The sequence below is a fragment of the Vibrio sp. S12_S33 genome, assembly GCF_963889785.1.
Taxonomy (GTDB): domain Bacteria; phylum Pseudomonadota; class Gammaproteobacteria; order Enterobacterales; family Vibrionaceae; genus Vibrio; species Vibrio aestuarianus.
The window spans coordinates 173,015-230,685 of record NZ_CAWPQZ010000001.1 but is presented as its reverse complement, the minus strand read 5'-3'; the positions used below and the strand labels follow the sequence as shown (position 1 = coordinate 230,685).

General features: G+C 42.6%; 52 protein-coding genes and 4 tRNA genes (2 of these 56 running past the window's edge). 17 read left to right on the top strand and 39 right to left on the bottom strand.

Translation table 11 applies throughout. The features are described from left to right. The 4 genes from ppnN to queF form a co-directional block, all read right to left on the bottom strand. A protein-coding gene (gene ppnN / locus AACW06_RS00980; protein WP_192073623.1) for a nucleotide 5'-monophosphate nucleosidase PpnN crosses the window boundary here: on the bottom strand, positions 1-9 show its 5' end (the start). 1,356 nt of this gene lie to the left of the window's left edge; 9 of the gene's 1,365 nt are visible here — the first part of the coding sequence; it begins with the start codon at positions 7-9; its stop codon lies off the left edge, out of view. Between the two features lie 261 nt (positions 10-270). Continuing rightward, complete coding sequence (locus AACW06_RS00975) at positions 271-1,836, bottom strand: GGDEF domain-containing protein (RefSeq protein ID WP_192073622.1); 1,566 nt, start codon at positions 1,834-1,836, stop codon at positions 271-273. A 109-nt stretch (positions 1,837-1,945) separates the two neighbouring features. Then, positions 1,946-4,213, bottom strand: coding sequence for a tetratricopeptide repeat protein (locus AACW06_RS00970; RefSeq protein ID WP_192073621.1), 2,268 nt, complete (start codon positions 4,211-4,213; stop codon positions 1,946-1,948). Between the two features lie 16 nt (positions 4,214-4,229). After that, complete coding sequence (queF, locus tag AACW06_RS00965; RefSeq protein WP_192073620.1) at positions 4,230-5,075, bottom strand: NADPH-dependent 7-cyano-7-deazaguanine reductase QueF; 846 nt, start codon at positions 5,073-5,075, stop codon at positions 4,230-4,232. Between the two features lie 99 nt (positions 5,076-5,174). Here queF and syd point away from each other — a divergent pair, with 99 nt between their 5' ends. After that, positions 5,175-5,720, top strand: a complete 546-nt coding sequence (gene syd / locus AACW06_RS00960) for a SecY-interacting protein (RefSeq protein WP_192073619.1) — start codon at positions 5,175-5,177, stop codon at positions 5,718-5,720. A gap of 2 nt (positions 5,721-5,722) precedes the next feature. Next, complete coding sequence (locus AACW06_RS00955; protein WP_192073618.1) at positions 5,723-6,499, top strand: Zn-ribbon-containing protein; 777 nt, start codon at positions 5,723-5,725, stop codon at positions 6,497-6,499. 107 nt (positions 6,500-6,606) lie between these two features. Here the strand turns inward: AACW06_RS00955 and AACW06_RS00950 are convergent, their stop codons facing one another. Genes AACW06_RS00950 through metN form a run of 3 tightly spaced genes read right to left on the bottom strand, consistent with a single transcriptional unit; the run spans position 6,607 to position 9,166 of the window. Then, the gene (locus AACW06_RS00950) at positions 6,607-7,416 is read right to left on the bottom strand and encodes a MetQ/NlpA family lipoprotein (protein ID WP_192073617.1); all 810 of its coding nucleotides are present in this window, start codon (positions 7,414-7,416) and stop codon (positions 6,607-6,609) included. A gap of 48 nt (positions 7,417-7,464) precedes the next feature. Next, on the bottom strand, positions 7,465-8,142 hold the full coding sequence (locus AACW06_RS00945; protein WP_192073616.1) for a methionine ABC transporter permease: 678 nt from the start codon (positions 8,140-8,142) through the stop codon (positions 7,465-7,467). Further along, positions 8,132-9,166, bottom strand: coding sequence for a methionine ABC transporter ATP-binding protein MetN (gene metN / locus AACW06_RS00940; RefSeq protein WP_192073615.1), 1,035 nt, complete (start codon positions 9,164-9,166; stop codon positions 8,132-8,134). Before metN ends, AACW06_RS00945 begins: the two co-directional genes overlap by 11 nt. 212 nt (positions 9,167-9,378) lie before the next feature. On the opposite strand from metN, the gene gmhB reads away from it, so the two are divergent. The 5 genes from gmhB (at position 9,379) to treC (ending at position 14,653) form a co-directional block, all read left to right on the top strand. After that, positions 9,379-9,930, top strand: a complete 552-nt coding sequence (gene gmhB / locus AACW06_RS00935; RefSeq protein WP_192073614.1) for a D-glycero-beta-D-manno-heptose 1,7-bisphosphate 7-phosphatase — start codon at positions 9,379-9,381, stop codon at positions 9,928-9,930. A gap of 41 nt (positions 9,931-9,971) precedes the next feature. Beyond that, on the top strand, positions 9,972-10,298 hold the full coding sequence (locus AACW06_RS00930; protein WP_192073613.1) for an MliC family protein: 327 nt from the start codon (positions 9,972-9,974) through the stop codon (positions 10,296-10,298). A 57-nt stretch (positions 10,299-10,355) separates the two neighbouring features. Then, positions 10,356-11,303, top strand: coding sequence for a trehalose operon repressor TreR (gene treR, locus AACW06_RS00925; protein ID WP_053310310.1), 948 nt, complete (start codon positions 10,356-10,358; stop codon positions 11,301-11,303). A 166-nt stretch (positions 11,304-11,469) separates the two neighbouring features. After that, positions 11,470-12,894 carry a PTS trehalose transporter subunit IIBC gene (treB, locus tag AACW06_RS00920; protein ID WP_192073612.1) on the top strand — a complete coding sequence of 475 codons (1,425 nt, stop codon included), beginning with the start codon at positions 11,470-11,472 and terminating at the stop codon, positions 12,892-12,894. 61 nt (positions 12,895-12,955) lie between these two features. Beyond that, positions 12,956-14,653 (top strand): alpha,alpha-phosphotrehalase, encoded by a 1,698-nt coding sequence (treC, locus tag AACW06_RS00915; RefSeq protein ID WP_192073611.1) that lies wholly within the window; start codon positions 12,956-12,958, stop codon positions 14,651-14,653. 134 nt (positions 14,654-14,787) lie between these two features. On the opposite strand, the gene AACW06_RS00910 is transcribed toward treC, so the two are convergent. The 4 genes from AACW06_RS00910 to AACW06_RS00895 all read right to left on the bottom strand — a co-directional run bounded on the left by AACW06_RS00910 (position 14,788) and on the right by AACW06_RS00895 (position 15,369). Then, positions 14,788-14,872 (bottom strand) — tRNA-Tyr (locus AACW06_RS00910). 80 nt (positions 14,873-14,952) lie between these two features. Further along, positions 14,953-15,037: transfer RNA gene (locus AACW06_RS00905), tRNA-Tyr, on the bottom strand. 80 nt (positions 15,038-15,117) lie between these two features. Continuing rightward, positions 15,118-15,202 (bottom strand) — tRNA-Tyr (locus AACW06_RS00900). 82 nt (positions 15,203-15,284) lie between these two features. After that, a tRNA-Tyr gene (locus tag AACW06_RS00895) sits at positions 15,285-15,369 on the bottom strand. A gap of 325 nt (positions 15,370-15,694) precedes the next feature. Between AACW06_RS00895 and AACW06_RS00890 the strand changes: the two genes are divergently transcribed. Continuing rightward, a complete protein-coding gene (locus AACW06_RS00890) occupies positions 15,695-16,756 on the top strand; it encodes an efflux RND transporter periplasmic adaptor subunit (RefSeq protein WP_192073610.1) in 1,062 nt (353 codons plus the stop codon). Next, entirely contained in the window at positions 16,756-19,866 is a 3,111-nt protein-coding gene (gene vexH / locus AACW06_RS00885; RefSeq protein WP_192073609.1) for a vibriobactin export RND transporter permease subunit VexH, read from the top strand. Before AACW06_RS00890 ends, vexH begins: the two co-directional genes overlap by 1 nt. A 479-nt stretch (positions 19,867-20,345) precedes the next feature. Here the strand turns inward: vexH and AACW06_RS00880 are convergent, their stop codons facing one another. Continuing rightward, positions 20,346-20,945 carry a YitT family protein gene (locus tag AACW06_RS00880; protein WP_053310456.1) on the bottom strand — a complete coding sequence of 200 codons (600 nt, stop codon included), beginning with the start codon at positions 20,943-20,945 and terminating at the stop codon, positions 20,346-20,348. 345 nt (positions 20,946-21,290) lie between these two features. Between AACW06_RS00880 and glyA the strand changes: the two genes are divergently transcribed. Continuing rightward, a complete protein-coding gene (glyA, locus tag AACW06_RS00875) occupies positions 21,291-22,541 on the top strand; it encodes a serine hydroxymethyltransferase (RefSeq protein WP_053310283.1) in 1,251 nt (416 codons plus the stop codon). A gap of 110 nt (positions 22,542-22,651) precedes the next feature. On the opposite strand, the gene AACW06_RS00870 is transcribed toward glyA, so the two are convergent. The 13 genes from AACW06_RS00870 to leuS all read right to left on the bottom strand — a co-directional run bounded on the left by AACW06_RS00870 (position 22,652) and on the right by leuS (position 35,700). Beyond that, the gene (locus tag AACW06_RS00870) at positions 22,652-22,978 is read right to left on the bottom strand and encodes a hypothetical protein (RefSeq protein WP_053310282.1); all 327 of its coding nucleotides are present in this window, start codon (positions 22,976-22,978) and stop codon (positions 22,652-22,654) included. A 151-nt stretch (positions 22,979-23,129) separates the two neighbouring features. Next, a complete protein-coding gene (lipA, locus tag AACW06_RS00865; RefSeq protein ID WP_192073608.1) occupies positions 23,130-24,098 on the bottom strand; it encodes a lipoyl synthase in 969 nt (322 codons plus the stop codon). A gap of 5 nt (positions 24,099-24,103) precedes the next feature. Continuing rightward, positions 24,104-24,757, bottom strand: coding sequence for a lipoyl(octanoyl) transferase LipB (gene lipB / locus AACW06_RS00860; RefSeq protein WP_192073607.1), 654 nt, complete (start codon positions 24,755-24,757; stop codon positions 24,104-24,106). Between the two features lie 211 nt (positions 24,758-24,968). Then, on the bottom strand, positions 24,969-25,247 hold the full coding sequence (ybeD, locus tag AACW06_RS00855; protein ID WP_053310279.1) for a DUF493 family protein YbeD: 279 nt from the start codon (positions 25,245-25,247) through the stop codon (positions 24,969-24,971). A 116-nt stretch (positions 25,248-25,363) separates the two neighbouring features. After that, positions 25,364-26,542, bottom strand: a complete 1,179-nt coding sequence (locus AACW06_RS00850) for a serine hydrolase (protein WP_053310278.1) — start codon at positions 26,540-26,542, stop codon at positions 25,364-25,366. A 92-nt stretch (positions 26,543-26,634) separates the two neighbouring features. Then, on the bottom strand, positions 26,635-27,417 hold the full coding sequence (locus AACW06_RS00845; protein WP_172532744.1) for a septal ring lytic transglycosylase RlpA family protein: 783 nt from the start codon (positions 27,415-27,417) through the stop codon (positions 26,635-26,637). Between the two features lie 2 nt (positions 27,418-27,419). Then, positions 27,420-28,541 (bottom strand): rod shape-determining protein RodA, encoded by a 1,122-nt coding sequence (gene rodA, locus AACW06_RS00840; protein WP_192073606.1) that lies wholly within the window; start codon positions 28,539-28,541, stop codon positions 27,420-27,422. Continuing rightward, on the bottom strand, positions 28,541-30,427 hold the full coding sequence (gene mrdA, locus AACW06_RS00835; RefSeq protein WP_192073605.1) for a penicillin-binding protein 2: 1,887 nt from the start codon (positions 30,425-30,427) through the stop codon (positions 28,541-28,543). Before mrdA ends, rodA begins: the two co-directional genes overlap by 1 nt. A gap of 6 nt (positions 30,428-30,433) precedes the next feature. Next, on the bottom strand, positions 30,434-30,904 hold the full coding sequence (rlmH, locus tag AACW06_RS00830) for a 23S rRNA (pseudouridine(1915)-N(3))-methyltransferase RlmH (protein ID WP_053310274.1): 471 nt from the start codon (positions 30,902-30,904) through the stop codon (positions 30,434-30,436). Positions 30,905-30,907: 3 nt separating this feature from the next. Then, positions 30,908-31,225, bottom strand: a complete 318-nt coding sequence (rsfS, locus tag AACW06_RS00825; protein WP_192073604.1) for a ribosome silencing factor — start codon at positions 31,223-31,225, stop codon at positions 30,908-30,910. 63 nt (positions 31,226-31,288) lie between these two features. Continuing rightward, on the bottom strand, positions 31,289-32,314 hold the full coding sequence (gene holA / locus AACW06_RS00820; protein WP_192073603.1) for a DNA polymerase III subunit delta: 1,026 nt from the start codon (positions 32,312-32,314) through the stop codon (positions 31,289-31,291). A gap of 9 nt (positions 32,315-32,323) precedes the next feature. Further along, the gene (locus AACW06_RS00815; RefSeq protein ID WP_192073602.1) at positions 32,324-32,944 is read right to left on the bottom strand and encodes an LPS-assembly lipoprotein LptE; all 621 of its coding nucleotides are present in this window, start codon (positions 32,942-32,944) and stop codon (positions 32,324-32,326) included. A 182-nt stretch (positions 32,945-33,126) separates the two neighbouring features. Then, a complete protein-coding gene (leuS, locus tag AACW06_RS00810; protein ID WP_192073601.1) occupies positions 33,127-35,700 on the bottom strand; it encodes a leucine--tRNA ligase in 2,574 nt (857 codons plus the stop codon). 122 nt (positions 35,701-35,822) lie between these two features. Here leuS and AACW06_RS00805 point away from each other — a divergent pair, with 122 nt between their 5' ends. Beyond that, on the top strand, positions 35,823-36,293 hold the full coding sequence (locus tag AACW06_RS00805) for a zinc ribbon-containing protein (protein ID WP_168522939.1): 471 nt from the start codon (positions 35,823-35,825) through the stop codon (positions 36,291-36,293). A 73-nt stretch (positions 36,294-36,366) separates the two neighbouring features. On the opposite strand, the gene lnt is transcribed toward AACW06_RS00805, so the two are convergent. The 5 genes from lnt to miaB form a co-directional block, all read right to left on the bottom strand. Beyond that, positions 36,367-37,875 carry an apolipoprotein N-acyltransferase gene (gene lnt, locus AACW06_RS00800; RefSeq protein ID WP_192073600.1) on the bottom strand — a complete coding sequence of 503 codons (1,509 nt, stop codon included), beginning with the start codon at positions 37,873-37,875 and terminating at the stop codon, positions 36,367-36,369. A 45-nt stretch (positions 37,876-37,920) separates the two neighbouring features. Continuing rightward, positions 37,921-38,796, bottom strand: coding sequence for a CNNM family magnesium/cobalt transport protein CorC (gene corC, locus AACW06_RS00795; protein ID WP_053310267.1), 876 nt, complete (start codon positions 38,794-38,796; stop codon positions 37,921-37,923). A gap of 92 nt (positions 38,797-38,888) precedes the next feature. Further along, the gene (gene ybeY / locus AACW06_RS00790; RefSeq protein WP_192073599.1) at positions 38,889-39,353 is read right to left on the bottom strand and encodes an rRNA maturation RNase YbeY; all 465 of its coding nucleotides are present in this window, start codon (positions 39,351-39,353) and stop codon (positions 38,889-38,891) included. After that, positions 39,350-40,450, bottom strand: a complete 1,101-nt coding sequence (locus AACW06_RS00785; protein ID WP_053310265.1) for a PhoH family protein — start codon at positions 40,448-40,450, stop codon at positions 39,350-39,352. The genes ybeY and AACW06_RS00785 overlap by 4 nt, the downstream gene beginning before the upstream one ends. 69 nt (positions 40,451-40,519) lie before the next feature. Further along, entirely contained in the window at positions 40,520-41,944 is a 1,425-nt protein-coding gene (gene miaB / locus AACW06_RS00780) for a tRNA (N6-isopentenyl adenosine(37)-C2)-methylthiotransferase MiaB (protein ID WP_053310264.1), read from the bottom strand. A 255-nt stretch (positions 41,945-42,199) separates the two neighbouring features. Here miaB and AACW06_RS00775 point away from each other — a divergent pair, with 255 nt between their 5' ends. Then, positions 42,200-43,351, top strand: coding sequence for a 2-octaprenyl-3-methyl-6-methoxy-1,4-benzoquinol hydroxylase (locus AACW06_RS00775; protein WP_192073598.1), 1,152 nt, complete (start codon positions 42,200-42,202; stop codon positions 43,349-43,351). Positions 43,352-43,465: 114 nt separating this feature from the next. On the opposite strand, the gene crr is transcribed toward AACW06_RS00775, so the two are convergent. From crr to cysZ, 5 genes are all read right to left on the bottom strand, one after another. Beyond that, positions 43,466-43,975, bottom strand: coding sequence for a PTS glucose transporter subunit IIA (gene crr / locus AACW06_RS00770; protein ID WP_053310262.1), 510 nt, complete (start codon positions 43,973-43,975; stop codon positions 43,466-43,468). Between the two features lie 105 nt (positions 43,976-44,080). After that, on the bottom strand, positions 44,081-45,805 hold the full coding sequence (gene ptsI / locus AACW06_RS00765) for a phosphoenolpyruvate-protein phosphotransferase PtsI (RefSeq protein ID WP_192073597.1): 1,725 nt from the start codon (positions 45,803-45,805) through the stop codon (positions 44,081-44,083). 139 nt (positions 45,806-45,944) lie between these two features. Next, on the bottom strand, positions 45,945-46,202 hold the full coding sequence (locus AACW06_RS00760) for an HPr family phosphocarrier protein (RefSeq protein WP_192073596.1): 258 nt from the start codon (positions 46,200-46,202) through the stop codon (positions 45,945-45,947). 301 nt (positions 46,203-46,503) lie between these two features. Further along, positions 46,504-47,472, bottom strand: a complete 969-nt coding sequence (gene cysK, locus AACW06_RS00755; RefSeq protein WP_192073595.1) for a cysteine synthase A — start codon at positions 47,470-47,472, stop codon at positions 46,504-46,506. A gap of 260 nt (positions 47,473-47,732) precedes the next feature. Then, positions 47,733-48,473, bottom strand: a complete 741-nt coding sequence (gene cysZ / locus AACW06_RS00750; protein ID WP_192073594.1) for a sulfate transporter CysZ — start codon at positions 48,471-48,473, stop codon at positions 47,733-47,735. A 242-nt stretch (positions 48,474-48,715) separates the two neighbouring features. On the opposite strand from cysZ, the gene zipA reads away from it, so the two are divergent. From zipA to cueR, 5 genes are all read left to right on the top strand, one after another. Then, positions 48,716-49,552 (top strand): cell division protein ZipA, encoded by an 837-nt coding sequence (zipA, locus tag AACW06_RS00745; protein ID WP_192073593.1) that lies wholly within the window; start codon positions 48,716-48,718, stop codon positions 49,550-49,552. 60 nt (positions 49,553-49,612) lie between these two features. Beyond that, entirely contained in the window at positions 49,613-51,628 is a 2,016-nt protein-coding gene (gene ligA, locus AACW06_RS00740; RefSeq protein WP_192073592.1) for an NAD-dependent DNA ligase LigA, read from the top strand. A 510-nt stretch (positions 51,629-52,138) separates the two neighbouring features. Continuing rightward, positions 52,139-53,149 (top strand): chitoporin, encoded by a 1,011-nt coding sequence (chiP, locus tag AACW06_RS00735; RefSeq protein ID WP_192073591.1) that lies wholly within the window; start codon positions 52,139-52,141, stop codon positions 53,147-53,149. Positions 53,150-53,224: 75 nt separating this feature from the next. Next, the gene (locus tag AACW06_RS00730; protein WP_192073590.1) at positions 53,225-54,040 is read left to right on the top strand and encodes a hypothetical protein; all 816 of its coding nucleotides are present in this window, start codon (positions 53,225-53,227) and stop codon (positions 54,038-54,040) included. A gap of 69 nt (positions 54,041-54,109) precedes the next feature. Continuing rightward, complete coding sequence (gene cueR / locus AACW06_RS00725; protein WP_192073589.1) at positions 54,110-54,523, top strand: Cu(I)-responsive transcriptional regulator; 414 nt, start codon at positions 54,110-54,112, stop codon at positions 54,521-54,523. An 11-nt stretch (positions 54,524-54,534) separates the two neighbouring features. On the opposite strand, the gene AACW06_RS00720 is transcribed toward cueR, so the two are convergent. The 4 genes from AACW06_RS00720 to AACW06_RS00705 all read right to left on the bottom strand — a co-directional run. Continuing rightward, on the bottom strand, positions 54,535-54,984 hold the full coding sequence (locus AACW06_RS00720; RefSeq protein WP_168522917.1) for an NfeD family protein: 450 nt from the start codon (positions 54,982-54,984) through the stop codon (positions 54,535-54,537). A gap of 8 nt (positions 54,985-54,992) precedes the next feature. Continuing rightward, complete coding sequence (locus AACW06_RS00715) at positions 54,993-55,916, bottom strand: SPFH domain-containing protein (protein WP_053310252.1); 924 nt, start codon at positions 55,914-55,916, stop codon at positions 54,993-54,995. A 265-nt stretch (positions 55,917-56,181) separates the two neighbouring features. Further along, positions 56,182-57,036, bottom strand: a complete 855-nt coding sequence (locus tag AACW06_RS00710; RefSeq protein WP_192073588.1) for a co-chaperone YbbN — start codon at positions 57,034-57,036, stop codon at positions 56,182-56,184. Positions 57,037-57,334: 298 nt separating this feature from the next. Continuing rightward, positions 57,335-57,671: the 3' end of an SDR family oxidoreductase gene (locus AACW06_RS00705; RefSeq protein WP_053310250.1), read on the bottom strand. Its footprint extends 491 nt past the window's final position; only the last 337 of its 828 coding nucleotides appear in the window; its start codon lies off the right edge, out of view; its stop codon occupies positions 57,335-57,337.

Below are 57,671 nucleotides of genomic sequence, written 5' to 3'. Positions count from 1 at the left end.
AGTGATCATATTGGCCTCCTGTTATAAGGATAAATAAATGTCCATGCTACGGCTAAAGTAGGTTTTTATTCCTATTCTGTTATCTGAGAATATGGGGATTGTTCGTTTGCTTAACCCAGAGCGATAGGACGTCATAACTGATTGAAATTACAGTATCAATCTAGTTCTTTTCATTATCGTTAGGAAACGTTGCTGCTAGAGGAATGTGACTTGACGCATGATTTGTGTGCGAGTTGGTCAAATAGCGACCATTTAAAGCCGCTATTTGCTTTATTTCCAAATGACTTGATTAGGCCCCAAACGTTTCGCTTCTAATAGTGAGCGGTGAAGACGTTCGAGTACTTCTTCTGGTGTATCTGAATCTTTAAAGGAAGTACTTGCGGCTGAAAGAGTAATGGTGATGTTCTTTTCACGAAATTTGAAAGGCAGTTTAGCCACGTGTTTTTGAATATTCTGTACTAACTTAAAACAGTGATTATCATCATGTTCTGGGAGCAGAATAACAAATTCTTCTCCTGAAAAACGGGCCACGGTATCGGTGTCTGCAGTTTCTTTGGCGATGGTTCTTGCGATGATCTTTAGCGCCTTATCACCAGCGGTGTAACCAAAACTATCATTGACCGATTTAAATTTATCAATATCGACAATGACTACCCTAAAAGGATGTTGAGAGCGAATCCAGCGGCGATATTCCAGTTCTAGGCGATCATTAAATGCGGTTCGGTTGTAGACTTTAGTTAATGGGTCAAGCAGCATTCGTTGTGATTGATCTTCCAATCGACGTCGATAATCTTGCGTGAGCTCAAATAACGCCTCCATCTGATTTTTTCCGTAGCTTAAGCGTTCTATTAACGCTTGTTCACGCTGTTCGGCGTGAGTTAGCCTTTCGGAAAGAGACTCCATTTCACTTAAAATCGGCGACATTGAATTTTTTAGATTATCGATTGAGCTAGAATCTTTGAGCAATGACTGGCTTTGACCAATCAGACCGCTCAATTCGTTGTTCATATCCTGACGATGTTCAAAATAGTGCTGGCTTTGCTCGACGTTATGTTCGCTGCTTTTTAAGTGTTTAAACAAAGACGCATTAACTTGCTCTAAGAACTTTTTTGAGGTTGTACGCTCAAAATTCGTGCCTTCAATCACTAGCTTAAGGATCTCAAGGGTAAGCTCTAAGAGTGTCGGAGTTGAAACGCCAATCAGCAGTTTTGCGCGAATATCGACCAACTGTTCGCCTGACTCACCTTCAAAATCCAGTTCGGTGATCAAATGTTGCAGTTCATCCGATAGACTTAATAACAGTTCTTTATCGGCGGCATTATGCAGTTCACTTGTTGCGGTGCTTGGGTTAGCGGTAATTATTTTGATGGCGCGTTCATAAATTTCAAGCAAATACATTGCTTGATCGGCTTTTGGTTTTGGTAGAGCGTCTGAGAAACTGAGTAGATCACGCAAATCGCGCTTAATTTTCGCGGGAAGTCCGGCAACGCGCAGCAAGGTTTCTCCGCTGTGTTTTATCTGGGAGTCTAAATGCGTACTCTGTTTTTCCGTAGCCAAGGTTTGTTGCTTCAACATGCGCTCCAATATAGCTAAGCGAGGAATGAGAGTACTGACATCTTTCTGTTGCTCTAAAGCAGCTCGAAGGTCAGATAAATTACGATTTAACTGACTGTCATCACCCTGACATGCCACACTTAAAGATGCGACGATCCGTTTTAGGACGGCTTGTTCTCGTTTAAACTTGAACGAAGTATCCCTTTGTGTCAAACGAACTTGTTCCAACTGAATTTTTAGTTGGTGTAATTGTGTTTGAATATCCTGTTCGAGAGCGGCCATGTACAACAAACTAAACTGAGAAGATCAATAATGATCCTATTAATTGATTTGTCGATAATAACAAATTAATTAACCACGTCACGGCTTTAACGCATTGAATGTTTAGTAATTATCCATCTTTTAAGAGTTTTTTGATGCTCTCCTCATTCTTATAGGAAGAATGCACCTTAATTAACCCTTGGTTGATCGCATGTTTACAAGATTTTCGAATATTACTGGAAGCAAAGCTTGCCGCCGGAGCGTTATCAATGGCTTTTAGGTAGACCCACTGACTAACACCTTCTTTCATACTCAATTCTCGAGCAACACTGGTTGCCATTAACAGGATATCCAGTAATTCTTTATCATTAATAGCCGTATAAGCTCTAGGTAAGAATGGGTAATCTGCGATCCCCATTCGAATAATACGATTCAATCGACGTTCTGGTTGAAATTCATTAATCCAGCCTTGGAGCTGTTTAAACGCGTTTTCTGGTGGTATGTTGCGATCAATATTGGGTTCAATATACAAAAGATTAGCATCAGAAAAATGATAGATACGAGCAGGGTCGGCTACTTTTGATTTTAAAAACTCACCAAATTGATGTTCCAGCTCTAACCCAACTGAGTAACCATGTTGCAAATACATATTACGTAGGAAGGGTACATCAACCATCACAAAGCGCAGACGATCATTGAGAGGTTCGTGGATCAACTCTCCGATATGCCACTGTTCGAAATTGCGGCTGCTTTTTTGCAGTGAAGAAGGCAGTTTGGCATTAAGCGTTCGTAGGTTACGCAGTCGTGAACGTGAATGGGTAAATAAATTGCTATTTAATTCATCGATCTCTTCATCTCGACGTTGAATGATGTAGCCTCGGCGCAGTAAAAATAGAAATAGCACCACTGAGAGTATAAAGAGTACAAAGGCAATTTTTTGGAATTTTCTGTATTCTTCTTGAGTTTGTAGCAGTGCTTTTTCTTGACCAACCAAATGCAAAGTTTGTTCGATGAACTCTTCTTGTTGGCGAAAGGCTTCTTCACTGATTTGATTGAGCTTTTCTTGGCGGATTTTCGATAAGGTATTACCGCGTTTGATATTTTCTAGTGCTTTTGTGTACTGACCATTTTGCTCATAACCGAGAGACAGTAGTTGATATGCTTTTTCTTGAATATCAGCATCTTTAATTTTATTGCCGATCTCTAATGCTTGTTGCGCATTAGAGAGTACCGACGATGCTTGATTTTGATGAAAAGCTAAGCCGGCATGAAGTAGTAAGGTGTGAGCTTTTAGTCGTGGTACATCAGAAATCGTCAGTAACTGCTCAGCGCGCGATAGGTATTGTTCGGTCAACGTAAAGTTGTACAAATTCAAGTAAGTGGCAGCCAGACTTATACGGACTTCGATAATTTTTTCCATATCATTGCGGCTATTTTCATGATCGATAACGTTAAAATAGTGAACCAGCGCTAAATTATATTTACCTTGTTGGTAGTAGATATCTCCCATGCGCTGTAAAACATCAGCCAGAACCGGTGAGTCTTTATAGTTATCGTAAAAATCAGCAGCTTGAGATAAGTATGTAATCGCTTTATCAAGCACTTTTCGCTCAAAAAATAGTTGGGCGAGTCGGGTATTGGTTTTGGCAAGTAATGCGCTGGAGTTGCTTTCAATTGCGCTCCAGTAAGAGATCAACAGCTCTGACAGCGCAAGATTATAAAAACCATGATCAAGGTAGTGCCCGCCGACCACTAGGTGATACTCGATAATTGGTTTTGGGGACTGCAAAGTATCGACATAAGGTTTTAAGTCAGCGAACAGTTTATTGGCAAGTTCAATGTCATAGGCTTTGGAGGCAATTTCAGCTCTGAGTAGTGTGATTTGATAGTCAATGCCTTTAGCAAGTTGGTCTACGTTTTTTATTGAATCATACTTTGCTGTAATGCTTCTAAGTGCTTCACGTGCTGCGCTAGCATCACCACTGTTTTGCCAAATGAGGCGGGTCTTTAATATTTCCACGTCCAATTCAAGATAAGACAATTGATATTGTCGAGTCAGCAACTCGGCTTGATTGAGTGTTTGTATTGCAGCATTGAAGTTGCGCAGGTTAAATTCTGCCTGAGCCAAAATTTGTAAAGCATCGACCGTGCTGTCAGGGGTTCTTATTCTACTGTCGGTTTCGTCTCTGGAAATCGTTGACAGATTTTTTTCTGTTTTATCGGCCAATTTGCGCTGGTTTAGATACTGAGTAGTAAGGCTTTTGGCTTGATTAGGTGAAATGTCAACCAATCCATTGGCTTCATTAAGTGTCGGCGATGTGTAAATCGTCGCCTGAGTAGCCAATGGGAACAGAGCTACAAGCAAACTGAGTAAAAACTTCCAGCGCACGTTGTTCATCCTAGTGTTAATCCTTTTATTGGCGAGCCATGCGTTGGTTGTGTGCTGGCTTATCGTGTTGTGTTGAGCGATATGGGTTGATGTCCAAACCGCCACGACGAGTATACCTTGCATAGACGGTTAAACGGCTTGGCTTGCAATAGTGCATGATATCGCTAAAAATCCGTTCAACACACTGTTCGTGGAACTCATTATGTTCACGAAATGAGACGATATAGCGTAGCAGAGCTTCACGGTTGATTTGTTGACCCTGATACTGGATCTCCACGCTACCCCAGTCTGGTTGGTTGGTAATCAAGCAATTAGATTTTAATAAATGGCTATGCAGTGACTCTTCAACGATGTCACCTTGAGCTGAATCTTCAAGCAAGCTCGCATCAAAATCATAACTGCTGATTTCAATATCTTGGTCATCAATGCAGTCACCTAGCATACTGACAATCGCTTGTTCAGTATAGCGTTGTACTGGGTGCAGTGTGGCGCTTACTGGTTCACCTGCGCAGTTGGATAAATCGTCAATCAAACGCTGTTGCACTTCTTCCCAAGTGCCAATTTTGGTTTGATTATAGCTGTTGAGATATAGCTTGAATGACTTTGATTCAATCAAATTAGCGCTTGTTGCTGGTATAGCTACATCACCAATCGCTACTTGAGGTAGCCCTTTATCATTGAGCCAAGAGAGCTCATACAAGGTCCAGATATCACAACCTTTGAAGGGTAGCGTATCCCCTAAAGCGAGATCGTTTCGGTTTAGGCTACGTGGTACTGGTTGCAATAGGCTTGGATCATATTGGTTGGCGTATTCGGTTTTTTTTCCGAGAGTTAACCCTACTAACTCTTTCGCATCTGAATATTTGCTCATACTTTTAAAGTCAATTCGATTAGAATAAGCGGAATTTTACGCAATCCTATGGTTTCTGTCATTAAACAAGACTGTAGAGCTCTAATAATGGAGAATTTCATGGCTCAAACTGCCGATCAAGCCTTACTCTCGTTTACTCAGCGCTATCTTGAAACCTACCAAAGCAAACATGGTGAGTTACCTCGTAGTGAGGAGTTGGTTGATTTTGATTCCCCTTGTGTTGCGGTTAAGCATGCCGATAGTGTGGCGTGGAAAGCGATTGTACGTGAACATCAAGCCGATTTTAGTAATGTTGAAGCCGCGATAGAACTGGCATTGCATCATGATATTAAAGCATTTTATGGTGTGCAGTTTTGTGCTGATATGCAGGCGGCATGGCAAGGCAATGAGCTTGCGTTACTGCAAGTGTGGAGTGAGGATGACTTTGTACGCTTACAGGAAAATATTCTCGGGCATTTAGTGACTCAGCGCCGTTTAAAGCTAAAACCAACGATATTTATTGCAGCAACAGATGCTGAATTGGATGTGATCTCGATCTGCAACTTATCGGGTAATGTAATTCTAGAGCGGTTAGGAACAGACAAGCGTGATGTACTTGCTGAAAATGTTGCTGAGTTTTTAGCCAACCTTGAGCCAGTGGTGTAACCATGTACGTCGTCGAATTACAGTTTGAATGTTTTGATAACACCACAGTCTCTGCAGTGGATAAAGCCATTAACGGGTTGATGGATGCGCTTCGCTATAATGGACAAGTGCTTGGCCGTGAGTTTCCTATCGTAATGGGCGATGGTGAGTTTTTTGTACGAGTTGTCTGCCCAGAGGAAGACAGTCTGCACCCTAAGTATCATTCTGATTTTGTTAAGGTGTGCTTGAATCGTTTAGCGGATGCCAGTTTACTAGCCCCCAAGGCTCGCTTGTTAGGGCGAGACTTAAATTCTGAGCAGGCGGCAGAAGAGGAATCGCCTAGCTGGCAAATTCTTTATACCACTTACGTACATACCTGCTCGCCATTACGCAGTGGTGAAACACTGTTGCCTATTCCGTTGTACCGTAACCCTCCAACATTAAATGGCGATCATAAAGCGGTGATCAAGTGGCAAACCGAGTGGCAAGCGTGTGATGAAATTCAAATGGCTGGTGGATGTAGAGCCGAGCACGCTGCTCTGCATGAAATATGCGATACCGACAGTGTGTTGTTTCTACGTGGTTGGGATCTTCGCGGTCGTATTGAATATTTAACGCAAATTCCTACTTATTATTATCAATATCGTGTTGGTGGTAAAAGTTTGGCTGATGAACAAGCTCGTAAGTGTCCAAAGTGTGGAGGTGAATGGTTATTAGATGAACCCGAGCACGATATCTTCCATTTCAAATGCGATGAGTGCCGGATTGTGTCTAATATGTCTTGGGATCATATTAAGTAGCCTGAGTGATTTAATTTGTCTATTAACAACCGTTAGAGATGAAAAAGCCGATACATTGTGTATCGGCTTTGGTTTTTTTGCGCTTAGAGCTTTCACTCACACTGCGATTACCAACCTTTAACGGCACCGCCAGCAAAGATTTGAGATGCAGCTTGGTATACTTCATCCGTCTGGTACGCTTTGACGAAATTAGTGACATTTTCTGCCTGCGCGTTATCTTCACGAGCCACAATTAAGTTCACATACGGTGACTTTTTATCTTCAACAAATACACCATCTTTTTCTGGTGTTAAGTTGATTGAGCTAGCGTAAGTTGTGTTGATGATTGATAGCGCTACATCATCCAGTGAGCGGGGCAGTTGAGCTGCATCAAGTTCAATAATCGTGATGTTTTTTGGGTTGGCAACGATGTCACGCACTGTTGCTAGAAGACCAGCCCCTTCACGCAAGGTGATAAGACCTTGTTGTTGTAGTAACAGTAAAGAGCGGCCAAGGTTTGTTGGGTCGTTCGGTACAGCAATGCGTGAGCCATCTTGAATTTCATCGACGGATTTAACTTGCTTTGAGTAACCAGCAATTGGATAAACAAAAGTATTGCCTGCAATCGCCAATTTATAACCACGGTCAGTAATCTGTTGATCTAGATATGGTTTGTGTTGGAATGCGTTGATGTCGATAGAGCCATCATCTAAAGCAGCATTGGGTGTTACATAATCAGTAAATGTTACTAGCTCAACATCTAGGTTGTATTTTTCTTTGGCGACTTTAGCTGCAACTTCAGCAACTTGAGCTTCAGCACCAGCAATAACACCCACTTTGATTTTGCTGTTATCTACCGCTTTTTCACCACAGCCAGCCAGCACAAGTGCCGAAGCCGAGACGGCGATGGTAAGTAAACCCTTAAGGCTAAATTTCATAATTAACTCCTTGTTATAAAATGAATCTGTGTTTGTTTTTAGTATGATTTATCTGTGATCGACGCGGCGAACGAAATTGTCACCGATCGACTGAATAATTTGCACGAGCACAATCAACATCACTACGGTGGCTGCCATGATGCCAATATCGTAACGGTGGAAACCATAGCGAATAGCAACATCACCTAAGCCACCGCCGCCGACAGTACCGGCCATCGCTGAGTAGCTAACCAAAGTTACCAGTGTAATGGTGATAGAGTTAACAATGGTTGGTAGCGCTTCAGGAAGTAGTACCTTCCGAATGATCTGCATTGGTGTCGCGCCCATCGATTGCGCAGCCTCAACAAGGCCTGTAGGGACTTCCAGTAACGCACTTTCAATCAAGCGAGCGACAAATGGAATGGCGCCAATGGTGAGAGGAACAATTGCTGCGGTAGTACCAATAAAGGTGCCAACCAGTAATTTAGTGACAGGGATAATGGCAACCATCAACACTAGGAAAGGCACAGAGCGTCCGACATTCACAACCGCGCCGAGAATGCTATTAAGTTTGGTGTTCTCTAGCAGTCCGCCTTTTTTACTGGTGTGTAAAATTACCCCTAGCGGAATACCGACAGCAAAACCAACAATCCCTGCAACGGCTACCATGTAAAGTGTTTGCCATGTCGCCATCAGTAGGAGATCGCCATTTAAGCTTAACCAATCTGTCACTGTATTAAAGGACATAACCAAGTACCTCTACTTTTACATTGTTTTCACGAAGAAATTCTAAGGCAGCATTATCGTCTGCTTCATTGCCAAATAACTCAGCGACCATCATGCCGAATTTTACGCCGCCTGCGTAATCTAAGTCTGAACTCAAAATGCTGACATCAATATTAAATTTGCGAGCAATTTGTGTCATCAATGGCGCATCAACGGTAGCTCCGGTGAACTCTAAACGCACTAAAGGATAACTGTTTGCGACACGAGTTGATTGCAAGCGTACTTGATAATCTTCAGGAATAGAAAGATCCAACGTTGAGCGAATAAATTGGTGCGCTAAGGTTGTTTTAGGGTGTGCGAAAATTTCACCCACAGTACCTTTTTCTACCAACTCACCATCACCGATGATTGCCACTTCATGACAAATGCTTTTAACCACATCCATTTCATGGGTGATCAGCAATATAGTGATGTTTAGCGAACGGTTGATCTCTTTTAACAACTCTAAAATTGATTGGGTAGTCGCAGGGTCTAGAGCACTAGTTGCTTCATCGCACAATAGAACCTTAGGGTCTGAAGCCAGAGCGCGAGCAATAGCAACACGCTGTTTTTGACCACCACTAAGATTCGCTGGATAAGTATCCCGTTTATCAGCCAAACCTACTAATTGCAGTAACTCAGTCACTTTATTATCGATTGCTGATTTGTCTATTCCTGCAAGCTCTAGTGGTAGAGCGACATTGGCAAATACCGTTCGAGATGAAAGTAGATTGAAATGCTGGAAAATCATCCCGATGTTTCGACGAGCTTTACTCAATTCAGACTTACTTAATTTAGTCAGATCAACACCGTCAATAATCACAGAGCCAGTTGTTGGTGCTTCTAACATGTTAACGCAACGGATCAGTGTACTTTTCCCCGCACCCGAAGAACCGATAACACCAAAAATAGTGCCTTGCTTAATGTGAAGATTGATATCTTTCAACGCATTAATTTGTTTAGTGCCTTGATAGAACACCTTATTGACTTGATTAATTTGAATCATGGGAAAACCTGCACAGGGATAACAGAATAAAATCTTGAACTCTATCTCACTTTGTAGACGATGCTATGGCTTAATTTGATTTAAGTCAATAGATATTTTTACGTCTAGACGTCTAAATGGTTATAGAGGTTAAACCATAAAGTAATTAGGTAGTGATGAAAGAAATAAAGCATGCAATAATTGTTGCAGATTCCCGAAATGAGAGAGTAATTTTGGCTAAACCAGCAGTGTTTTTAGATCGCGATGGCGTGATCAACGTGGACCATGGTTATGTGCATGATGAACATGACTTCGAGTTTATTGATGGTGTGTTTGAAGCAACGAAGAAGTTACAAAACATGGGCTATATGTTGGTCTTAGTTACAAACCAATCAGGCATTGCGCGTGGTAAATTCAGCGAAGATCGTTTCTTGTCGTTGACGCAATGGATGGATTGGAACTTTGTTGATCACGGGGTTGAATTTGACGGCTTTTATTACTGTCCTCACCATGCAGAACATGGTCAAGGTAAGTACAAAGAAGATTGCGACTGCCGTAAGCCAAAACCCGGTATGTTTATCTCTGCGCGAGATTTTCTCAAGATTGATATGGAGAAGTCGGTGATGGTGGGCGATAAAGCGGAAGATATGATGGCTGCAGAAGCCGCAGGCGTTGGTACCAAGATTCTAGTACGAACCGGAAAACCAGTAACTGAACAAGGCGAAGCATTAGCCTCGGTTGTACTTGACAGTATCCGAGAGGTTCCAGCTTTTTTGGCTAAGTAGCTAATTAAGGTCACTGTGTGACCTTTTTTATTGGAGTTGATATGAAGAATGGCTTATTTGTATTTTTATCGGCAACATTATTATTAGCGGGGTGTTCACAAACGTTGACAGGTAGTGATGCTCCTTTGTTGCAGCATTATCAATGTGCTGCTGGTGGCTCGTTTGATGTTTCTTACCCGGATCAACAATCAGCGCTTTTACGGGTTGGTGACAAACAATACACTCTGCTTCAAGTTCCTGCTGCATCGGGTGTTAAATATGTACTTGATGATAAAAGCAACCCTCAATCGGTAATGCTGCATACCAAAGGTGATGAAGCGACCCTCGAATTGAGTTCTACGTTTTATAAAGCGTGTAAAATTCAATAATTTTCTCTAATACGGTTGTGCTAACGCCGTTTTATCTTCTTCATTTAATAGGTCAGCATGAGCAGAAAACTCACTATTTTGGATATCGCAAAGCTTTCTGGTGTTGGTAAGTCAACGGTGTCTCGGGTTCTTACCAACGATCCTAAAGTGAAACCGGAAACCAGAGCTAAAGTAGAACGTGTGATTCAAGATTCTGGTTATGTCCCATCAAAGTCTGCTCAATTGATGCGTGGTGGCAGCCAGAAAGTTATCGGGGTCATTATCTCTCGTCTTGATTCTCCATCAGAGAACCGAGTTGTCGGCAACATTTTGCAATCACTTTATCAACATGGCTATGATGTAGTGATCATGGAAAGCCAATTCGATCGTTATAAAACCAATGAGCATCTTGAAGTACTGCGAAAACGCAATGTCGATGGGGTGATTGTTTTTGGGTTTACCGATCTCGATGTTGATCAATTAAGTCTATGGACCTCACGGGCAGTGGTTATCTCTATGGATACGGAATGTGTATCATCAATAAATTATGATAACGATGCAATCATTCAAGGTGCGTTGAGACATTTAAGCGAGCAGGGTATTGAGAATATTGCTTACATTGGGGTGGATCCTAGTGATAAAACTACGGGCAGTTTACGACTAGAATCTTATTTAAAATGGTGTCAACTCAACGGCCATTCTCCACATTATCGTACTGGTCGTTTACATCATGAAAGTGCCTACCAACTTGTTGATGAGGTGCTTTGTGCTGAAACTCAAGCCATTGTTTGTGCGAGTGATACTTTAGCTCTTGGGGTTATCAAGCGTCTTCAAGAGTTGGGACGCGATGACATCACAGTGACGGGAGTTGGCGGTAATGAACTGTTGTCATTCCTATTTCCTAATGTTTACAGTATCGATCCAGGCTACAGCCAAGCTGGTAAAAAAGCGGCTAATCTTCTGGTTTCTCAATTAAATGGTGAAACCGATTGTGTGCGTATCACACAATTACCTTTGATCAAGTAACTTACTCTTTAATTATGTGAATTGAAATTACTCTGTGATCACATTCAATTTATGGGACTGTTCCCATTTTAGTCTTTTATTATTTGTGTCAATATCTCTGTGTTGATGGGAATGTTCCCACTAAAGAGAACAATAAACAAAATTCCAATATAGGGTGGAAAAGGGTATGGCCAAAATAGCTAAGCAAGATGTTGCTCGTATTATCGAGCTGGTGGGTGGAAAAGAGAATATTGCGAGTGTGAGTCACTGTTTGACTCGTTTGCGCTTTGTATTGAATGATACGGATAAAGCCGACCCCAAAGGGCTTGAGGCAATGAGCCTCGTCAAGGGTTGCTTCACTAATGCCGGGCAGTTTCAAGTGGTTATTGGGACTGAAGTGGATGATGTGTATGCTGTTTTAATCGAGTTAGCCGGTAAAGATGCATCATCTAAAGATGAAGCGAAACAAGCGGCTCGTCAGAATATGAACTTTTTAGAGCGTGGGATCTCACACCTTGCTGAAATTTTTGTTCCCCTGCTTCCTGCAATTATTACCGGTGGTTTGATCCTCGGTTTTCGTAATGTCATTGGTGACATTCGAATGTTCGATGGTAAAACTCTAGTCGAGATCAGCCAGTTTTGGGCAACGGTCCACTCCTTCTTATGGCTGATTGGCGAGGCTATTTTCTTCTTCCTACCTGTCGGTGTGTGTTGGTCGACGGTCAAGAAACTGGGGGGGACGCCAATTTTAGGTATTACGCTTGGTGTGACGCTGGTTTCTCCTCAATTGATGAATGCCTATTTAATCGGTAAGCAAGTACCAGAGGCATGGGACTTCGGGTTATTTGTTATTGAAAAAGTAGGTTATCAGGCACAAGTTATTCCTGCGATGTTGGCTGGTGTGGTATTGGCCTTTATTGAAACCAATTTGAAACGAATTGTTCCTGCTTATTTATATCTGGTGGTGGTGCCATTTGTATCGATCATTCTATCGGTGATTTTAGCGCACGCATTGATCGGGCCATTTGGTCGTGTATTGGGTAATGGCGTGGCCTTTGCGGCTAAAGCGGCAATGACCGGTGATTTTGCTGTAATCGGTTCAATGGTTTTTGGCTTCTTATACGCACCACTAGTGATTACCGGGATTCACCATACAACCAACGCCGTTGACCTACAGTTAATGCAAGAATTAGGCGGAACACCGATTTGGCCATTGATTGCACTGTCAAATATTGCACAAGCTTCTGCTGTAGTGGGCATCATTATCATCAGTAAAAAGCACGGCGAGCGTGATATTTCCGTTCCTGCCGCTATTTCTGCTTATCTTGGTGTCACTGAGCCTGCGATGTACGGGATCAACTTGAAGTATAAATTTCCGATGTTGAGCGCAATGATTGGTAGCGCTGTCGCGGCGGCTATTTGTGGTAGCGCTGGTGTGATGGCAAATGGTATCGGTGTCGGTGGATTGCCAGGCATTCTCTCTATTCAGCCACAATATTGGGGTATCTATGCAGTCGCTATGCTAGTGGCGATGATCATCCCTGCATTTTTGACTCTTTTCCTTTATAAACGCGCGCAAATGAAAGGCGAATTGGAACCTGTAGCAGCATAATTTTATATGAGCAACGGCATTTGTTGTTGCTCATTGTCATTTTTGTAAGTGAGTTTGTTTGATGACAATCATTAATTCTTCAATGAATATCGATGCTAATTGGTGGAAAACGGCCACCATTTATCAAATTTATCCTAAAAGCTTTTGTGATAGTGGAAGTAAAGGTACGGGAGATATCCGAGGAGTTATCTCTAAGCTCGATTATCTGCAAACCTTGGGTATTGATGCGATTTGGTTAACTCCAATCTACTCATCACCAATGGTAGATAACGGCTATGATATTTCTGACTACTATGATGTGAATCCAGAGTTTGGCTGCATGCAAGACTTTGATGATCTGCTCGCGCAAGCCCATCAAAAAGGTATCCGTATTATTATGGATATTGTGGTTAACCATACCTCTACTGCACATGCGTGGTTTCAGTCGGCTTTGGGGGATAAATCGAGCCCTTATCGAGATTACTATATTTGGAAAGATCCAATCGATGGTGATGTACCCAATAATTGGCAATCGAAATTCGGTGGCAGTGCTTGGGCATTAGATGACGCGACCGGTCAATACTACCTGCATTTATTTGCCAAAGAGCAAGCTGATCTCAATTGGGAAAACCCAAAAGTGCGCGACGAAGTTAAACAGGTCATTGATTTTTGGGCGAAGAAGGGCGTCGATGGCTTTCGCCTCGATGTAATTAACCTTATCTCTAAACAGCAAGATTTCCCAAGTGATGACCGCGGTGATGGTCGTCGTTTTTATACTGATGGGCCGCGAGTTCACGAATATCTACAAGAGATAAGCCAAGCCGTGTTCCAGCAATACGGTAGCGTCACGGTTGGCGAAATGTCGTCGACGACCTTAGATCATTGCCAGCAATATTCACGTTTAGACGGCAAAGAGTTATCGATGGTCTTTAACTTTCATCATTTGAAAGTGGATTATTCAAATGGTGATAAATGGACCAATACTCCTTTTGATTTTTTACAGCTTAAGCGGATCTTTAACCATTGGCAGGTAGGGTTAAATGGCAAAGGGTGGGGCGCGTTATTTTGGTGTAATCATGACCAACCACGCATTGTTAGCCGTTTGGGAGATAACAAACATTACCGAGTTGAATCAGCAAAAATGCTCGCGGCTTCAGTGCACATGATGCAAGGAACACCTTATGTTTATCAAGGTGAAGAAATTGGCATGACGAACCCTGGCTACACTTCAATTTCCCAGTACCAAGATGTCGAAAGTACCAACATGTATGACATCATGGTGCATCAACAAGGTGTTAGTCATGATGATATGATCGCTATTCTAGCGCAGAAATCGCGTGATAACTCACGAACGCCGATGCAGTGGAATGGCAAAGCGTTTGCTGGCTTTAGCTCCGTAAAACCGTGGCTAGAAGTGGCTGGGAACTACCGACAAGTTAATGCAGAGCGTGCATTAGAAGATAAACATTCGGTGTTTTATTTCTACCAACGTTTAATTGCTCTGCGAAAAGAGATTCCGGTGATCACCAGCGGTGATTACGTCGATTTACTCCCAGAACACCCCGCGATTTTCGCGTATAAGCGCCAGAACAAGAAACAAGCACTTATCTGCATTAACAATTATTACGACCGAGAAGAAGAGTGTGTACTGCCAGTAGAATTACCACTCGAAAAAGCAAAGTATTTGCTTGGTAATTACAGCAGATTCGATTCATCGAAAGTGCTTGCACATCAAATATTGCGACCTTATGAAACTCGAATCATCTTGGTTGATTTTTAATCCTGATTGAGTCTTTTCCCTCTAGGACCAATCTTTTAGGCTTCAAGTTTAATGACTTGAAGCCTTTTTTGTCGCCTATATTCTATGAAATGCAGTAATAAAAAAAGCCTGCTCAATGAGCAGGCTTTGATAGATGGTGGAGGGGGACGGATTCGAACCATCGAAGGCGGAGCCGGCAGATTTACAGTCTGCTCCCTTTGGCCACTCGGGAACCCCTCCAGGGTTTTTTCCTATTCTTAAAATAGGCTTAATTGAAGTTTTCCCAACGATTCAATCAAGGTTTCTCTTACGAGAGAATATGGTGGAGGGGGACGGATTCGAACCATCGAAGGCGGAGCCGGCAGATTTACAGTCTGCTCCCTTTGGCCACTCGGGAACCCCTCCAGGGTTTTTTCCTATTCTTAAAATAGGCTTAATTGAAGTTTTCCCAACGATTCAATCAAGGTTTCTCTTACGAGAGAATATGGTGGAGGGGGACGGATTCGAACCATCGAAGGCGGAGCCGGCAGATTTACAGTCTGCTCCCTTTGGCCACTCGGGAACCCCTCCAGGGTTTTTTCCTATTCTTAAAATAGGCTCAACTGAAGTTTTCCCAACGATTCAATTGAGGTTTTCTCTTACGAGAAGAATATGGTGGAGGGGGACGGATTCGAACCATCGAAGGCGGAGCCGGCAGATTTACAGTCTGCTCCCTTTGGCCACTCGGGAACCCCTCCAAGGGTATTTTTCATGCTCTTAAAGCATACCTAAACAACGTTTTCCCAACGCATTGCTCAAGTGCGGAGCGCATCATAGCAAACTCGCTCTTTGTGTAAAGACTTTTTCTTATGATTTCGAATCGAATGCTGCCTTTTTGGACAAAGAAGCGCGTAATGAGTGGTTTTAGCAACAGAAAACTATCTAAAACAGCATATGTGCTGTGTGTTGAATACTCAAATCATGATGTTGATAGCACTTATTTGATCAGATTTACACTCCTTGACGTTTGAATAGCGTATAAGTCGTTACAATACCCTCAGTCTCTAACTATTGAATAAAAACATGAAAAATACGTCCGTTCTCTCATTGATTATTATCGCTTTGTTGGCTGCACCTCAAACTGCATTGGCAGCGCAAGCACCTAAGAAAGCACAAGCGGTCGCTGTCGTTACCGAACAAGTGGCGACTCATCAAGTGTCTCAATCACTATCTTTAATTGGTAAGTTACAAGCCGAGCAGTCGGTGATCATCTCGTCTGAAGTATCAGGTAAGGTTGATAGTATTGCGATTAAAGCGAACCAAGAGGTCAAAAAAGGTCAGCTATTAATCCAATTGAATGATGACAAAGCGAAAGCCGCGGTTTCAGAAGCGAAAGCGTATTTGAAAGATGAACAGCGTAAGCTCAAAGAGTTTGAACGCCTTGTTTCTCGCAATGCCATTACACAAACGGAAATTGACGCTCAAAAAGCGAGTGTGGAAATTGCTCAAGCGCGGCTCGATGCTGCCAATGCCAATTTAAAAGACTTACATATTGAGGCTCCTTTTAGTGGCACCGTCGGGTTTGTGGATTTCAGTTTGGGTAAAATGGTCAGTGCCGGAACAGAATTAATTACCTTGGATAACCTTTCCATTATGCAGCTCGATATTTTGGTACCTGAACGTTATTTGTCGATGATTCATAAAGATATGCAGGTAACAGCTAAAAGTAATGCATGGCCAGATAAAACCTTTGAAGGCAAAGTGGTTGGTGTGGATTCAAGAATCAACAGTGAAACATTGAATTTACGCGTTCGAATCCACTTTGCAAATCAAGAGCGTCAACTTAAACCTGGCATGCTTTTGTCTGCAAAATTGGATTTCCCTGCTATCGAAGCACCGATCATTCCGGTACAAGCTCTCGAATACTCGGGTACTAAGCGCTATGTCTACGTTGTTGATCAAGAGAATAAAGCGCAACGTACAGAAGTGTGGTTAGGGGCGCGTATTGAAAACCAAGTGGTGATTGATAAAGGCTTACAGATTGGCGATAAAATTGTTGTACAAGGTATTGTTAACATGCGTAATGGGGTCAGCGTGATGGAAGTTAATACCGATGGCACGCCAGTAGCGAAAGGTGACAAATAATGTGGTTGTCTGATGTTTCTGTAAAACGCCCCGTTGCTGCTGTTGTTTTAAGTTTGTTGCTGTGTGTGTTTGGTATTGTTTCATTCTCCAAGCTCTCGGTACGAGAAATGCCGGATATTGAAAGCCCCGTGGTTTCTATCAGTACCCGTTATGAAGGTGCATCGGCCACCATCATTGAAAGCCAAATTACCTCGGTACTTGAAGATCAATTAGCAGGTATTAGTGGCATTGATGAGATTGAGTCGACGACGCGCAATGGTATGTCTCGCATTACTGTAACGTTTGAGCTGGGATATGATCTCAATACTGGTGTCAGCGATATTCGTGATGCGGTCGCAAGGGCGCAACGTTCACTACCCGATGAAGCCGATGATCCTACCGTCTATAAGAATAATGGTTCAGGTGAAGCGTCTTTATACATCAACCTTAGTTCTTCAGAAATGGATCGTACTCAGCTAACCGACTATATAGAACGAGTATTGATTGACCGTTTCAGTTTGATTTCGGGCGTGAGCTCGGTTGATGTGTCTGGTGGTTTGTATAAGGTGATGTACGTTAAGCTCAAGCCTGAACTGATGGCTGGTCGTGGCGTGACGACTTCCGATATATCGAGTGCACTGCGCAGTGAGAATATTGAAAGCCCAGGGGGGGAAGTTCGTAATGATTCGACGGTGATGTCAGTCAGAACCGCTCGCTCTTACAAAACCGCGCAAGACTTTGAGTACTTAGTTGTTAAGCGTTCCAGTGATAATACTCCTATCTATCTAAAAGATGTGGCGGATGTGTTTATTGGTGCCGAGAACGAAAACTCCACTTTCAAAAGTGATGGTGTGGTGAACGTGAGTATGGGGATTGTGGCTCAGTCTGATGCGAACCCTTTAGAGGTTGCTCAGCGTGTCCACAAAGAAGTAGATGATATTCAGCAGTTTTTACCCAAAGGTACTCGTCTCGCGATCGATTACGATTCGACGGTTTTTATTGAGCGTTCAATATCTGAAGTTTATAGCACGCTCTTTATTACCGGTGGCTTGGTTATCCTCGTGCTCTATATTTTTATTGGGCAAGTCCGCGCGACCTTAATTCCAGCGGTGACTGTACCAGTTTCACTTATCTCTTCTTTTATTGCTGCATACTACTTTGGTTTCTCAATCAACTTGATAACCTTGATGGCGCTGATTTTATCGATTGGTTTGGTGGTTGATGATGCGATCGTGGTAGTCGAAAATATCTTCCATCATATCGAAAATGGTGAAAAACCTCTGTTAGCAGCCTATAAAGGGACTCGTGAAGTAGGGTTTGCCGTTATTGCGACAACATTAGTATTAGTGATGGTGTTCTTGCCTATTTCGTTTATGGACGGAATGGTCGGATTACTCTTCACCGAATTTTCGGTATTGCTTGCGATGTCGGTTATTTTCTCGTCGCTGATTGCTTTGACATTAACACCTGTGTTGGGTAGTAAGATTCTAAAAGTAAACGTAAAACCAAATCGTTTTAACCAATTTGTTGATCGTCTTTTCGGGCACTTAGAAGGTGGCTATAAATCCGCATTACGTGTGGCGATAAATTGGAAATGGGTCGCCCCAATTGTGATTTTGGCCTGTATTGGCGGCAGTTATGTCTTAATGCAAAAAGTACCATCGCAGTTAACTCCGTCAGAAGACCGTGGTGTTATTTTTGCTTTTGTACGTGGAGCGGATGCGACCAGTTATAACCGAATGTCTGCCAATATGGATTTGGTTGAAGAGCGTTTAATGCCGCTGCTTGGTCAAGGTTTTTTAAAATCTTTCAGTATTCAATCTCCCGCCTTTGGTGGTAATGCTGGTGACCAAACGGGTTTTGTGATCATGATTTTGGATGATTGGGATCAGCGCAACCTGACAGCACAGCAAGCACTAGGTGAGGTGAGAAAATCACTAGCTGGTATCCCAGACGTGCGTGTTTTTCCATTTATGCCTGGTTTCCGAGGTGGTTCGAGCGAACCTGTTCAATTTGTACTGGGTGGGTCAGATTACCCAGAGCTTAAAAAATGGGCTGAGTTGTTAGAAGTCGAAGCCGAAAATTCGCCTTATATGGAAGGCGCGGATATTAATTACTCCGAGAAAACACCAGAGCTTGTGGTAACGGTTGATAAACAGCGTGCGGCGGAGTTAGGTATTAGTGTTGCTGATATTTCCGATACCTTGGAAGTGATGCTCGGAGGTAAAAATGAAACTACCTTTGTTGAGCGTGGTGAAGAGTATGACGTCTATTTACGTGGTGATGAAAATAGTTTTAATAATGCCTCGGATCTAAGTCAAATATACATGCGAACGGCATCGGGTGAATTGGTCACCTTAGATGCTGTTACTAAAATAGAAGAAGTCGCATCATCCATTCGTCTTGCGCACTACAACAAGCAGAAGTCAGTCACGATAACCGCTAACTTATTAGACGGCTATACGCTAGGAGAGGCACTAGATTTCCTCGATCAAAAAGCAGTAGAAATACTACCAAGTGATATTTCAATTAGTTATTCGGGAGAATCCAAAGATTATAAAGAGAATCAATCGAGCGTTGCCATTGTCTTCGCACTGGCATTGCTGGTGGCTTACTTAGTGCTAGCAGCGCAGTTTGAAAGCTTTATTAACCCTTTGGTCGTGATGCTAACCGTTCCGATGGGGGTATTTGGTGGTTTTCTTGGCCTGTTCATTATGAACCAAGGTATGAATGTCTATAGTCAAATTGGGATGATCATGCTAATTGGTATGGTCACTAAAAACGGAATATTGATTGTGGAGTTTGCTAACCAACTGCGTGACAAAGGGGTAGAGTTTGAAAAAGCGATCATCGATGCATCTGCACGTCGTTTAAGACCGATTATGATGACTGCTTTTACTACTTTAGCTGGTTCTATTCCTTTAATTATCTCTACTGGTGCTGGCTATGAAAGCCGAGTTGCTGTCGGGACAGTTATTCTATTTGGAATGGGTTTCGCTACTTTAGTGACGCTGTTTGTGATACCAGCAATGTACCGATTGATCTCCGCATCGACCCAGTCACCTGGCCATGTTGAAGCTGAGTTGAATAAAGAACTTTCTCAAGATATCAAAACAAGAAGTATCCATTAATAAATATGTTGAGCCTGTATAACGCAGGCTCTTTTTTTGTCTTTAAAATGGTTAATGATTACAACTTTCGACATTCTATTTTCAGCGCAGTAACTCTATAGCTTTCGCTAATATACCTATAACTATAATCGATATTTCAACTAGTTGATGATTATGTAAATAATCCATCAAAATAATGAAATGATTATTCTGAAATACATCCTTGGTTTAATTAAAGGTAGGCTCATTTTTGATTTAAATAACAAAAAACTAGCATTTAAGTTTGTTTTTATTGATTTTGTTATTATTAATAATGATGAAGGAAGATTACGTTATACCTAGTTTGAAGTAATGCAATATTAGCACTTACTAATTGTATATTACTTAATAAAGCGTGTTTTTTAATCAATTTGAAGTTTTATAAAGAAAAGGAGTACGTTATTTGCTGAATGTAATTACTTTCAAAGAAGGAAAAGGCTTTAAACCTTTTCCTAGATCAATTACCCGTAAGTAACGCTATAACGTGTTGGTTTATGATTCATCGCTAACACTAGGTTCAGTGCAACCGCTCCCAGTACTGAGATAGCAATAGTAGTCGGTGAGACGAAAAAGAAAGAGGCAAACAATATAGCGCAGTCAATAGTCAACTGGCTCTTACCAACTGAGATACCGAATTTATCTTGGATAAATAAGCAAAGAACATTGAAGCCGCCAAGGCTCGAGCGGTGGCGAAATAAAATAAGCATGCCTAATCCCATTAATAGTCCGCCCGCTATTGCGCAATAGATGTCGTTGACACTATCAAGAGAAATGACCAGATACAGATGATCGGCAAAAATAGAAACTAATGCACCGGAAACCGCGCTATTTATCGCAAAGCGTTTGCCAAAGCGTTGCCATGCGAGAAGATAGAACGGACTGTTGGCGATGAAATACAAGATTCCAAAAGAAGCTGGGACAAACTGGCTTAATAACAGTGCTAAGCCGGTAGTGCCGCCTGTCAGTAAATGAGCCGACTGCAAAAAGAAGATACCTTGTGCGACTAGAAATGTACCCGTTAAAATGGCAATCCAATCTTCTTTGCGTGTGTGTTTTTCCATCAAAAATAAATTTAAATAGTCCAAAGTGGCATGCATAGTAAAGAAAAGTCGAGCTTTTCGGTAGCTAGAGAGCAAAAATTGAGGTAAACCTATGTAATTGCCGTTTTACAGGGTGTAAAGCCAAAAGTTGACGTTTGCTGGTTATCATGAAAAATCGAGCACGTAACATGAGAAACCTCGTTAGTCATTATGAGAAAACTGCATAATAATTTCTACAATTTGTTCTTTATGACCCAGATCAAATTATGTAGAATGTGCGCCATATTACGGTGACGAAAACGTTTGCTTTTGGTCGTTGTGTGGTTTTTTTGAAACATTCAGTCAAATCTGAGTCAGGAGATACAGATGCTTAAGCGTGATATGAACATTGCAGATTACGATGCGGACTTGTTCGCAGCTATTCAAGAAGAAACTCTTCGTCAGGAAGAACACATCGAACTTATCGCTTCAGAAAACTACACAAGCCCACGTGTAATGGAAGCTCAAGGTTCTCAGCTAACCAATAAATATGCAGAAGGTTATCCTGGCAAGCGTTACTACGGTGGTTGCGAGTTCGTTGATAAAGTGGAAACGTTAGCGATCGAACGTGCATGTGAATTGTTCGGCGCTGAATACGCAAACGTACAGCCTCACTCTGGTTCTCAAGCGAATAACGCGGTTTACATGGCACTGCTTAATGCTGGTGATACCGTTTTGGGTATGAGCTTGGCTCACGGTGGTCACTTAACTCACGGTTCTCCGGTAAACTTCTCTGGTAAGCTTTACAACATTATTCCTTACGGTATCGATGAGAATGGCCAGATCGATTATGAAGAAATGGAAGCATTAGCGGTTGAGCATAAGCCAAAAATGATCATCGGTGGTTTTTCTGCTTACTCACAAATTTGTGATTGGAAACGTATGCGCGAAATCGCGGATAAAGTTGATGCTTACCTTTTTGTTGATATGGCGCACGTTGCAGGCCTAATTGCAGCGGGTGTTTATCCTAACCCAGTACCACATGCACATGTCGTAACGACAACCACGCATAAAACGCTTGCGGGTCCTCGCGGTGGTTTAATTCTTTCAAATGCGGGTGAAGATCTGTACAAGAAATTAAATTCAGCAGTATTTCCAGGTGGTCAAGGTGGCCCATTGATGCACGTTATCGCTGGTAAAGCGGTTGCATTCAAAGAAGCGTTAGAGCCTGAATTTAAAGAGTACCAAACACGCGTTGTCGCTAATGCAAAAGCGATGGTAGCGGAGTTTCTTGCTCGTGGTTACAACATTGTATCGGGTTCAACGGAAAACCACCTGTTCCTTGTTGATTTGATTGATAAAGATATCACAGGTAAAGATGCAGATGCTGCGTTAGGTGCTGCCAACATTACAGTCAACAAAAACTCAGTGCCAAATGATCCTCGTAGCCCATTCGTAACATCGGGTATCCGTGTTGGTTCTCCTTCAATTACACGCCGTGGTTTCACCGAAGCGGATGCAAAAGCGTTAGCTGGTTGGATGTGTGACATCCTTGATAACATGGGCGATGAGTCTGTTATTGAAGCGACTAAAGCGAAAGTACTTGAGATTTGTAAGCGTCTGCCTGTTTACGCGTAAATTTGTTTAGTACTAAATAAAAAGCTCCCAAATGATGGGAGCTTTTTTATTTAAGGGATAAAAGATCAACTGGCGTCGAGATCCCTTATCGTGATTATTCTTTTATATCGCTATTTAGCAATGCTCAATAGTGTTCCTGACTTGCATTGAAATGAGTAATACTTAGTGCTTTCATTGAATTTGCCAAGACCTTCACCATCACAATATTCAATGTTGATATTACGCATGGTATCCAGTGTTTTTTCACTATTAAGCGCAAATTTAGAACCATCGGCACAAACGATACGTACGCGACCATCATCACTCACCGAATAGATACTAACTTCAGTATTACAAAGCTCAAAAGATGCTTCACGATAGTTGTCCTGTTGTGTATTGGATGCACAACCGGCAGTTAATGCGGCAGCAATAAGCGCCAATGTACTGATCGTTTTCATTTGGATTATCCTTAGCTTTGTTATTGTACTTATATAATCCATAAGCCTATAGAACCTCAGCTCAATATTCAAGTTTCTGATATTTTCGTTAAGACAAACAAAAGCCGATATATAGGTATCGGCTATCGATTTTACTTATCAAATAGAAGATTTATTTTACTTCCAGTCCTTTCGCTTGCATGTCGGCGTGATAAGACGAGCGAACGAATGGGCCGCAAGCTGCATGAGTAAATCCAAGCTCTAATGCAATTTTTTTGAGTTCATCAAATTCAGATGGTGGAACATAACGTTCCACAGGCAAATGATGTCGACTTGGTGCTAAATATTGGCCAAGTGTAAGCATGGTGACTCCATGCGCTCGCAAGTCTTTGAGTACTTCTACGATCTCTTCTTTAGTTTCGCCCAGCCCCATCATCAGCCCTGATTTCGTTGGAATGCTAGGGTGCTGTTCTTTGAATTTCTTTAGGAGTTCCAGTGACCATTTATAGTTCGCACCCGGGCGAGCCTTACGATAAAGGCGAGGAGCTGTTTCTAAATTGTGGTTAAAAACATCGGGTGGGTTGTCTTTTAGTAAATCTAAAGCAACGTCCATGCGCCCACGAAAATCAGGGACGAGCGTCTCGATACGAATCTCGGGGTTTAATGCTCGGATTTCGCGATTACAGTCAGCGAAGTGTTGAGCACCTCCATCACGTAGATCATCGCGGTCAACGGAAGTAATCACGACATACTTCAATTTCATGTCTTTAATGGTTTGCGCCAATTTTGCAGGCTCATCATTTTCAGGTGCATTTGGGCGACCATGGGCAACATCACAAAATGGGCAACGACGGGTACAAATTGCCCCTAAAATCATGAAGGTTGCCGTACCGTGATTGAAGCATTCGGCAAGATTCGGACAAGAAGCCTCTTCACATACTGAGTGAAGGTTATTTTTGCGCATCGCTGACTTTATATCTTGAATGCGTTGGCTGTCCGAAGGCAGTTTTATTTTCATCCATTCCGGTTTGCGCAGTACTTCTTTTTGTTCGACAGCTGGCATGTTTTTAACAGGAATTAGTGCCATTTTATCAGCGTCACGGTATTTAACGCCTTTTTCCATTTGGATTGGTTTGCTCATGCTTTTTACCTATGAAGAGGTGCTTCTGTGCTGATTTCTATTTGCTCGTAACCAAGTAACGTAACGAGTTCTTTTATTATTTGTTTCTCTATCACTTCTAGATCGGAAGGTCCACCAAGCTCACTGACTTGTATCATTTCCATCCCTTGATAACCACAAGGATTAATGCGCAGAAATGGAGATAAGTCCATGTTGACATTCAGGGCCAAACCGTGAAATGAACAACCTTTACGTATCCTCAAGCCAAGGGAGCATATTTTTTTTCCATCGACGTAAACACCAGGGGCATCCGGCCGAGCGGCTGAGTTAATATTATATGTGTGGAGTGTATTGATGACGATATTTTCAATGTTGGTGACGAGATCGCGCACACCTAACTTTTTTCTACGTAAATCGATAAGAAAATAGGCGACTAACTGACCTGGGCCATGGTAAGTCACTTGCCCCCCTCGGTCGCTTTGTACGACAGGAATGTCGCCCGTATTCAGTAGATGTTCAGCTTTACCTGCTTGCCCTTGAGTAAATACGGGGCAATGCTCGACAAACCAGAGTTGATCTGGCGTGGTTTCATCCCTTGTGTCGGTAAACTCGTGCATCGCTTGCCACACAGGCTGATAATCTTGGCGACCGAGTCGTTTTACAACAAGCTGGTTAAACATCAACAACACTCATCATCACTATATAAATAAAGTTTTTGGATTATAAACTTCTTCCGGCCAATGGACTACCGATTGGGCTAATAAATTTATCCATGTTGCTGATGTGGCTCATTTAGCTCTATGATTTATATGGAAAAAGCAGCCTGGGCTGCTTTCAAAAAAAATTGAAAAAATCAAAAGTATGAGAGGTTAATCCATTCTCATCAACAAATTATAGTACCATTCGTACGATATCTATTTCACCGAGTTCTTTGTATAGCACTTCAACTTGTTCAATTGAAGTGGCGGTGATATTGATCGAAACTGAATGATAATTGCCTTTCGCACTTGGTTTTATCACTGGACTATAATCACCAGGAGCGTGGCGTTGAATGACTTCTAAAACCAATTCAGGAAGCTCTGGTTTAGCATGACCCATTACCTTGTAAGTAAAAGAGCAAGGGAACTCAAGTAGGTCTTTTAATTTCGCATCAGAATTTATGGTCAGCATAGTAGAGACTCCAGTTAGTCAATCGATTGGTGGCGAATAGTACTGTCAATCGATATTAATCTCAATAATAACAAAAGCCGCCATTATGGCGGCTTTCTCGTTGTTCATTATGAACCTTAGAATAAGCCTTTGAAAAGCAATACGATGTAATCCCATAGGCGGCTAAAAATTCCACCTTCTTTTACATCTTCCAATGCCATCAATGGGTATTGGGCAACGTCTTCACCATCAAGTTGATAGTATAGCTTACCGACAACATCGCCTTTATTTATTGGGGCTTTTAGTTCTTTTTCAAGAACAAAACTGGCGGTTAGATCTTTTGCTTGACCACGAGGTAGGGTCACATAGGTATCTTCGTCTACACCTAGTGCTACCGCGTCCTTGTCACCCATCCAGATTTTTTCTTCAACGAAGGTTTCACCAGCTTTGTGAGGCGCAACGGTTTCGAAGAAACGGAATCCATAGCTCAGTAATTTTTTGCTTTCCGATTTACGTGCATTGGCATCTTTAGTGCCCATGACGACTGCCACTAAACGCATTTTACCTTCAGTCGCTGAACTTACGAGACTGTATCCAGCATTCGTTGTGTGTCCGGTTTTTATACCATCGACATTCATGCTTTTATCCCAAAGTAAGCCGTTACGGTTGTATTGGGTAATGCCGTTATAGGTATATTTTTGCTCGGAATAAATACGGTATTCATCAGGCACATCACGAATCAGTGCTTGGCCTAATAATGCCATGTCGTATGGCGTAGAATACAGATTTGGGTTATCTAATCCGTGTACATTGGCAAAGTGAGTATCGTTCATTCCCAGTGAACTGGCCCAAGCATTCATTAGATCGACGAATGCATCTTCAGAGCCTGCGATGTGCTCAGCCATCGCAACACAGGCGTCATTGCCTGATTGGATGATGATGCCGCGATTGAGATCTTCTACTTTAACCGTTGTGCCGACCTCAATAAACATTTTTGATGAATCTGGGAAGTTTTTTGCCCATGCATTGCGGCTGATAACCACATCATCTTCAGGAGAAATGTTGCCACGACTGAGTTCTTGACCTATCACATAGCTGGTCATCATTTTGGTTAAGCTTGCTGGAGATAATTTAGTATTCATCTCTTTTTCAGCTAGAACTTTTCCTGAATGATAATCCATTAAAACGTAGCCCTTTGCTGCAATCTGAGGTGCATCAGGCACCACGATAGGACCTGCGAACACGGAGCTTGTGAAGGTAGCGGAAAGCGCAATTGAAGACGCTAGAATCGGTTTTAAAAACGTTATTTTTTTCATGATGAATGCAAATTTTCTTGTTAACTGTCCATATCTTAACAGAAACGACCTATCAAGCCAGAGCCGGAATTAATATCACGGTGTTTGAAGGGTCACTGAGTAACGGGTTGCTTTTTGATGAATGCTGTCTCGTAACCTAGCAATTTAACTTTTTCAAGTGCTTGCTGCGTCAGAGAATAGTCATTAAATGGGCCTAAAAAAACACGGTGGCTATCATTTACGCTGTCGACAAAGCTTTCAACGGATAACTTTTGACTCAAATCTTGAGATAAAGTTCGAGTTCTATCTTCATATTTTGAAGAGGCAACCTGAATAATGTATTTAGGGTGACGATTTGTCGGTTTTGTGGTGTTTGGTTTTTCGACGGTAATGACTTTTATCTCTACGTTGGCGGTACCCGTTTGTACTACTCCTAGTTTGTAGGCTGCAGCGTAACTTAAGTCGATGATTCGTCCTTCATGAAAAGGACCACGATCGTTGACACGAACAACAGTTGTTTTTTGGTTATCTAAATTGGTGACTTGAACATAACTGGGTAGTGGCAATGTTTTATGCGCAGCCGTCATCGAATACATATCGTAGATTTCACCATTAGAGGTCAGGTGACCATGGAACTTCTTGCCGTACCAAGATGCTTGCCCCTTTTCAGTGAAACCGTTGCTGTCTTTGATTATGGTGTAATTCACCCCGCGCAGTGTGTAGTTTTTATTGCCACCTAAACTGTACGGTTCGTATTGAGGTTGTGCATCTTCAATGTGATCGACAGAAATAGGGGCTTTAGGCGCCACATCATCCTTAATTGAATAGCGGTCTGAAGAACTACAACCTGCGAGAAAAACGCTGGCCGTAATAAAAATAAATAGCGTATTTCTCATGGTTAAGTCGCCTTTGAAAATGCGTTTCTATGCGTATGAATGGACATCAGAATCCCGAACCCTGCCATCAGTGTTACCATGGATGTTCCACCATAGCTGATCAAAGCAAGAGGCACTCCCACAACAGGTAAAATACCACTTACCATGCCAATATTTACAAAAATATAAACAAAAAAGCTCAATACAATACTGCCCGCCATCATGCGGCCAAATGCTGTTTGTGCATTGCTAGCGAGGTATAAGCCGCGTCCGATAATGAAAAGGTAAATAGCTAACAAGCATAAGATGCCAATCATGCCCCATTCTTCGGCGATCACGGCAAAGATAAAGTCAGTATGACGTTCGGGTAAAAACTCAAGTTGTGATTGCGTGCCATGTAGCCATCCTTTGCCTGACATCCCACCTGAACCGATGGCAATTTTACTCTGAATAATGTGGTATCCCGCGCCTAGAGGATCTGATTCTGGGTTAAACAGTGTGCGAACTCGGACCTTTTGGTATTCACGCATTAAAAAGAACCACAGCACCGGAATAAAAGCGCTCAATGCAACGGCGGCTGCAAAAATAATTCGCCAACTTATCCCTGACAGAAAAATAACGAATATTCCTGATGCGGCAATCAAAATCGATGTGCCTAAATCAGGTTGTTTGGCAATCAAAATTGTTGGAATGAAAACCATCAATAAAGCGATAAACAGTGTTTTGAAACTTGGTGGAAGGGCTCGTTTACCGATATATCGAGCCACCATGAGTGGTACGGCAAGCTTAAGCAGTTCTGAAGGCTGGAAGCGAACAAAACCAAGGTTTAGCCAGCGCTGTGCACCTTTAGATGATTCACCAAAGAACAGTACGCCTAGCAGTAATAAGACACCACAAAAGAACAGAAATGGGGCAAGTGCTTCATAAGTGCGGGGGGATACTTGTGCAAGGATAAGCATCACACCAAGAGCGAGCGCCATGCGCATTGCTTGTCTGTCCATCATGGCCAAACTTTGACCGCTGGCGCTGTACATCACTACCAAACCAAAGCCCATCAGCAACAAAATGCCAAGCAGCAGTGGGAGATCGATATGTAGGCGCTCAAATAGCGCTCGGTTTTGGCCTGTTGAAGGATCGAGTTCCATTATTTTTCTGCCTTAGTTTCTTCGCCCAATAGCGCTTTATCAAACACTTTACGTACAACGGGGGCTCCATTAGCAGAGCCTCCGCCTGCATTTTCTAGAACTATCGTCACCACGAGTTTGGGATCTTCTACAGGGGCAAAACCGGTAAATAGTGCGTGGTCACGTAAGTGTTCTGCAAGCTCATCTGCATTATATTCTTGATTCTCTGCTAGTCCGAAAACTTGTGCCGTACCTGATTTACCAGCACTGGTATATTTTGAGCCGTAAAAAGAGCGGCGCGACGTGCCTTTTTTTCCATGGTTAACTAATTCCATTCCGTGAATGGCGATATCCCAATAACGTTTTGGCACTTCGTTAATTGGCGGGTACGTTTCGACATCAGACAGTTGTTGTTTACTAAATTCTTCACCATTTTTAATAGTTGAACGCAGTAGGTGAGGGGCGATAACTTTACCATGGTTGACTAACACTGAGGTTGCCTTGGCAATCTGCATTGGCGTTGCTGTCCAGTAGCCTTGTCCGATCCCAACCGGTATGGTATCGCCTTGGTACCACGGCGTGCGGTGGCGAGCCATTTTCCACTCACGCGTTGGCATATTGGCTTTACTTTCTTCAAAAATATCAATGCCGGTGTAATCACCAAAGCCAAAGCGCATCATCCAAGCTGAAAGCCTGTCGATCCCCATATCATAAGCGATTTGATAAAAGAATGTATCGACAGACTCTTCAAGTGCTTTGGTTATGTCTACTTTGCCATGCCCCCAACGCAGCCAATCGCGGAAGGGTTTAGTTTTAGAGTTAGGTATTGTCCAATAGCCAGGATCGTTGCGCACTGTTTTGGTCGTTATCACGCCTTCTTCTAAGGCTGACACGGCAATGAATGGTTTAACAGTAGAGGCGGGTGGATAAATGCCCAGTGTTGCGCGATTAACCAATGGCCTGTCTTTATCGGTCAGAAGCGCGTTGTAAGCTTTACCAGAGATACCATGAACGAAAGCGTTAGGGTCATAACTAGGGCTAGATACCATAGCGAGTACGCCGTTATCTTTGGGATCGAGCACAATAGCGGAGCCGCGACGACCATCAAGCAGTTGATGCACGTAAAGTTGTAAGTCGATATCCAGGTTTAAAACAATGTCTTTACCGGCAACGGGGGGAACGTATTTTAGGGTACGGATGATACGACCACGGCTGTTGACTTCCACTTCTTGGTAGCCAGCAATTCCATGTAAGGTTTCTTCGTAGAAGCGCTCGATACCCAATTTACCAATATCGCGAGTAGCTTGGTAGTTAGCCGCTTTTTCTTCACGTTCTAGGCGTTCTAAGTCTTTGTCGTTGATCCGTGATACATAGCCAATGACATGAGTCAGTACCGCACCGTAAGGATAATAACGCTTTAAGTTGGCGGTAACGGAAACTCCAGGAAATCGATGCTGATTAACGGAAAAAATGGCCACTTGTTCTTGAGTCAATTGAGTCAAAATAGGGATGGAATTAAAGCGTCGGGTTTGTCGTCGCTCTTTTTCAAAAGTCGCAATTTTCTCTGGTGATATTTCGAGAATACCTTGCAAGCGAGCAATGGTCTCAGCCATATTTTTTACTTGTTCTGGAGTGATTTCGAGGTTAAATACAGGGCGGTTTTCTGCTAAAAGAACGCCATTACGATCGTAGATCAACCCGCGATTGGGAGCGATGGGGACAACTTTAATTCGGTTATCGTTGGAACGTGTTTTGTAATCTTGATATTGATTAATTTGGATGTGATATAAATTGGTGAGCAAAATGCCCACCAAAACTACAATACCAATGAAAGCTGCAATCGCTCGGTTTCGAAAAAGGCGAGCTTCAGCTTGGTAGTCACGAATTTGGCTACGATTACGCAACATGTATATTTATTCTCGGTGGTAAGGATGGTTCGCGGTAATGCTCCAAGCTCGATACAAACTCTCAGCCATAACCACTCGCACAAGAGGGTGAGGGAGAGTCAACGGCGATAGAGACCAGCTTTGTTCGGCTGCCGCTTTGCATGCAGGGGAGAGCCCTTCAGGGCCGCCAATCAAAATCGAAACATCACGAGCATCTAATTTCCAACTTTCTAACTGCCCAGCGAGCTGTTCTGTATCCCAGCGTTTGCCTGGAATATCGAGTGTAACAATTCGATTACCTTTTGGCACTGCCGCCAACATGGCTTCGCCTTCTTTTTGCAAAATTCTTGCAATATCAGCGTTTTTCCCTCGTTTTCCTGCTTGTATTTCAATTAGCTCTAGGGGCATGTCGTGCGGAAAGCGGCGGCGATATTCTTGAAAGCCTTCTTCGACCCACTTTGGCATTTTTGTCCCAACGGCGATCAGTTGAATTTTCAACGTTTAGCTCCAGAGCTTTTCTAGTTGGTACAGTTCTCGATGCTCTTCTTGCATAACATGCAGCATGCTGCTGCCCATGTCTAGGACCACCCATTCACCTTCAGTTTCACCATCCATGCCTAAAGGTTCAAGACCGACTTTTTTTACCTCGTTAGAGACGTGCTCAGCAATAGAAGCAACATGTCTTTTCGATGTGCCAGTGCAGATGATCATATAATCGGTAATGCTGGATTTTCCTTTTACATCCAATGTTTTGATATCTAGCGCTTTCATATCATCAGCTTTATCTGCAAGAAAGTCTTTTAATTCATGGTGTTGCAAAGGTGCTCTCCTATAAGAACAAATTTAAGGCGAAAGAAAAATGGAGCGCAGTATATCACGCTTTTAGGCCAACTTTGACAAACCTGATTGAGGTAAACAAAACTCAATACTGAGTTGCTGCAAGAGTGGCCAAGGTGAGGTGTCATACTGCGTTTTAGCCATGATTTCAGCTTGGCTGAGTTGTTGTATCAGTTGCTGTAATTTTACGCTCGATAAGCGTTTTAAACTGGCAGAATACCAAGGACGTTTTGATTGCCATATTCTGTGTTTATCAAAAATAGCGCCTAACGTCATCTGCGAGAGTTCTTTTTGCATTTGCAGCAATAATAAAAGCTCTTTTTGAAGACTACGAATAAGGATAACGCATTCTGTTTCTTCTGCGATCAATTGGCGCAAGATACGCTGTACTCGGTTCGCTTGCCCTTCTAATAAGGCGTCAATCCAATGGAATACAGTGAAGTGGTTGTGTCTACTGAGTGACTCTTCTAAACGGATCAAAGTCAGTTGGCCATCAGGATAGAGCAGGGCAAGTTTTTCTAAACTTTGCGCGAGTGCAAATAAATTCCCTTCATGCCACTGAGCGAGCATTTGAACCGCTTCTTTGTCCGGCGTTAGACCGAGAGCGCGGCAGCGCATCATGACAAATTGTGGCAATTTTTGCATGTCAGGCGTTAAGCAACTGACCCAACAACCTTGAGTTGAGAGCGTTTTAAACCATTTTGCACTTTCTTGTGCCTTGGTTAATTTTCCCCCAATGATGACCAGCAAAATATCGCCATGAAGTGACTCACTTAGCGAGAGTAACTCCTTGGCAATCGCAGCGTTAGCACCGGCTTCTGGTAACTCTATTTCTATGATCTGTCGACTAGAAAAGAGGCTTAGAGACTGACAGCAATCATAAACATCAGGCCAATTTAAATTGGAATCAGCAGCAAAGCGGTGGCGTTCCTCAAAACCATGCTGCTGAGCTTTTTTTTGAATAGCAAAGCGAGATTCTTGTAACAAAAGCGGCTCGTTGCCAAACAACAAATAGATGTTCACTAGTTGCTTATTTAGATGATCAGCCAATTTGTCAGCGAATATTCTCATTACCGTGACCTAGTTTGATTGATTGGTTGGGGCTAATTCGCCTTCAATCGTTTGTATATCGTACTGCTTTTCGATGGTTTGCATTTGTTCGTTTTCTTGCGCTTCAAGCATTATCTCACTGGCTGCAATGTTGGCTTTTAAACGAGCCATTTGACGTAAGATTTGGCTGGCGGCAACTTTACGCATTTCATCTTCGATCATATCGCGCTCTACGGATTTAGCGAGTGCTGTCAGTGGGTTATCTAGATAGCTGCGGGTAACGCTGGTCGAAAACACTTTTGTTCCTACATCAGGGACAGTCACGCGGTAAGAGGCGTTAAACGTTAACTCTTTTTCAGCCGCGCGAGTGTTTTGATATAAAGAAAGCGTCCGTTCTCCCACGCCTTCACTAAGTAGGTGTAAATTAGGTACATCTTTTGCTGGTGAGACTAGCTCTATTTCAGTCACGCGCAGTTGGTTTTTCACCATACGGGTAAAGGTGCTGTATTGGTCATAACTGGTTAATGACATTCTGTGCAACTCTTCGGGCACCGAGTAATCGCCACGAAGATGAAAACCACACGCTGAAAGTAGAGTCGTCAATGCGAGTACAGAGATTAACTTCAATGAGGAAGAAGGGATAAGGCGCATTAGATTTAAATTCTCATATGTTGTTTACTTATCTTAGTTTACCTCATCAGGTTACTTGTTTAAGAGCATTACTGGAGAGGAAATATTATGTAGTCAGATAAACTAAAATAAGTAAACAGGGTAGCGAGCCACCCTGTTTAATTTGCACTTATAACAAGCTAATCCATTACCGTGATAATGTCTTAGTTTGCTACGATGTTGAGCAATTTACCGGGTACGTAGATTACTTTACGAATCGTCAATCCATCGATAAATTTCATTACGTTTTCATCCGCTAAACCAAGTGTTTCAACCTGATCTTTGGTTGCGTCTACGGCAACTGTCAGTTTGCCACGTAGCTTGCCGTTGACTTGCAATACAATCAGTTTTTCATCTTCGACTAGTGCTGATTCATCGTAAGTGGGCCAAGTAGCGTTATCTACATTTGATTCACCGAGCGCATTCCACATTTCAAAACAGATGTGTGGAGTGATTGGGTAAAGCATGCTTACTACCGCTTTCATTGCTTCATCAAGAATAGCGCGATCTTGTGCTGACTCTTGTGGTGCTTTTGTCAGCTTATTCATTAGCTCCATGATAGCTGCGATTGCTGTATTGAAAGTTTGTCGACGAGCAATATCATCAGTCACTTTCGCAATGGTTTTATGTACTTCACGACGAAGCGCTTTTTGCTCACCAGAAAGTGTTGCGGCGTCAACCGCTTCTGCTGCACCTTTTGCTGTGTGTTCACCAACCAATTTCCAAACACGTTTTAGGAAACGGTTTGCGCCTTCAACGCCAGACTCTTGCCATTCCAATGTCATATCAGCAGGAGAAGCAAACATCATAAATAGACGAACTGTATCAGCACCGTATTTGTCAACCATCTCTTGTGGATCAATACCGTTGTTTTTTGACTTAGACATTTTGATCATGCCTGAGTGCTCAACGCTACGGCCTTGGTTATCAATTGCTTGTGTGATGCGACCTTTACCATCACGGTGAACTTTCACATCCGTCGGTGCTATCCATTCTTTAGTGCCTTTCTCATTGGTATGATAGAAAGCATCCGCAAGCACCATACCTTGACACAATAGTTGCTTGAATGGTTCGTCAGAAGTGACGTAACCAGCATCACGCAAAAGTTTGTGGAAGAAGCGTGAGTATAGTAAGTGCATGCACGCGTGTTCAATACCACCGATGTATTGATCCACCGGTAACCAGTAGTTAGCTTTTGCTGGGTCTAGAATATCATCTGCTTGTGGTGAACAGTAGCGAGCGTAGTACCAAGACGACTCCATAAAGGTATCGAAAGTATCGGTCTCACGCAGTGCTGGTTCACCATTGAAGGTGGTTTTGGCCCACTCTTTATCGGCTTTGATTGGGCTTGTAACCCCGTCCATAACTACATCTTCAGGAAGAATGACTGGTAGTTGATCTGCTGGTACTGAATGAACTTGGCCATCTTCAGTCGTCACCATTGGGATTGGTGCACCCCAGTAACGTTGACGAGATACGCCCCAGTCACGTAGGCGGAAGTTAACAGTCTTCTTGCCTTTTCCTTCAGTTTCTAGTTTGGCTGAGATTGCATCAAATGCTGCTTGGAAATTAAGGCCATCAAATTCACCTGAATCAAACAGAACCCCTTTTTCTGTATAAGCGGCGTCTGATACATCCACATCAGAACCATCTTCAGGTTTGATCACTGGAATGATATCTAAGCCGTATTTAGTGGCGAACTCATAGTCACGCTGATCATGAGCGGGTACAGCCATCACTGCGCCAGTGCCGTAATCCATCAATACAAAGTTTGCTATATAGATAGGTACTTCACGCCCATTGAGCGGATGGATAGCGGTTAAGCCAGTATCCATACCTTTCTTTTCCATCGTAGCCAGTTCTGCTTCAGCTACTTTCGTATTCTTACATTCGTCGATGAATGTGGCTAATGCTGGGTTATTTTGAGCTGCAATAGTCGCTAGCGGGTGACCCGCAGCGATACCCACGTAGGTTACACCCATTAATGTGTCTGGACGCGTGGTATACACTTCAAGATCTGAATGATCCTGAACGGCAAACTTAAGCTCAACACCTTCAGAGCGGCCAATCCAGTTACGTTGCATGGTTTTCACCATTTCAGGCCAACCGTCAAGTTTGTCGAGATCGTCCAATAGCTCTTGTGCGTAAGCCGTGATTTTGATGAACCACTGTGGGATCTCTTTTTGTTCCACAGGGGTATCACAACGCCAACAACAGCCATCTTCGACTTGCTCATTGGCAAGTACTGTTTGGTCATTTGGACACCAGTTCACTGACGAGGTCTTTTTGTAAACAAGGCCTTGTTCGTAAAGCTTAGTGAAGAACTCTTGTTCCCAACGATAGTATTCAGGAGTACATGTTGCGAATTCACGGCTCCAATCATAACCAAAGCCAAGAAGCTTAAGCTGATTTTTCATGTACTCAATGTTTTCATAAGTCCACGGAGCTGGCGCAGTTTTGTTTTTTACTGCGGCATTTTCTGCCGGAAGGCCAAAAGCGTCCCAGCCAATTGGCTGCATTACATTTTTGCCTTGCAGGCGTTGGAAGCGAGAGACAACATCACCGATGGTATAGTTGCGCACGTGACCCATGTGCAGTCGACCACTTGGGTAAGGAAACATAGAGAGACAGTAGAATTTTTCTTTATTTGGGTCTTCACTTACCACAAAGGTCTTGTTGTCATCCCAGTGCTGCTGAACTTTTTGTTCAATATCTTGCGGGTTATATTGCTCTTGCATCGATGATATCCGGTTATCTTGGAATTTGTGAGTTCGGTTAGAACAGATTCTAATTGATCAACATAGAATACCTAAAGCAAGGGTACACAACAATAGCCAATCTAGTTTGATGGAGGTCACTAATGCCAAAACGTAAAGCGAGTTATGAAGAGATTGTTGATGATGTGATAGAAACACTCAAACATAGCCCAGATGAAATATCAAATGTTTTGCATACATCGGGCAAAGTTGTTGATGCAGCGAACGATATGACCAAAGATGAGTTGGCGTTGATTTCGGCTTACGTTAAAGCTGATTTGAAAGAGTTCGCGGATAATTTTGAAGAGAGTCGAAGTAGCCCGTTTTCGTTGATGATCACAAACTCAATTTGGCAAGGGTTGCTAGATATTACTGATCGGACGAAAGTGGAATGGGTTGAGCTATTTCAAGACTTAGAACGACAAGGTTTATATCAAGCTGGTGAGATGATTGGTTTAGGAGTATTAGTTTGTGACCATTGTGGGCACAAAACGGAATACAACCATCCAACGGAAATTGTAGCTTGTATCCAATGTGGGAAAACTGCCTTTACTAGGTTGCCATTAAAACCATAATAGTGACGTGCTTTGGCTATCTGTGATTTCAAAGGCGCACTAAGCGCCTTTGTTTCATTTTAACTGAGCACTATTAGATCTTCCATCGCCACCCACAAAGTAAGCTTAAGAAGACCCAAATATACAAAGGCCAAGTTCCAATGGTTCGATAAGGAGTATGACCTGTTGTTGAGGTCAACTCTGTTTTAAGTACGCCAGTTTCAAACTGAGGCAGTTGTTTGAGGATGTTACCCTTATGATCCGTGACTGCTGTGACGCCGTTATTGGTTGAACGTATTAACGGCTTCCCTAGCTCAAGAGCGCGCATTCTGGCGATCTCCATATGCTGTAATGGCCCAATAGATCGACCGAACCAAGCGTCGTTTGATAGCGTTAAGATAAAGTCGGTATCGTCTGTGACGTTTGCTCGTACTTGCTCACTAAAAATGATCTCATAACAGAGCGCTGGAGTGAGGTGTTTCCCATTCGCTATGATATTAGGTTGAACATACTCTCCGCGATGAAAAGATGACATTGGTAAGTTAAAAAACGGAGCAATGGGCCTTAAGAATTTTTCAAAGGGGACAAATTCACCAAAGGGCAGTAGGTGATATTTGTGATAGCGCAGGGTTGGGTCATAGGTGTAATCACCATAAGGCGTGTCACCAAGCGTCAGTATGCTGTTATAAAATTCTTTCTCAGGTCCTTGGTTCAATATACCAGTAATGATTGCGCTGTTATTCATCTTTGCTGCGCTATCAAGGTTATGCAGAAAAGAGGGGATCTCAAATTCGAAAGCTGGAATGGCCGCTTCTGGCCAAATGATAATATCCGCATCCCAGTTTTCACGGCTGAGGTCGGTATATTTCATAATGGTTGGCCAACGTTGTTTGGGGTGCCATTTGACGGCTTGGTTGATATTACCCTGGATGAGTGCAATTTTGGTGGTTGAGCTAGGGTCTAGTGTTACCCAATCAATATTTCTTAAGCCAAAACCAGTGGTAAAGATAACCGCAGGAATAAGTAGCAGCGCCCATGCTCGTTGAAGCAATGTCATCGCGATAGCACTGGAACAAACGATAATGAGCAAAGTGATGAGCTCAACACCCCCTAATGGGGCAAAGCTGGCTAGGGGACTATCGATTTGGCTATAGCCTAACCATAGCCAAGGAAATCCGGTCATCACCCAACCTCTTAACCAGTCGGTGAGTAACCAAAGTGCTGGTGCGGCTAAGAAAAAACGAGCGAGATTATTTTTCGGGAAAAAACGGTTTAAAAGACCGGCAAATAACCCAGTGTAGATGGCTAAATATCCGACCAATAGTGACATCAAAAATAGGCTAGCGATTTTTGGCATACCGCCAAATGTGTCGATGCTGACGTGTACCCAACTGATACCAAAAGCGAAGAAACCTAACCCCCATGCATAGCCTATTACGGTGGCTTTTCTAGTTGATTGTTGGTTAATCAGTAGTAACAAGAGTACGGGGCTGATGATGACAAGTGGCCAAAATTGGTAGGGAGCAAAAGCTAAAGGGGTTAATACGCCAACAAAAGCGGCCGCTAACGGCCGCTTTAGGCGATGAATAAATGCTTTAATCATCTTTTGTCATTCTAATGTGCTTACTTCAGTAAGAATGGATATTGGTTATTCTTCTGTAGTGACAGGAAGAGTTTCAAGATCAGGTATGGTGACTTGTAGTTGAACAACTCTACGGCTGTCTGCTGCGGTGACTTTGAAACTATAGTTTTCGATCTCAACCACTTCACCACGGCTCGGTAAATGACCAAATGCAGTCATGACCAGTCCACCTACGGTATCGACTTCTTCATCACTGAAGTTAGAGCCAAAAGCATCATTAAAGTCTTCAATGGTTGTTAGTGCTTTAACCGCAAACGTATGCTTGCTGAGCTTACGAATATCAAGCTGTTCTTCGTCATCGAACTCGTCTTCAATATCGCCGACGATTTCTTCCAAAATATCTTCAATGGTTACAAGACCAGATACCCCACCAAATTCATCAACGACGATCGCCATATGGTAACGTTCTTCACGAAACTCTTTCAGTAATCGGTCAACTCGCTTACTTTCCGGCACAACCACGGCCGGGCGAATCACTTCTAAAATGTCAAATGGTGCGCTTTCTGAACCCAAATATTTAAGTAAGTCCTTCGCAAGTAGAATGCCTTCAACATGGTCTTTGTCTTCACTGATAATCGGATAACGTGAGTGCTGAGCGTCTGTAATTAGCGCGATTAAAGCATCCAAGTTAGCATTTTTATCAACAGTAACCATTTGTGAGCGTGGAATCATAATATCTCGCACGCGCATCTCAGAAATCTCCATCACACCTTCCAACATATCACGGGTGTCATGGTCGATTAGGTCATTTATTTCGGAGTCGCGGATGACATCTACAAGCTCTTGGCGATCTTTTGGCTCACCTTGAAATAATTGGCCTAGGCGTTCAAAGAAGGACTTTCTACTCGGACCTTCAGAATTCTGGGGGTTATCTTCGTTCATTGTTTCTCTAATTATTCACGCTATCAGATGTGTGATAGCACACATATTTATACCTGCCAGTCAGGTACAGCTTAAAAGCAAGAGCTTTAAAGCTATTCTTTTTCTGCAATGTATGGGTCTTCAAAGCCCATATCAAGCATGATTTCTGTTTCGAGAGACTCCATCTCTTCAGCTTCGTCATCTTCGATATGATCATAACCTAACAGATGCAGGCTGCCGTGTACAACCATATGCGCCCAGTGTGCCAACAATGGCTTGTTTTGCTCTTGGGCTTCTTGTTCTACCACTTGGCGACAAATAACGAGGTCACCGAGCAAATCGATTTCCATTCCCGGCGGTGCTTCAAAAGGGAAAGAAAGCACGTTGGTTGGCTTATCTTTTCCACGGTATTCGCGATTGAGTTGCTGACTTTCTTGGACATCAACCACACGAATAGTCACTTCCGCTTGAGTTTGAAATGGTGTTACCGCTTTATTGAGCCACTGGCTAAAATCATTAAGAGTAGGTAAACCTTGTTCTGATTCGACCGCTAATTGTAAATCTAGTTCGATACTCATTGTTCACCAGTCGTTTTTTCAGTTTCTAACAATTCAGCGTTTATCGTGTCGACGACTTTTGCTTCGCGTTCTTCTCGTCGACGTTGCTCATTAGCTTTTCGTTCTTTTTGATCTTTCGCTTCCCATTTTTCATAGGCATTGACGATACGTGCTACGACAGGGTGACGAACGACGTCGTCGGCAAGGAAGAAGTTGAAACTGATTTCATCGACTTCATTGAGTACTTCAATGGCATGTCTTAGGCCAGAACGAGCACCGCGAGGTAAGTCAATTTGGGTGACATCGCCGGTGATCACGGCGCGAGAATTAAACCCAATCCGAGTCAAAAACATTTTCATCTGTTCAACGGTGGTATTTTGGCTTTCATCCAAAATAATAAAAGCGTCGTTAAGCGTGCGTCCACGCATGTAAGCGAGCGGAGCCACTTCAATCACATTACGCTCAATCAGCTTTTCTACTCGTTCAAAGCCGAGCATTTCAAACAAAGCGTCGTAGAGTGGTCGCAAATAAGGGTCAACTTTTTGGCTTAGATCTCCCGGTAGAAAACCCAGTTTCTCGCCAGCTTCAACTGCAGGCCGAGTCAGCAAAATTCTGCGAATTTCTTGGCGTTCAAGCGCATCAACGGCTGCGGCAACGGCTAAGTATGTTTTCCCTGTACCGGCTGGCCCAATCCCGAAACTGATGTCATGAGTGACCATGTTAACTAAGTACTGAGCCTGATTCGGTGTGCGCGGTTTTATGACACCTTTTTTGGTTTTAATGAACACTTCTTTACCATGTTCAATGACCGCTTCCGAGTTTTGTTCAAGGATGCCTGATTCTTTGATCGCTAAGTGGATTTGTTCAGGCTCGATGTCGGGAATATTACCGTGGACAGGTGCGGTATCAACGTATAAAGATTTAATAATATCTAAAGCCGCCGCCGCGGTATGAGGCTGGCCGACAATGGTGAAAAACTGGCTGCGATGGTTGATTTCGACACCTAAACGGCGCTCTAAATGCTTGATGTTGTCATCGAATGGACCGCACAGACTGGCAAGGCGGCGGTTATCTGAAGGTTCTAGATCTATCTCTAGCGTCACAATTTTATTGCTCAATGTTGCCTCTCAGTTTGCCATTTAATAGCACCCGATTTGGACCGGGTGCCATATGGAATTATTGTAAACCTAAGGTGTAAACGTCGCTACCCCTAGCTCATCTTCACGACGAGTCTGCGCCATCATTTGAGTAGGAGAAATCATGGTGCGAAGGTCCATATCTTTTTCTGTACGCACTAATTCACCACGTAGTGAGTTAGCAAATACGTCTACGATCTTCACATCAACGAATTGACCAATGAGATCGGCAGAACCTTCAAAGTTTACAACGCGGTTATTTTCTGTGCGCGCACGCAGTTCCATCAAGTTCTTTTTCGATGGGCCTTCAACTAGAACGCGTTGCTCAGTACCAAGCATTAACCGTGAATAACGCATGGCTTGCGCATTGACCGTTTGTTGTAGTTCGTACAGACGCTCTTTTTTAACTTCTTCAGACAAATCACAAGGATAGTCAGCAGCAGGCGTACCTGGGCGTGGAGAAAAAATAAAGCTGAAGCTCATATCGAAATCAACGTCTTTAATTAGCTTCATCGTGTCTTGGAAATCTTTGTCACTTTCACCTGGGAAGCCAACAATGAAGTCTGAGCTAATTTGAATATCTGGACGAGCTTTACGCAATTTACGAATGATCGATTTGTATTCAATCGCGGTGTGTGGGCGCTTCATCATGGTCAAAATTCGGTCTGAACCACTCTGTACTGGAAGATGCAGAAAGCTCACTAGCTCTGGTGTATCTTCATAAACAGCAATGATGTCATCGGTAAATTCAAGCGGATGACTGGTTGTGAAGCGAATGCGATCAATACCATCAATCGAAGCGACCAAACGTAATAGTTCTGCAAAAGAGCAGATTTCGCCATCGTGCATTGGGCCACGATAGGCATTAACATTCTGACCAAGTAGGTTGACTTCGCGTACACCTTGCTCAGCAAGTTGGGCGATTTCGTACAACACGTCATCCATTGGACGGCTTACTTCTTCGCCGCGAGTGTATGGCACTACACAGTAAGTGCAATATTTTGAACAGCCTTCCATGATAGAAACAAAAGCGGTCGCACCGTCTGCTTTTGGCTCTGGTAGACAGTCAAATTTCTCAACTTCAGGGAAGGATATATCCATCACCGGCCCGGCGTTGGTTTGTGATTGTTTAATCATTTCAGGTAAACGGTGTAGCGTTTGTGGGCCAAAAATAACATCAACGAATGGCGCTCGTTCACGGATATGATCGCCTTCTTGTGTTGCTACGCAACCGCCAACACCAATCACAACGCCCTGTTTTTTATCTTTTAGCGTTTTCCAACGACCTAGTTGGTGGAAAACCTTTTCTTGCGCTTTTTCACGGATTGAACAGGTGTTAAGTAATAGTACATCTGCTTCCTCTGGCTCTTCCGTTAGCTCATAGCCGTTTGCAGCGTTAAGCAGGTCGGCCATTTTTGATGAATCGTATTCATTCATCTGGCAGCCCCAGGTTTTAATTAGCAGTTTCTTACTCATCTCACTTCCGCTCATTTTGTTTGTCTAAATTCGTTGAGCTATGCTCAAATTATAGCCGCCATCTCAGCGGTAGCCGCGTATTGTACTGCTTTAAAAAGTCACTGACTAGTGATCCTGCGAAATCTATTCTATACAAGGCTGTATCTAGGGTTTTGCCATATTTTTAATAAGGTTTTTGATGAAAAAAATTAGCAAAAATGTCTGAGGAACGTACAATGAAAAACAGCCCAAAAATCAGAATGAAAAGTGTAAATAATGGATAATTTTGACGTAGTGATCGTTGGTGGTGGCATGGTAGGTGCTGCTGTTGCGCTTGGTTTTGCTAAACAAGGACGCACAGTCGCGGTTATTGAAAGTTGCATCCCTGAAGCATTTGATGCTTTGCAAGCCTTTGATCTGCGTATTTCTGCTATTTCACAAACATCGGTTCAGCTATTGGAGTCTTTGGGGGCTTGGGAGTCTATTGCTCGCATGAGAACATGTCCATACCGTCGTTTAGAAACCTGGGAGCACCCAGAATGCCGAACGCGATTTAATAGCGAGGATTTAGCCTTACCACAGCTTGGTTATATGGTTGAAAATAGACTCATACAGTTGGGGTTATGGCAACAGTTCGAACACTATTCAAACCTAACATTACTTTGCCCTGAGAAGCTAGAACGTATTGATTTTGATGAGCTTAACACTGTGCATTTGCAGTCAGGAAAATCACTCAAAGCCCAGTGGGTGGTCGGTGCTGATGGGGCCAACTCCAAGGTACGCCAACTTGCTCATATTGGTGTCACGGCTTGGGACTATCGCCAACAATGCATGCTTATCAATGTGGAAACCGAAATGCCTCAACAAGATATCACCTGGCAGCAGTTTTTTCCTTCAGGACCTCGTTCATTTCTTCCTTTGCTCGGTCAGCAAGCTTCTTTGGTTTGGTATGATTCTCCAGCGCGCATTCGTCAACTATGTGCCTTGGACGCAGACGCGCTCAGAGGTGAAATATTATCTCACTTTCCACAAGAGCTAGGTGATATCAAGGTGTTGAAGTGGGGGGCGTTTCCTCTTACTCGGCGTCATGCTCAGCAATACTCCAAACGACAATGTGTTGTGGTCGGTGATGCGGCACACACTATCAACCCGTTAGCAGGGCAAGGGGTGAATCTTGGCTTGAAAGATGCCAAGGTATTATTGAATGTTATTGAAGGAAAAGCTCGATTGTCTGATGACTTGCTGTATGAGTATCAATGTCGACGTTACCCAGATAACTTGTTGATGCAAACGGGAATGGATCTGTTTTATAAGACATTCAGCAACCACGTTCCGCCAGTTAAGCTGCTTCGTAATGCGATATTGAAGTTGGCAGAGCACTCAGGTCCAGTTAAAGGTCAAGTATTGAAATACGCTTTGGGGCTTTAGATCTTTATCATAAAGAGCGTGAAGCTAAGTTTAGGATGTCATGAATTGAATACAACAAAAAACGCTGCTCAAAAGCAGCGTTTTTTTACATAACAATGGCGATAACCAATAGGGTTACTTAGTTACGCGTAGAACTGGAGTTTCACCTACAGTTACAGAACCAGAAAGTTTGTTCAACTCTTTGATTTCGTCCATGTTAGAGATAACAACTGGAGTCAAAGTTGATTTTGCTTTCTCTTCTAAAAGCGCTAGATCGAATTCGATTACAGTATCGCCAGCTTTAACAGCTTGGCCTTCTTGTGCAATGCGAGTGAAGCCTTCGCCTTTCAGTTCAACAGTATCGATACCGAAGTGAACAAATAGCTCAACACCATCGTCAGACTCGATTGAGAATGCGTGGTTTGTTTCGAAGATTTTACCGATGGTACCATTTACAGGAGCTACCATCTTATTACCAGATGGTTTGATGGCAATGCCATCACCAACGATTTTCTCAGCGAAAACAACATCTGGCACATCTTCAATATTTACGATTTCACCAGAAAGAGGTGCGATGATTTCGATTGCACCCGCATCTGCGCTGTCGTCAGATACTAGCTTTTTAAGTTTGTCAAACAGACCCATTGTGTCATGCTCCTAACGTTTAGTTTAATTCTGTCGATTTATAGTATACCAATCATTGAGATTAGACGACTACTTTTAGTCGTCTAGGTCATTGGTATCGGCAGATTATTGAGTTTTTTCTGCGATGAATTTGTCTACGCAAGCTTCAATCTCTGCAGCAGTTGGAAGAGAAAGTGCTTCTTCAGCCATTGCTTTCACGTCTGCAAAGTTTGAATTACGAATGACTTTCTTCACTGTCGGGATAGAAATGCCGCTCATAGAGAACTCGTCAAGTCCCATACCTAATAGCAGAAGCGTTGCGCGTTCATCACCTGCGAGCTCGCCACACATACCAGTCCACTTGCCTTCAGCATGAGATGCATCGATAACTTGTTTAATCACCGTCAGTACTGCTGGTGATAGTGGATTGTAAAGATGAGAAATCATCTCGTTACCACGGTCAACCGCTAACGTGTACTGAGTCAAATCGTTAGTACCGATAGAGAAGAATGACACTTCTTTCGCTAAGTGATGAGCGATAGCTGCGGCAGCTGGTGTTTCAACCATGACGCCGATTTCGATATTCTCGTCGAAAGCAAGACCTTCAGCACGAAGTTCTGCTTTGTACTCTTCGATTGCACTCTTAAGTTCACGAATCTCTTCAACAGAGATGATCATTGGGAACATGATGCGTAGTTTGCCGTGAGCAGATGCACGTAGAATACCACGTAGTTGATCTCGGAGAATTTCACGGCGATCTAGGCTAATGCGAACGGCACGCCAACCCAAGAATGGGTTCATCTCTTTTGGTAGATCCATGTATGGCAGATCTTTATCACCACCAATATCCATGGTACGGATAATAACCGCTTCACCGTGCATTGCTTCTGCAACTTCTTTATAAGCTTGGTATTGCTCATCTTCAGTTGGTAGGGCATCACGATCCATGAATAGGAATTCAGTTCGGTATAGACCGACGCCTTCACCACCATTACGTAAGATACCATCGCAGTCTTTTACGGTACCGATGTTACCGCAGACTTCAACTTGATGTCCGTCTAGTGTAATCGCAGGGAGGTCTTTAAGTTTTGCTAGCTCTTCTTTTTCAGCGGCAAAGTCATCACGAATTTTTTTCACTTCTTCAAGCTGTGCTTCTGAAGGATTAATGATGATTTTGTTGTTCATAGCATCAAGAACAAGCATATCGCCATTTTTCACTTTTTTAGTGATGTCGTTAGTACCAACAATCGCTGGAAGTTCAAGTGAACGAGCCATAATTGAAGTGTGAGATGTACGACCACCAATATCACAAACAAAGCCCAACACGTAATCAAGGTTGATTTGTGCAGTTTCAGATGGTGTTAGATCGTAAGCAACAAGAATAACTTCTTCGTTGATATCGCTAAGTGAAACGATATTGATACCAAGAGCATTCTTAACGAAACGAGAGCCGATATCACGGATATCTGTTGCACGTTCTTTTAAGTACTCGTCATCAAGAGATTCGAGTGCAGCAGCTTGTTCTTCGATCACGGTATAGATCGCGTTATCTGCATGCATTTTGTCATTTTTGATGAGTGCTAAAATTTCTTCTTCTAGCTCTTCATCTTCAAGCAACATGATGTGGCCTTCGAAGATGGCTTCTTTTTCTTCACCAAACGTTTCAAGTGCTTTTTGTTTAATCACTTCTAACTGAGCAGAAGCTTTGTTACGTGCATCATAAAAACACTTAACTTGATCTTCTACTTGAGCTTCTGAAATAGAGTGAGTATTTAGGACAATTTCATCTTCTTGAAGTAGCAGTGCTTTACCGAAAGCAATGCCTGGAGATGCTAGGATGCCTGAAATCATAGCCTTACCTTAAATTGGACAACTGTAAACGGGAGGGTGTGTACTATTGCGCTAACGATAATTAATAGCCCAAAGTTTAGTCTATTTCCAATAAAGCCACTTTGTTTTCACAAAATGGCTTTGAAAATAGAGGACCGGATTAGTGTAGTTGGTCCATTAGAGCTACTAGGTGATCTACCGCTTGCTGAGCTTGAGGGCCTTCAGCAGAAATAGTCACAACAGTGCCTTTTACTAGGCCTAGTGTTTGAAGTTTGAAAAGGCTTTTAGCACTTGCGCTTTTGCCATTAGAAGTCACAGTGATGTCAGCATCGAATGCTTTAGCTTCTTTAACGAACTGCGCAGCAGGACGAGTGTGAAGGCCGTTTTCTGCAGTGATTTCTACTTGCTTCTTGTACATGTTATATACCCCAATTGATTTATTTTTTGTTAGTTTCTCAACCAGAACAGCTTAACTGCTAATTGACGATTCTGCTAGTGCATCGACGTCGTTTACGTGTCAGAACTGATACTGGTCTAAAATAGTACAATCGCGATTTCAATCTATGTTGTCGTTCGCCATTGTTCTGAAATACGTTTCTGACTTCTTTATTTTGAAGCTTAAAATAAAACGTTACTGATATTACCAAAGGAGAGGCAGGGATCAACAAAAAAGCCCCTGAACGGGGCTTTTTTAAACGAAAAATTGATTTGACCACATATTACTGCTGGTTCTCTTTCTCGGTAAATATACCGGCAAATAGTGCGGTGCTTAGATAACGCTCACCAGAACTTGGGAGTATGGTAACAATAGTTTTCCCAGCAAATTCAGGTAGTTCTGCTAATCTATTGGCCGCGACAACAGCAGCTCCAGACGAAATTCCAGCGAGAATACCTTCCTCTTCCATAAGACGTTGTGCCATAGCAATCGCTTCGTCAGAAGTGACAGGTTCAACACGGTCAATTAGAGATAAATCTAAGTTTCCTGGAATGAAACCAGCGCCGATACCTTGGATTTTATGTGGAGCCGGCTTGATTTCTTCACCTGCAATAGCTTGTGCTATGACCGGTGACTCGGCAGGTTCAACGGCAACAGAGATAATCGCTTTGCCTTTTTCACCTTTTATGTAACGACTTGTTCCAGTCAATGTACCGCCTGTGCCCACACCTGCGACAAATACATCAATTTCGCCGTCGGTTGCATCCCAAATTTCAGGACCTGTGGTTTTTTCGTGAATTTGTGGGTTTGCAGGGTTATTGAATTGTTGCAGCAGCAAGAATTTCTCTGGGTTACTTGCCACGATTTCTTCGGCTCTAGCGATCGCGCCTTTCATACCTTTTGCAGCTTCGGTTAATTCTAAGTTTGCACCTAAAGCTTTCAATAATTTGCGGCGCTCTAAGCTCATTGATTCTGGCATAGTTAGGGTCAGTTTATAACCGCGGGCTGCCGCAACAAACGCAAGGGCAATGCCGGTGTTACCACTGGTTGGTTCTACTAGTTCAACACCAGGTTTTAGAGTACCTGCTTTCTCCGCTTCCCAAATCATGTTCGCGCCAATACGACATTTAACACTGAAGCTAGGATTGCGAGCTTCAATTTTAGCAAGCACTTTGCCATTACTGACTTTGCTTAGGCGAACTAAAGGTGTGTTACCAATAGTTAAAGAGTTGTCTTCGTAGATTTTGCTCATTGCGATATTCCTTTATTACACACGTTAATGTCTGTTAGATAAGTAGGACACGGGAGTGGATACAGAAAGAAGGATATGTGTTAACCCTGAAACGTAAAAGGATTAAAAAGTTATAAGTTATATATCCTTCCTACTTGAAGTTGCGACGACGTTGATTCCTCCATCACATAACTTGCGTATGCAAATGAGCTCTCACTTAAGTGCAACTCCAAGGTGTTTAGAGGGTTAGGTAAACCAATCTATCTCGATTGGAGCTTGTTTTAACATGGTTTATTCTTAAATTCGGCAACCCACATAGCGGTTGCACCACAAACTGCAACAGGCATAACAATTAAGTTAAGAATAGGAATGGTCGTAAACACCGACACCAAAATACCAAAGCTATAGGCTTTACCCTGTTTTTGTTTCAAATTGTGTCTCATTTGATCAAAGCTAATTTTATGGTTGTCAAAGGGGTAGTCACAATACTGCACGGCCAACATCCAAGCAGTGAACATAAACCATAGTAGGGGGCCGATGGTTTGTCCTAACGCTGGGATCAACAACAATAAAAACAAGCCAATCGCTTTTGGTAGCGTATAAATTAACTTACGCCATTCGCGAGCAAGAACTCTTGGAACATCTTTAATGACAGACATCAAGCCATCATCATTAACGGGTGCGCCAATAAGCTTTTCTTCTACCTTTTCGGCAAGTAAACCATTAAACGGAGCCGCGATAAAGTTCGCTAGCGTGCTAAAAAAGTATGAAAACGTAGCTAAGATAGTAATCGCTAATAATGGCCAGAGGATATAACTTAGCCAAGATAGAAAGTCTGGTATTTGGCCGATCAACTGGGTAATCCAAGTATCCAAATGGCTGAATAGATAAAAAAGTGCGCCACCAACCAAAATAATATTGGTGAGTAAAGGGAGTAAAACAAAACGACGAATTCCCGGGGTAAGAGCCAGTTTAATCCCAAAGAAGAAGTAACCAAAGCCAGAGCGTTGTTGATGTGTCATATCATTTCCAATACAAAATTTTATCAATTAATAGCGTGAAAGCTATTCTACTCAACCTATCGAAGAAGAAAAGCGTGGTGAAAATCACATCATGTATGGAACTTCTCACATTAAGTTGTTCTAAATCGGTACTAAGTTTTGGTAAAGTACTTGAATAGACCGAATAATCCACCTTGGTGATACGTTTAGTTCAGCGATATACAGCAACGAACAACAATACATCGAGAAACTGAGAGTGAAAAATGCAGGAATTGAGATTCGTACTCATCATTGTTGGCGCGCTAGCGATAGCCGCTCTACTGTTCCACGGCCTTTGGACCAGTAAGAAAGAAGGGAAATCGAAGTTTGGTGACAAGCCTCTCGGGAAAATCGATGTTGATCACGATGATTCCGTCCCTTCACCACAACGCTCGTTTGCTCCAGAAGATGATTTTGAGATTATCCGAAAAGAACGTAAAGAGCCTGACTTCAGTGAAGCAGTTGATCCATTAATTGATGGTTATCCTGAAAAGATGGTTGTAGTAGATACTATTGATGAGATTGAGGATATTCCTTCAATTTCCGTATCAGAAGCACCACAACAGCATTCGGTTCCTAATCAAGAGGCTGTTCATATTGAGCAAGAGAGCCAAGAAGTTGCAGAAGAACAACCAGCAGATATGGAAGTGCTAGTACTTAATGTACATTGCGCAGCAAATGAGCCTTTCGTCGGTACTAAGCTTTTTGATAGTATGCAGCAAAATGGCTTGCTCTACGGTGATATGGATATATTCCACCGTCACGCTGATCTTTCAGGGACAGGTAAAGTATTATTTAGTGTTGCTAATATGATGCAACCAGGCACACTGGAGCATAATGATCCTGCTGATTTCACTACACAAGGTATTTCATTTTTCATGACTCTGCCATGCTACGGTGAAGCGGACCAAAACTTTAAATTGATGCTCAAAACCGCGCAACAAATTGCCGATGATCTTGGCGGTAATGTGCTTGATGACGCTCGTAACCTGATGACTCCAGACCGCTTAGCAGCATACCGTCGTCAGATACAGGAATTTAAAAATGCTCGTAGCGCGTAAATAAAAAACAGACCACTAAGGGCTCCTCGTCGGAGCCTTTTTTCATGATCCGAGAGAATTATGACTCAAACAATTCAAAACCAATTAAATCAGTTACGTGAAACGCTTCACTACCATTCGGTACGTTACTACGTTGAAGATAGCCCTGAAATTCCAGATGCAGAGTATGACCGGCTTATGCGTGAGTTACTTGAGTTGGAAGCTCAACATCCTGAACTCATTACTTTAGACTCACCAAGCCAGCGAGTCGGTGGTAAGCCTCTTGATGGATTTGAGCAAGTTAAACATGAAATACCGATGCTATCTTTGGATAATGCGTTCGATGATGATGAGTTGGATGCTTTCCACAAGCGCATACAAGACCGCTTAGCTACGACTGAGCTAGATGCGTTTTGCTGTGAACCTAAGCTAGATGGTTTAGCGGTAAGTTTATTGTATGAAAATGGTGTTTTGATCCAAGCTGCAACGCGTGGCGATGGTACGACAGGAGAAAACATTACAGAGAATGTCAGAACTATCAGCGCGATTCCTCTGAAATTACAGGGGGAAGGGTGGCCTACTCGCCTAGAAGTGCGTGGAGAAGTCTTTATGCCCAAAGCTGGTTTTGAACGTTTGAATCAACAAGCGCTAAAAACGGGTGATAAAACTTTTGTTAACCCTAGAAATGCTGCGGCAGGCAGTTTAAGGCAGTTAGACTCCAAAATTACGGCAAAACGCCCGCTTAATTTTTATGCTTACAGCGTGGGGGTTGTGGAGGGGGTTGAATTGGCATTGAGTCACTATCAACGCTTTTTGCAATTAAAAGCATGGGGTTTGCCTATGTCTCCTGAGACACGCTTGGTGAATTCGCTCGATGAAGTCAAAAGCTATTATCAAAGTATTTTAGCTCGCCGTGAACAGTTAGCTTACGAGATCGATGGCGTGGTCATCAAAGTGGATGATATCCAAGCCCAGCAACAATTGGGCTTTGTTGCTCGAGCACCACGATGGGCGATTGCGTATAAATTCCCTGCGCAAGAAGAGATTACTGTACTTAATGATGTTGAGTTCCAAGTAGGACGAACCGGCGCGATTACACCAGTGGCTAAACTAGAACCTATTTTTGTGGGCGGGGTTACCGTTAGTAATGCCACGTTACACAATGCCGATGAAATTGAACGTTTGGGGGTCAAAATCGGTGATAGTGTCACGATTCGTCGTGCGGGGGACGTGATCCCGCAAGTGGTCTCCGTTGTTTTAGACCGACGTCCTGCATCAGCAAGAGATATTATTTTCCCCAACCGCTGCCCAGTATGCAGTTCAGAGATTGAACGTGTTGAAGGGGAAGCCGTGGCTCGCTGTACTGGTGGATTAGTTTGTCAGGCCCAGCGTAAAGAAGCGCTTAAGCATTTTGTATCACGCAAAGCGCTGGATGTTGATGGATTAGGTGTTAAAGTCATCGAGCAGTTGGTTGATAAAGAGATGGTAAAAACACCCGCCGACCTTTTTCGACTCAAAGCGGGGCAGTTAACTATTTTAGAGCGCATGGGGCCTAAATCGGCGCAAAACGTTGTCAATGCTTTAGAAAAATCAAAACTCACTACTCTCGCTCGCTTTTTGTATTCTCTCGGTATTCGTGAAGTAGGGGAGGCCACGGCTGCAAATTTAGCTCTGCATTTTGAAACTTTAGGCAATATCAGCCAAGCGACATTTGATGATCTACTTGAAGTTCAAGATGTAGGTGTAGTTGTTGCGAGTCACATCACTTCTTTTTTTGAGCAAGATAAAAACAAAAAAGTCATTGAAGAATTAATGGAGTTAGGTGTTCAGTGGCCAAGTGTTGTAAAGCCGAGCGAGGATAGCGTTCAACCACTTTTAGGTAAGGTTGTTGTATTGACAGGAAGTTTATCTCAGTTGTCAAGAAGTGATGCCAAGGCTGCTCTGCAAGCTCTGGGAGCAAAAGTGACTGGCAGTGTTTCCAAGAACACAGATATATTATTTGCTGGTGAAGCGGCAGGCTCTAAGCTGGCCAAAGCACAAGAACTTGGCATTGAAATTCGCACTGAGCAAGATTTACTCTCCATGATGGATACCTAGCCTTTCATTTTATCCCTGTATGTAATTAAGCCTCAATTTTTATAATTGAGGCTTAATTTTTTATAAAAAAAAGCATTCTACCTTTTTGTTTTAATTCTTACCTTATTGTGTCTTTATCCATTGGTACTAAAAATTCTCTCCTCTACTTTCTCGTGATTATTGCGAGTCACTTCAAGCTAATTGAAATGAAAAAATACACAACATGTTGTTTTTTATATCTTTTATTTTTAGTGTGTTCGGGTTTTACTATTTATTAGATCTCGATCTCTTACTTGGCTAAAGTTTGCTGTGGCTCATATTTTTTTAGATAAAAATTAAGTTCTCGTTGATGTTTTTCGCTGCGAAGTTAGTCTATTGGACATGGATACACGGTGTGTATGCAGGAAATAGAAAATCAAAAGTTAAAGGTTAATTTAGGTTTTCAACATAGGAAATAATTTCTCCCTTCGGCGGCCAACTTAAGGTGAGAAATATAAAAAACAGCTATATCCATTTTTAGGAGTTTTTTCCATGGACAAAATGTTTAAACGTACTCTGCTAGGTGCAGCAGTAGCAATCGCTTCAACTGGTGCTTTCGCAGCAGAAGAGACAGGCCAGATTGGTGTTCTTTCTGATTTCAATGTTCAAGCTTATGGTGTCGCGGCAATTTCAGTATTTTATCAAGAAGATGGTAATGGCTACGACTACGAAAATGAATCACGAATCGGTTTTCGCGCTAGCAAAGATATGCTCGATAATGTAAATGTTTTTATGCAAATCGAATCTGGTTATGTTGGTGAAGATGGTACAGGTAGTACTCTCGGTGCTCGTGATACTTTCCTTGGTCTACAAGGTGATTGGGGTAAAGTGCGTTTTGGTCGTATGCTGACACCTTTGTACGAAATCGTTGACTGGCCATACTCTAACCCAGGTCTAGGTCGTGTGTTTGATTGGGGTGGTGATGTAAAAGCTCACTATGATCGTAAAGGCGATATTGCTCGTTATGATTCTCCTTCTTTCAGTGGTTTTACATTTAATGTTTCTGTGGGGCGTGGTGACAAAGATACTAAAGATTCGAACCATGTTGGTGCCGCTGTTCACTATAATGTGGCTGATATTGTGACTGTTCATGGTGGTTTTGAGTCCAACGCAAAATATAGTGGCAGTGATATTGATTCAACTGCATATATTGTTGGTTTTGAACTACCTTTACCCGCTGGTTTTGGTTTAGCTGGTGCTTATAAGCACAATGAAGGCGAATCTAAGCATGCTGCTTATGCAGGAAAAGAAGCAGAGCAAGGTCAATACTCAATCATTGCTCAATACTGGAATGGGCCTTGGGGGGTTAAAGTAGGCTATGCCGCTAACCTTGAATCGGAAATTGCAGGTGTAGAACAAGATGATGCTGATGAAGTTTTGTCAGCTCAGTTAATGTATGTTAAAAATGGTTTTGTACCTTACCTACGTGTAGGCCAGCATGATGCATACAATGCTGATGATAAGAAAGCATTTGTACGTGTAGGTCTAGAATACGGTTTCTAATTTACGTGTACTGCCTTTCATTAATTAAAATACCGGCCTAGTGCCGGTGTTTTTGCTCGAATATAAAGGATAATTATGATGAATCTATTTAGAGCTTCGATAATTTTTTCAACTGCTATGGTTGCGGTTGGATGCAGTAATTTAGACAGTTCTAGTGCATTTAATGATGTCGCAAAAAATATCCAAGAAAGGCACAACTATGTTCAAGTTGTAGCGAAAGATATTACTCCTGAAACAAAAGCACTTTTAGGTGCCGATATTGTAAAATCTGAATTGAACTATGTGGGTAATTTCCCTAAAACGGTCGAAAAGAGTATTGATAGTTCTTATGTGGATATGAATGTTACTTACTTTAAGAATTACGATCAATTCAAGACAGTTACCTATTTATCACAACACCTAGAATTAGATACTTATCGTCCATTAGCTGAAACATGCACAGAGCACTGTACTACCACGCAGTGGTTTAAGTTTCCACTTTCACCAGAATTCATACAGCAAATTACAGATGACTCAATAGTGTTTACATTGAATTCGTCTACGAATAAAAATAAAGTGGAATTTTCTGTTCCCAAAGCCTATTTTTTAGCGGTTATTGAAGAAGCTAATTATGTATTAGGTGGGGCATCTCAGCCTTCCACTGTCACAGCACCGGTTCAAGCTGAAGTTACTGCGAGCACTTCAAAATCAGTCGAAATGGTTCAATACTGGTTTGCTGAAGCCTCAGTAAGTGAACAAAAAGCATTTGCAGATTGGGCTTTTGTCAATCGTTCTTCTATCAACCAAGCACTAAAAACTGAAAGTAAGCCCTTAGAAATGCTTTCTTACTGGTATGAAAAAGCGGATAAATCTGAAAAATCTCAAATTCTAAGCTGGTTATTGAATCAATAGTAATCGACTTGCTTTCTCATGGTAATAAAGGCATGTTTATCAACATGCCTTTTTCATTGAATTTTTAACATGAATATTAGCCAAGTCGCTCAATTAACGGGATTAAGTGCCAAATCGATTCGACTCTATGAAGAAAAAGGGTTGATTACCCCTCCGATAAGGTCAGAAAATGGATATCGTCACTATCAACAAGAGCATGTTGATGATCTTTTACTGATTGCGCGCAGCAAACGTGTTGGGTTCAGTTTGGAAGAGTGTAAGTCTTTACTCGCTTTAGCCAATGACCCGTCTAGAACCAGCTTTTCAGTCAAAGAAAAAGCCAAAGAAAAGCTGCAGCATGTTTCACGAAAACTCGCCGAATTGGAGTTAATCAGAGAACAACTGGAAGAATGGATTAACGAATGCCCTGGTGATGAGGGGAGCGATTGCCCAATCATTGATAATTTGAAAGGGCAGTGCTGTAAAACGAAAGGCGACAAATAGTCGCCTTTCGTTTATTGCGGCTCAACGATCAAAACAATGCCATCAACTTCGACGACTTTGACTAAACTGCCCGCTGCGATGTCTTGTTTGCATTGCGCTGTCCAGGTGGTATCTCCGAGAGTTAGGCGAAACGTCCCTTGTTGAACATCTTCTGTTAGTCGCGCAGTTTGTCCAATCAGTTGTTTCTGTTTTTGATTAAGTTTGCGCGATTTGTCACTGTCATGATCAGATTTAAACTGTTTTCTCCACCATAACCATGTAGTGATCAAAGAAAAACTGGCAAAGGTTAACCATTGCAGTTGCCAGCTTATGGGTAATATGGCGAAAATCACTCCAACAAGTACTGCTGAAATACCGAGCCAAAGAAAATAGCCGGCAGTACCGAGTAGTTCTAGCGCCACGAGCACCAAACCAAACGCTAGCCAGTGCCAGTAATTGATTTGTTGTATAAGTTCTATCACTTGGTTACCTACTTATCTTTTACGGATGGTTGCTTGAACATTTCAGCGATCCCAGCAACGGACCCCATTAGTCCCGTAGCTTCTAACGGTAGCATGATGATCTTCCCATTTTCTGCTTGGCCAATCGCTTTTAAGGCATCAGTATAACCTTGCGCAATGAAATAATTCACAGCTTGCATGTCGCCTTGTGCTATGGCGTTTGACACCATTTCAGTTGCCTTCGCTTCCGCTTCGGCAGCCCGTTCACGAGCCTCGGCTTGTAAAATTGCTGCTTGCTTTTCACCTTCCGCCTTTAATATTTCAGACTGCTTTTGGCCTTCTGCACGTAAAATTTGAGCTTGGCGTACCCCTTCTGCTTCTAGAATGTCTGCCCGCTTATTACGCTCAGCCTTCATCTGCGCATTCATTGCTGCCGTTAGATCTGCTGGTGGCTGAACATCTTTTATCTCGATACGAGTGACTTTAACTCCCCATGGGTTAGTGGCTTGGTCAACGATAGAGAGCAGTTTTGTGTTGATCATGTCACGCTGGCTAAGCATTTCATCGAGCTCCATTGAGCCTAGCACTGTACGCATGTTAGTCAGTGTTAAATTTCGAATGGCGTGTTGTAGTTCACTTACCTCATAAGCGGCTTTTGCGGCATCTATCACTTGTACAAAGCAAACTGCATCAATCACAACATTGGCATTATCTTTAGAGATCACCTCTTGGGCGGGAATATCTAACACTTGTTCCATCATGTTGATTTTTTGCCCGATTTTGTCAACAAATGGAATAATAATATTTAAGCCAGGTTGTAGAGTATGGGTATAGCGACCAAAGCGCTCCACTGTCCAATTACTTCCTTGAGAAACCGTTTTCACTGCTGCAAAGATAAAAGCAATAACAACGAATACGAATATGCCAACGGCAACGATTGAATCTAAAGCCATAACTGATCCTTTTTGATTATTGATTCTCCTAGCTTTGGTGGTTGTTGATATTATTCATCCAAGCTTGGGAGTGCTATTTTTTCTATTTTGCATTATACCTTTCCTACTTGAAGCTGCTGTGGTGTTGGCTACGTTCTTTCAAATAAATCGTATCGTTTATCTATGCTCATGAGGAGAACCCGCTTGCCGCTAGACTACTACTTCAAGTTGTTTAGTTATAATACAATTAAGGCTGGAAAATCCCAGCCTTAATTGTTTGATATTATTAATATAATAATGAATATAGTTGTCTTCTATAGTAACCGGCGAGGCTATTACCTTGTCCTAAAGCGCTCAATATATCCATAAAGACTTTTTTGATTTCACCATCTAAGCAGTTGAGATCGCTCTTTAAAAAAGACCATAAAAGTTTTAGTGCTTCTTCATCTCGGCTGACTTGATGATACTGAAGTGCAAGTTCATTTGCTAGCTGAGCATTATCAGGTTGCGCTGCAAAGCTTTCCTCTAACGCTTGTATTTCAGGGCTATCAGCGGCTTGCTTATGCAGTTCCAGTTTGGCAACTAATCCTTTGTAATAGCTATCTTGATATTCTAACGGGATGTGTTGCAATTCCGCTTCTGCCGCATCGTATTGCTGCGTTTCCAAAAAAACATCCGCAAGGGCGAGTTTGGCTTCTCCCTTTTCCTTGATCTCTTGTGGCAGATTTAATAGCAAAGGCAGGGCGTCAGAGTGTTGAGACTGTTGAATTAGTTCCAAAGCGTTCTTTAAATCAACCTCACTTTGGCTCGGCAAATGCTTATTTAGCATCTCTTTAACCGCGTCAATAGTTTGAGGTCCGCCTAAGCCATCCACCGCTTGACCGTTGATAAAAAGTGCAATGGTTGGCAAGGTTTGTACGCCAAACTGTGCGGCAACGGCTTGTTCTTCCTGACAATTTAATAGTGCTAAGGTAAAAGCACCATTGTATTGTTGGGTGAGGGTTTGCAGCTCTGGAATGACCTGCGCACTTTCTTGGCTCATTGGTGCCCAAAAATGAAATAAAATAGGAGTATTTACCGAGCCCTCGAACACTTCTCTAAAGTTATTCTGATTCACTTCAACAATGTAAGGAGATAGCATTGTTTGTTCCTTTGCTGTGTTAGGTCTATAGCTAAGAGATAGGGTTAAAAGTTGAAATATCAAGGGGAAAAACAAAAAACGCCACAAGGCTGCAGCGTTTTTGTCTCTTAACGAGAGAGCAAGCAAAGGTGTCTATAGTATTAATAATAAAGTCAGCGCAACACCGACACTGAGCCAATTTAATTGGTGTAATGTCATATTTGTCGTACCACATGCAACGCTTAGTATTAGGGTATCTGGAATGTCCAGAGCTGCATGATGTCACTTGAATGTTACGAAAAAATGACAAGTTGGTCATTTATGCCGCTTTATCTAACAGATGATCTAACCACCGATTAGGAACCACTCGTTTAAGGATTGCAAACACTTTTGTTGGAGTGGTAATGCGATAACGAAGCTTCGGCTTCGATGATTCAAGTGCATGTAGGAGATATGGGAGGCAAGCTTTAGCTGGTAAAGCAAAGGCGTTATTTGATTTATCGCCATTGAGTCTTTGAATTTGACTTTGATAAACAGTGCTGTGAACGCTATTTGGGGTGTCAATCCAATGCTTAAACGCTGTAAGCGCATTGGCACGAAATGAAGTTTCGATTGGCCCCGGCTCAATAATGCTGATTAGTATGTTGGTTGTTCTA

Bases quoted from the DNA above. Each gene is read 5' to 3' on its own strand.
- mrdA (WP_192073605.1), bottom strand. From the start codon at position 30,427: ATGTTGCGTAATCGTAGCCAAATTCGTGACTACCAAGCTGAAGCTCGC.
- treR (WP_053310310.1), top strand. From the start codon at position 10,356: ATGAGCAGAAAACTCACTATTTTGGATATCGCAAAGCTTTCTGGTGTT.
- miaB (WP_053310264.1), bottom strand. From the start codon at position 41,944: ATGAGTAAGAAACTGCTAATTAAAACCTGGGGCTGCCAGATGAATGAA.
- cysK (WP_192073595.1), bottom strand. From the start codon at position 47,472: ATGAGCAAAATCTACGAAGACAACTCTTTAACTATTGGTAACACACCT.
- lipB (WP_192073607.1), bottom strand. From the start codon at position 24,757: ATGTTTAACCAGCTTGTTGTAAAACGACTCGGTCGCCAAGATTATCAG.
- AACW06_RS00775 (WP_192073598.1), top strand. From the start codon at position 42,200: ATGGATAATTTTGACGTAGTGATCGTTGGTGGTGGCATGGTAGGTGCT.
- cysZ (WP_192073594.1), bottom strand. From the start codon at position 48,473: ATGACACATCAACAACGCTCTGGCTTTGGTTACTTCTTCTTTGGGATT.
- AACW06_RS00890 (WP_192073610.1), top strand. From the start codon at position 15,695: ATGAAAAATACGTCCGTTCTCTCATTGATTATTATCGCTTTGTTGGCT.
- AACW06_RS00950 (WP_192073617.1), bottom strand. From the start codon at position 7,416: ATGAAATTTAGCCTTAAGGGTTTACTTACCATCGCCGTCTCGGCTTCG.
- zipA (WP_192073593.1), top strand. From the start codon at position 48,716: ATGCAGGAATTGAGATTCGTACTCATCATTGTTGGCGCGCTAGCGATA.
- vexH (WP_192073609.1), top strand. From the start codon at position 16,756: ATGTGGTTGTCTGATGTTTCTGTAAAACGCCCCGTTGCTGCTGTTGTT.
- corC (WP_053310267.1), bottom strand. From the start codon at position 38,796: ATGAACGAAGATAACCCCCAGAATTCTGAAGGTCCGAGTAGAAAGTCC.
- chiP (WP_192073591.1), top strand. From the start codon at position 52,139: ATGGACAAAATGTTTAAACGTACTCTGCTAGGTGCAGCAGTAGCAATC.
- syd (WP_192073619.1), top strand. From the start codon at position 5,175: ATGGCTCAAACTGCCGATCAAGCCTTACTCTCGTTTACTCAGCGCTAT.
- rodA (WP_192073606.1), bottom strand. From the start codon at position 28,541: ATGGAACTCGATCCTTCAACAGGCCAAAACCGAGCGCTATTTGAGCGC.
- ptsI (WP_192073597.1), bottom strand. From the start codon at position 45,805: ATGATTTCAGGCATCCTAGCATCTCCAGGCATTGCTTTCGGTAAAGCA.
- treC (WP_192073611.1), top strand. From the start codon at position 12,956: ATGACAATCATTAATTCTTCAATGAATATCGATGCTAATTGGTGGAAA.
- AACW06_RS00930 (WP_192073613.1), top strand. From the start codon at position 9,972: ATGAAGAATGGCTTATTTGTATTTTTATCGGCAACATTATTATTAGCG.
- AACW06_RS00970 (WP_192073621.1), bottom strand. From the start codon at position 4,213: ATGAACAACGTGCGCTGGAAGTTTTTACTCAGTTTGCTTGTAGCTCTG.
- AACW06_RS00710 (WP_192073588.1), bottom strand. From the start codon at position 57,036: ATGCTATCTCCTTACATTGTTGAAGTGAATCAGAATAACTTTAGAGAA.
- AACW06_RS00805 (WP_168522939.1), top strand. From the start codon at position 35,823: ATGCCAAAACGTAAAGCGAGTTATGAAGAGATTGTTGATGATGTGATA.
- AACW06_RS00815 (WP_192073602.1), bottom strand. From the start codon at position 32,944: ATGCGCCTTATCCCTTCTTCCTCATTGAAGTTAATCTCTGTACTCGCA.
- treB (WP_192073612.1), top strand. From the start codon at position 11,470: ATGGCCAAAATAGCTAAGCAAGATGTTGCTCGTATTATCGAGCTGGTG.
- AACW06_RS00880 (WP_053310456.1), bottom strand. From the start codon at position 20,945: ATGGAAAAACACACACGCAAAGAAGATTGGATTGCCATTTTAACGGGT.
- AACW06_RS00870 (WP_053310282.1), bottom strand. From the start codon at position 22,978: ATGAAAACGATCAGTACATTGGCGCTTATTGCTGCCGCATTAACTGCC.
- lnt (WP_192073600.1), bottom strand. From the start codon at position 37,875: ATGATTAAAGCATTTATTCATCGCCTAAAGCGGCCGTTAGCGGCCGCT.
- AACW06_RS00760 (WP_192073596.1), bottom strand. From the start codon at position 46,202: ATGTACAAGAAGCAAGTAGAAATCACTGCAGAAAACGGCCTTCACACT.
- AACW06_RS00955 (WP_192073618.1), top strand. From the start codon at position 5,723: ATGTACGTCGTCGAATTACAGTTTGAATGTTTTGATAACACCACAGTC.
- queF (WP_192073620.1), bottom strand. From the start codon at position 5,075: ATGAGCAAATATTCAGATGCGAAAGAGTTAGTAGGGTTAACTCTCGGA.
- ligA (WP_192073592.1), top strand. From the start codon at position 49,613: ATGACTCAAACAATTCAAAACCAATTAAATCAGTTACGTGAAACGCTT.
- AACW06_RS00975 (WP_192073622.1), bottom strand. From the start codon at position 1,836: ATGGCCGCTCTCGAACAGGATATTCAAACACAATTACACCAACTAAAA.
- ybeD (WP_053310279.1), bottom strand. From the start codon at position 25,247: ATGCTGACCATAAATTCTGATGCGAAATTAAAAGACCTACTTGAGTTC.
- lipA (WP_192073608.1), bottom strand. From the start codon at position 24,098: ATGAGCAAACCAATCCAAATGGAAAAAGGCGTTAAATACCGTGACGCT.
- holA (WP_192073603.1), bottom strand. From the start codon at position 32,314: ATGAGAATATTCGCTGACAAATTGGCTGATCATCTAAATAAGCAACTA.
- AACW06_RS00845 (WP_172532744.1), bottom strand. From the start codon at position 27,417: ATGAGAAATACGCTATTTATTTTTATTACGGCCAGCGTTTTTCTCGCA.
- AACW06_RS00850 (WP_053310278.1), bottom strand. From the start codon at position 26,542: ATGAAAAAAATAACGTTTTTAAAACCGATTCTAGCGTCTTCAATTGCG.
- glyA (WP_053310283.1), top strand. From the start codon at position 21,291: ATGCTTAAGCGTGATATGAACATTGCAGATTACGATGCGGACTTGTTC.
- crr (WP_053310262.1), bottom strand. From the start codon at position 43,975: ATGGGTCTGTTTGACAAACTTAAAAAGCTAGTATCTGACGACAGCGCA.
- AACW06_RS00730 (WP_192073590.1), top strand. From the start codon at position 53,225: ATGATGAATCTATTTAGAGCTTCGATAATTTTTTCAACTGCTATGGTT.
- leuS (WP_192073601.1), bottom strand. From the start codon at position 35,700: ATGCAAGAGCAATATAACCCGCAAGATATTGAACAAAAAGTTCAGCAG.
- cueR (WP_192073589.1), top strand. From the start codon at position 54,110: ATGAATATTAGCCAAGTCGCTCAATTAACGGGATTAAGTGCCAAATCG.
- AACW06_RS00945 (WP_192073616.1), bottom strand. From the start codon at position 8,142: ATGTCCTTTAATACAGTGACAGATTGGTTAAGCTTAAATGGCGATCTC.
- ybeY (WP_192073599.1), bottom strand. From the start codon at position 39,353: ATGAGTATCGAACTAGATTTACAATTAGCGGTCGAATCAGAACAAGGT.
- metN (WP_192073615.1), bottom strand. From the start codon at position 9,166: ATGATTCAAATTAATCAAGTCAATAAGGTGTTCTATCAAGGCACTAAA.
- AACW06_RS00715 (WP_053310252.1), bottom strand. From the start codon at position 55,916: ATGGCTTTAGATTCAATCGTTGCCGTTGGCATATTCGTATTCGTTGTT.